Annotated in this window: 55 protein-coding genes and 1 pseudogene (1 of these 56 cut by a window edge); 28 read left to right on the top strand and 28 right to left on the bottom strand. The window is 62.6% G+C overall.

Annotation, left to right across the window (positions count from 1 at the left end; translation table 11 throughout):
- The 4 genes from AC0L17_RS17145 to AC0L17_RS17130 all read right to left on the bottom strand — a co-directional run.
- Window positions 1-22, bottom strand: partial view of a twin-arginine translocation signal domain-containing protein gene (locus tag AC0L17_RS17145; RefSeq protein WP_473516695.1) — the 5' portion only. 287 nt of this gene lie to the left of the window's left edge; 22 of the gene's 309 nt are visible here — the first part of the coding sequence; it begins with the start codon at window positions 20-22; its stop codon lies off the left edge, out of view.
- 36 nt (window positions 23-58) lie between these two features.
- Window positions 59-922, bottom strand: a complete 864-nt coding sequence (locus AC0L17_RS17140; RefSeq protein ID WP_473516694.1) for a ferritin-like domain-containing protein — start codon at window positions 920-922, stop codon at window positions 59-61.
- A gap of 159 nt (window positions 923-1081) precedes the next feature.
- On the bottom strand, window positions 1082-1804 hold the full coding sequence (locus tag AC0L17_RS17135; RefSeq protein ID WP_473516693.1) for an RNA polymerase sigma factor: 723 nt from the start codon (window positions 1802-1804) through the stop codon (window positions 1082-1084).
- A gap of 70 nt (window positions 1805-1874) precedes the next feature.
- Window positions 1875-2954 (bottom strand): mechanosensitive ion channel family protein, encoded by a 1080-nt coding sequence (locus AC0L17_RS17130; RefSeq protein WP_473516692.1) that lies wholly within the window; start codon window positions 2952-2954, stop codon window positions 1875-1877.
- An 818-nt stretch (window positions 2955-3772) separates the two neighbouring features.
- On the opposite strand from AC0L17_RS17130, the gene AC0L17_RS17125 reads away from it, so the two are divergent.
- The 3 genes from AC0L17_RS17125 (at window position 3773) to AC0L17_RS17115 (ending at window position 6165) form a co-directional block, all read left to right on the top strand.
- On the top strand, window positions 3773-4123 hold the full coding sequence (locus AC0L17_RS17125) for a YciI family protein (RefSeq protein WP_027156019.1): 351 nt from the start codon (window positions 3773-3775) through the stop codon (window positions 4121-4123).
- A gap of 31 nt (window positions 4124-4154) precedes the next feature.
- Window positions 4155-5429, top strand: a complete 1275-nt coding sequence (locus AC0L17_RS17120) for an RNA polymerase sigma factor (protein WP_473516691.1) — start codon at window positions 4155-4157, stop codon at window positions 5427-5429.
- A 469-nt stretch (window positions 5430-5898) separates the two neighbouring features.
- Window positions 5899-6165 carry a BrnA antitoxin family protein gene (locus AC0L17_RS17115; protein ID WP_473516758.1) on the top strand — a complete coding sequence of 89 codons (267 nt, stop codon included), beginning with the start codon at window positions 5899-5901 and terminating at the stop codon, window positions 6163-6165.
- Between the two features lie 301 nt (window positions 6166-6466).
- On the opposite strand, the gene AC0L17_RS17110 is transcribed toward AC0L17_RS17115, so the two are convergent.
- From AC0L17_RS17110 to AC0L17_RS17100, 3 genes are all read right to left on the bottom strand, one after another.
- On the bottom strand, window positions 6467-7147 hold the full coding sequence (locus AC0L17_RS17110) for a hypothetical protein (RefSeq protein WP_473516690.1): 681 nt from the start codon (window positions 7145-7147) through the stop codon (window positions 6467-6469).
- 330 nt (window positions 7148-7477) lie between these two features.
- Entirely contained in the window at window positions 7478-8959 is a 1482-nt protein-coding gene (locus tag AC0L17_RS17105) for an ATP-binding protein (protein WP_473516689.1), read from the bottom strand.
- On the bottom strand, window positions 8956-9675 hold the full coding sequence (locus AC0L17_RS17100; RefSeq protein ID WP_023798507.1) for a response regulator: 720 nt from the start codon (window positions 9673-9675) through the stop codon (window positions 8956-8958). Before AC0L17_RS17100 ends, AC0L17_RS17105 begins: the two co-directional genes overlap by 4 nt.
- 311 nt (window positions 9676-9986) lie before the next feature.
- On the opposite strand from AC0L17_RS17100, the gene AC0L17_RS17095 reads away from it, so the two are divergent.
- The 8 genes from AC0L17_RS17095 to soxA are packed head-to-tail and all read left to right on the top strand — an operon-like array spanning window position 9987 to window position 16274.
- Complete coding sequence (locus tag AC0L17_RS17095; protein WP_254026014.1) at window positions 9987-10457, top strand: (2Fe-2S)-binding protein; 471 nt, start codon at window positions 9987-9989, stop codon at window positions 10455-10457.
- Window positions 10458-10468: 11 nt separating this feature from the next.
- Window positions 10469-12643 carry a xanthine dehydrogenase family protein molybdopterin-binding subunit gene (locus AC0L17_RS17090; protein ID WP_473516688.1) on the top strand — a complete coding sequence of 725 codons (2175 nt, stop codon included), beginning with the start codon at window positions 10469-10471 and terminating at the stop codon, window positions 12641-12643.
- Entirely contained in the window at window positions 12630-12974 is a 345-nt protein-coding gene (locus AC0L17_RS17085) for a c-type cytochrome (protein WP_473516687.1), read from the top strand. The genes AC0L17_RS17090 and AC0L17_RS17085 overlap by 14 nt, the downstream gene beginning before the upstream one ends.
- Window positions 12961-14223: an FCSD flavin-binding domain-containing protein gene (locus AC0L17_RS17080; RefSeq protein ID WP_473516686.1), complete on the top strand. Its 1263-nt coding sequence runs from the start codon at window positions 12961-12963 to the stop codon at window positions 14221-14223. The genes AC0L17_RS17085 and AC0L17_RS17080 overlap by 14 nt, the downstream gene beginning before the upstream one ends.
- Window positions 14220-14672 carry a sulfur oxidation c-type cytochrome SoxX gene (gene soxX, locus AC0L17_RS17075; protein ID WP_473516685.1) on the top strand — a complete coding sequence of 151 codons (453 nt, stop codon included), beginning with the start codon at window positions 14220-14222 and terminating at the stop codon, window positions 14670-14672. Before AC0L17_RS17080 ends, soxX begins: the two co-directional genes overlap by 4 nt.
- Before the next feature lie 2 nt (window positions 14673-14674).
- The gene (locus tag AC0L17_RS17070; protein WP_473516684.1) at window positions 14675-15175 is read left to right on the top strand and encodes a SoxY-related AACIE arm protein; all 501 of its coding nucleotides are present in this window, start codon (window positions 14675-14677) and stop codon (window positions 15173-15175) included.
- Entirely contained in the window at window positions 15175-15495 is a 321-nt protein-coding gene (soxZ, locus tag AC0L17_RS17065) for a thiosulfate oxidation carrier complex protein SoxZ (RefSeq protein ID WP_236373759.1), read from the top strand. Before AC0L17_RS17070 ends, soxZ begins: the two co-directional genes overlap by 1 nt.
- A complete protein-coding gene (gene soxA, locus AC0L17_RS17060) occupies window positions 15495-16274 on the top strand; it encodes a sulfur oxidation c-type cytochrome SoxA (protein ID WP_473516683.1) in 780 nt (259 codons plus the stop codon). Before soxZ ends, soxA begins: the two co-directional genes overlap by 1 nt.
- Before the next feature lie 27 nt (window positions 16275-16301).
- Here the strand turns inward: soxA and AC0L17_RS17055 are convergent, their stop codons facing one another.
- From AC0L17_RS17055 to AC0L17_RS17005, 11 genes and pseudogenes are all read right to left on the bottom strand, one after another.
- The gene (locus AC0L17_RS17055) at window positions 16302-16433 is read right to left on the bottom strand and encodes a hypothetical protein (protein WP_473516682.1); all 132 of its coding nucleotides are present in this window, start codon (window positions 16431-16433) and stop codon (window positions 16302-16304) included.
- An 18-nt stretch (window positions 16434-16451) separates the two neighbouring features.
- Complete coding sequence (gene ccoS / locus AC0L17_RS17050) at window positions 16452-16640, bottom strand: cbb3-type cytochrome oxidase assembly protein CcoS (protein WP_023798498.1); 189 nt, start codon at window positions 16638-16640, stop codon at window positions 16452-16454.
- Window positions 16637-18892 carry a heavy metal translocating P-type ATPase gene (locus AC0L17_RS17045; RefSeq protein WP_473516681.1) on the bottom strand — a complete coding sequence of 752 codons (2256 nt, stop codon included), beginning with the start codon at window positions 18890-18892 and terminating at the stop codon, window positions 16637-16639. Before AC0L17_RS17045 ends, ccoS begins: the two co-directional genes overlap by 4 nt.
- Window positions 18893-18895: 3 nt before the next feature.
- Entirely contained in the window at window positions 18896-19714 is an 819-nt protein-coding gene (locus AC0L17_RS17040; RefSeq protein ID WP_473516680.1) for a DUF2189 domain-containing protein, read from the bottom strand.
- 202 nt (window positions 19715-19916) lie between these two features.
- Window positions 19917-20798, bottom strand: coding sequence for a cytochrome-c oxidase, cbb3-type subunit III (gene ccoP, locus AC0L17_RS17035; protein WP_473516679.1), 882 nt, complete (start codon window positions 20796-20798; stop codon window positions 19917-19919).
- Window positions 20789-20959 carry a CcoQ/FixQ family Cbb3-type cytochrome c oxidase assembly chaperone gene (locus AC0L17_RS17030; protein WP_023798493.1) on the bottom strand — a complete coding sequence of 57 codons (171 nt, stop codon included), beginning with the start codon at window positions 20957-20959 and terminating at the stop codon, window positions 20789-20791. Before AC0L17_RS17030 ends, ccoP begins: the two co-directional genes overlap by 10 nt.
- Window positions 20960-20973: 14 nt before the next feature.
- Window positions 20974-21726, bottom strand: coding sequence for a cytochrome-c oxidase, cbb3-type subunit II (ccoO, locus tag AC0L17_RS17025; protein ID WP_473516678.1), 753 nt, complete (start codon window positions 21724-21726; stop codon window positions 20974-20976).
- A gap of 3 nt (window positions 21727-21729) precedes the next feature.
- Window positions 21730-23292 (bottom strand): cytochrome-c oxidase, cbb3-type subunit I, encoded by a 1563-nt coding sequence (ccoN, locus tag AC0L17_RS17020; protein WP_473516757.1) that lies wholly within the window; start codon window positions 23290-23292, stop codon window positions 21730-21732.
- 104 nt (window positions 23293-23396) lie between these two features.
- On the bottom strand, window positions 23397-23852 hold the full coding sequence (locus AC0L17_RS17015; protein ID WP_473516677.1) for an Rrf2 family transcriptional regulator: 456 nt from the start codon (window positions 23850-23852) through the stop codon (window positions 23397-23399).
- Between the two features lie 144 nt (window positions 23853-23996).
- Entirely contained in the window at window positions 23997-24941 is a 945-nt protein-coding gene (locus tag AC0L17_RS17010) for a group III truncated hemoglobin (protein ID WP_473516676.1), read from the bottom strand.
- A gap of 236 nt (window positions 24942-25177) precedes the next feature.
- A pseudogene (locus tag AC0L17_RS17005) lies at window positions 25178-25750 on the bottom strand (Crp/Fnr family transcriptional regulator); the annotation flags it as partial.
- 116 nt (window positions 25751-25866) lie between these two features.
- On the opposite strand from AC0L17_RS17005, the gene AC0L17_RS17000 reads away from it, so the two are divergent.
- Window positions 25867-26310: a pseudoazurin gene (locus AC0L17_RS17000; RefSeq protein ID WP_473516675.1), complete on the top strand. Its 444-nt coding sequence runs from the start codon at window positions 25867-25869 to the stop codon at window positions 26308-26310.
- Window positions 26311-26719: 409 nt separating this feature from the next.
- Here the strand turns inward: AC0L17_RS17000 and AC0L17_RS16995 are convergent, their stop codons facing one another.
- Window positions 26720-27016, bottom strand: a complete 297-nt coding sequence (locus AC0L17_RS16995; protein WP_473516674.1) for a pyridoxamine 5'-phosphate oxidase family protein — start codon at window positions 27014-27016, stop codon at window positions 26720-26722.
- 144 nt (window positions 27017-27160) lie between these two features.
- Between AC0L17_RS16995 and AC0L17_RS16990 the strand changes: the two genes are divergently transcribed.
- Entirely contained in the window at window positions 27161-27787 is a 627-nt protein-coding gene (locus tag AC0L17_RS16990) for a class I SAM-dependent methyltransferase (RefSeq protein ID WP_473516673.1), read from the top strand.
- A 118-nt stretch (window positions 27788-27905) separates the two neighbouring features.
- On the opposite strand, the gene AC0L17_RS16985 is transcribed toward AC0L17_RS16990, so the two are convergent.
- The 4 genes from AC0L17_RS16985 to AC0L17_RS16970 all read right to left on the bottom strand — a co-directional run bounded on the left by AC0L17_RS16985 (window position 27906) and on the right by AC0L17_RS16970 (window position 31176).
- A complete protein-coding gene (locus tag AC0L17_RS16985; RefSeq protein ID WP_473516672.1) occupies window positions 27906-28166 on the bottom strand; it encodes an NnrS family protein in 261 nt (86 codons plus the stop codon).
- Entirely contained in the window at window positions 28148-28486 is a 339-nt protein-coding gene (locus AC0L17_RS16980; RefSeq protein ID WP_473516671.1) for a DUF779 domain-containing protein, read from the bottom strand. The genes AC0L17_RS16985 and AC0L17_RS16980 overlap by 19 nt, the downstream gene beginning before the upstream one ends.
- Before the next feature lie 57 nt (window positions 28487-28543).
- Complete coding sequence (gene adh, locus AC0L17_RS16975) at window positions 28544-30061, bottom strand: aldehyde dehydrogenase (protein ID WP_473516670.1); 1518 nt, start codon at window positions 30059-30061, stop codon at window positions 28544-28546.
- A gap of 146 nt (window positions 30062-30207) precedes the next feature.
- A complete protein-coding gene (locus tag AC0L17_RS16970; protein WP_473516669.1) occupies window positions 30208-31176 on the bottom strand; it encodes a GAF domain-containing protein in 969 nt (322 codons plus the stop codon).
- A 310-nt stretch (window positions 31177-31486) separates the two neighbouring features.
- On the opposite strand from AC0L17_RS16970, the gene AC0L17_RS16965 reads away from it, so the two are divergent.
- The 6 genes from AC0L17_RS16965 (at window position 31487) to AC0L17_RS16940 (ending at window position 38167) form a co-directional block, all read left to right on the top strand.
- Window positions 31487-32215, top strand: a complete 729-nt coding sequence (locus AC0L17_RS16965; RefSeq protein ID WP_473516756.1) for a Crp/Fnr family transcriptional regulator — start codon at window positions 31487-31489, stop codon at window positions 32213-32215.
- A gap of 98 nt (window positions 32216-32313) precedes the next feature.
- Window positions 32314-33267 carry a LysR family transcriptional regulator gene (locus AC0L17_RS16960; RefSeq protein WP_473516668.1) on the top strand — a complete coding sequence of 318 codons (954 nt, stop codon included), beginning with the start codon at window positions 32314-32316 and terminating at the stop codon, window positions 33265-33267.
- Between the two features lie 140 nt (window positions 33268-33407).
- The gene (locus AC0L17_RS16955; RefSeq protein ID WP_473516755.1) at window positions 33408-34421 is read left to right on the top strand and encodes an amino acid ABC transporter substrate-binding protein; all 1014 of its coding nucleotides are present in this window, start codon (window positions 33408-33410) and stop codon (window positions 34419-34421) included.
- 70 nt (window positions 34422-34491) lie between these two features.
- Window positions 34492-35679 carry an amino acid ABC transporter permease gene (locus tag AC0L17_RS16950; RefSeq protein ID WP_473516667.1) on the top strand — a complete coding sequence of 396 codons (1188 nt, stop codon included), beginning with the start codon at window positions 34492-34494 and terminating at the stop codon, window positions 35677-35679.
- 3 nt (window positions 35680-35682) lie between these two features.
- Window positions 35683-36822 (top strand): amino acid ABC transporter permease, encoded by a 1140-nt coding sequence (locus tag AC0L17_RS16945; protein ID WP_473516666.1) that lies wholly within the window; start codon window positions 35683-35685, stop codon window positions 36820-36822.
- Window positions 36823-36988: 166 nt separating this feature from the next.
- Entirely contained in the window at window positions 36989-38167 is a 1179-nt protein-coding gene (locus AC0L17_RS16940; RefSeq protein ID WP_473516665.1) for a MalY/PatB family protein, read from the top strand.
- Between the two features lie 96 nt (window positions 38168-38263).
- Here the strand turns inward: AC0L17_RS16940 and AC0L17_RS16935 are convergent, their stop codons facing one another.
- Window positions 38264-39142, bottom strand: a complete 879-nt coding sequence (locus AC0L17_RS16935) for a GNAT family N-acetyltransferase (RefSeq protein WP_473516664.1) — start codon at window positions 39140-39142, stop codon at window positions 38264-38266.
- A gap of 258 nt (window positions 39143-39400) precedes the next feature.
- Between AC0L17_RS16935 and argE the strand changes: the two genes are divergently transcribed.
- The 5 genes from argE (at window position 39401) to AC0L17_RS16910 (ending at window position 44540) form a co-directional block, all read left to right on the top strand.
- The gene (argE, locus tag AC0L17_RS16930) at window positions 39401-40525 is read left to right on the top strand and encodes an acetylornithine deacetylase (protein ID WP_473516754.1); all 1125 of its coding nucleotides are present in this window, start codon (window positions 39401-39403) and stop codon (window positions 40523-40525) included.
- A gap of 16 nt (window positions 40526-40541) precedes the next feature.
- Window positions 40542-41465 carry a 2-hydroxyacid dehydrogenase gene (locus AC0L17_RS16925; protein WP_473516663.1) on the top strand — a complete coding sequence of 308 codons (924 nt, stop codon included), beginning with the start codon at window positions 40542-40544 and terminating at the stop codon, window positions 41463-41465.
- Between the two features lie 13 nt (window positions 41466-41478).
- A complete protein-coding gene (locus AC0L17_RS16920) occupies window positions 41479-41835 on the top strand; it encodes a cupin domain-containing protein (RefSeq protein ID WP_023798459.1) in 357 nt (118 codons plus the stop codon).
- Window positions 41836-42002: 167 nt separating this feature from the next.
- Window positions 42003-43046 carry a tartrate dehydrogenase gene (locus tag AC0L17_RS16915; RefSeq protein ID WP_128168248.1) on the top strand — a complete coding sequence of 348 codons (1044 nt, stop codon included), beginning with the start codon at window positions 42003-42005 and terminating at the stop codon, window positions 43044-43046.
- Window positions 43047-43064: 18 nt separating this feature from the next.
- Window positions 43065-44540: an NAD-dependent succinate-semialdehyde dehydrogenase gene (locus tag AC0L17_RS16910; protein ID WP_473516662.1), complete on the top strand. Its 1476-nt coding sequence runs from the start codon at window positions 43065-43067 to the stop codon at window positions 44538-44540.
- Between the two features lie 568 nt (window positions 44541-45108).
- Here the strand turns inward: AC0L17_RS16910 and AC0L17_RS16905 are convergent.
- Entirely contained in the window at window positions 45109-45798 is a 690-nt protein-coding gene (locus tag AC0L17_RS16905; RefSeq protein WP_473516661.1) for a haloacid dehalogenase type II, read from the bottom strand.
- Window positions 45799-46118: 320 nt separating this feature from the next.
- Here AC0L17_RS16905 and AC0L17_RS16900 point away from each other — a divergent pair, with 320 nt between their 5' ends.
- Window positions 46119-46961: a GNAT family N-acetyltransferase gene (locus tag AC0L17_RS16900; RefSeq protein WP_473516753.1), complete on the top strand. Its 843-nt coding sequence runs from the start codon at window positions 46119-46121 to the stop codon at window positions 46959-46961.
- Between the two features lie 30 nt (window positions 46962-46991).
- A complete protein-coding gene (locus tag AC0L17_RS16895) occupies window positions 46992-48368 on the top strand; it encodes an aminotransferase class III-fold pyridoxal phosphate-dependent enzyme (RefSeq protein ID WP_473516660.1) in 1377 nt (458 codons plus the stop codon).
- A gap of 40 nt (window positions 48369-48408) precedes the next feature.
- Here AC0L17_RS16895 and AC0L17_RS16890 read toward each other — a convergent pair whose 3' ends face one another.
- From AC0L17_RS16890 to AC0L17_RS16880, 3 genes are all read right to left on the bottom strand, one after another.
- Complete coding sequence (locus AC0L17_RS16890; RefSeq protein ID WP_023798454.1) at window positions 48409-48885, bottom strand: Lrp/AsnC family transcriptional regulator; 477 nt, start codon at window positions 48883-48885, stop codon at window positions 48409-48411.
- 10 nt (window positions 48886-48895) lie between these two features.
- Window positions 48896-49969 (bottom strand): tartrate dehydrogenase, encoded by a 1074-nt coding sequence (locus tag AC0L17_RS16885; protein WP_473516659.1) that lies wholly within the window; start codon window positions 49967-49969, stop codon window positions 48896-48898.
- Window positions 49970-50042: 73 nt separating this feature from the next.
- Entirely contained in the window at window positions 50043-51368 is a 1326-nt protein-coding gene (locus AC0L17_RS16880; RefSeq protein ID WP_473516658.1) for an NAD(P)/FAD-dependent oxidoreductase, read from the bottom strand.
- A 688-nt stretch (window positions 51369-52056) separates the two neighbouring features.
- On the opposite strand from AC0L17_RS16880, the gene AC0L17_RS16875 reads away from it, so the two are divergent.
- Window positions 52057-53721: an ABC transporter ATP-binding protein gene (locus AC0L17_RS16875; RefSeq protein ID WP_473516657.1), complete on the top strand. Its 1665-nt coding sequence runs from the start codon at window positions 52057-52059 to the stop codon at window positions 53719-53721.
- A 38-nt stretch (window positions 53722-53759) separates the two neighbouring features.
- Window positions 53760-55430, top strand: coding sequence for a peptide ABC transporter substrate-binding protein (locus tag AC0L17_RS16870; RefSeq protein ID WP_473516656.1), 1671 nt, complete (start codon window positions 53760-53762; stop codon window positions 55428-55430).
- Window positions 55431-55568 lie beyond the last annotated feature (138 nt).

Here is a 55568-nt window from a genome sequence, read left to right as displayed (position 1 = left end):
TCACATCATCATCTTTACTCATGGTCTTTCTCCAAGAGCAGCCCTCGTCGCAGTTGGCTCAGGTGCTCTTGAGCGTGCCGTTCATCCCTTCCGGATAGAAGCCGCCCTTGCTCACTCCGTCCTTGTCGCTGAGATAGACGATCCGGAGCACCTCCTGTGGCGTTCTGGTGAAGGCGATCGCATCGGGCGTCGAAGGAACGATGTTGGCTTTTCCATCCACCTGGATTCCCTGATCCTTATCGTCAGATCCGTCGATTTTGTCTCGGGCATCGCAGACGGCGTTGGCGGCCTTCCAGGCTTCCTCTCCCTTCCGGTATAGCGTCGATCGCGCCATGCCCATGTGGTAGGCCTCGACCGCCAGGATGCCTGCGGCGGCGGCGAGGAAGTCTTTGTTTTTCAGAACCGTCGCCGCACCGGCATAGGCGGTGACGCCGACATCCTCGAACAACATCCCGCCGAGAACGAAGTTCGTTTCGTTGCCGAAGGGGTCGAAGTCCGACCCGAGGCCCGCCGCTTCCGCGACGGCCTTGAAACCGGCATCGAAATCGATCGCCGGCCGGTCAACAGCGTCCGTTCCAAGCGTCTTGCGGTAGAAGCGGACGTGCGCGAGTTCATTTTCGGCGACTTCCTGCATGAATTCGCCGATGGCCGGCGTCTCGAAGGAGACTTGCTTGCCGCCAACGACGTCGCCGGGTTTCGAACCAACATCGGCTGCGTCGATGCCCATTCCGGTGGTGCCGCGGAGGTAGTATTCAGCCTCCATATATTCGAGGTTGAGCGCAAAGCGGAAAATATCCTCGTCCGATATGTCCTGTGCCAATACCGGAGAAGACCGTGCGATTCCGTCGAGTGCCGCTCCGGCACCGAGTACGACAAGTCCCTGAAGCGACTGACGCCGGGATAGGTGAAGTGCGCCCTGCATGGCGGTCTCCTATGTTTTGTTGATTCAACGCCGCTGTCAGCACCGCGGCGCCGAGTGCATTTGCCTGATGATTAGATGGTCCGGGCCGCCAAAATATTCCCGCGTCCCGCTACAACATCCCCCCGAAAGGAGCCGGCGTAATCTCGGCGTGAACGGCGTCTACGTGCGCTCAGTCGCCGTGTTCAACGGATGAGTATCCTTTCGAACCAGGCGGATTGCGAGCCGGTCAAAGACTGATTGCGCGAGGCGGTCACAACGGGCGCCAGCGAAGAGAAACGTATCTGTGAACACGGTGGCGAGCTTGTCCCGCAGCGCCTCGCGGAGCAGCCGGCGTGCGCGATAAAGACGGGTGCTCACCGTCTGAGGTCGCAATGCCAAGAGAAAAGCCGTTTCCTCAATGCTCATTTCCTCGACGTCTCGCATGACAAAGACGATGCGAAAGGGCTCTGGCAAGCCACCGACGGCTCGCTCCAGGAGGTTGCGGGTTTCAGCGAGAGCGGCCGCCTCTTCGGGATCGGGCTTGTGGGCACTGAACGGAGCGACCATGCCCTCGATGGCTTTCACGTCGACGGTGGGCCGCCTTTTCCGGCGGCGTCCCAGCGCCTCGTTCAGCGCGATCCGGGTGAGCCAGGTCGACAGCTGCGCCTCCGCGCGGAATTCGGCCAGATGGGTGAAGGCGTGGATATAGGTCTCCTGAAGTACGTCCTCGGCCTCGGTGTCGTCGTTCAAGACAGCGCGGGCGACCCGGTGAAGCCGCTGATTGTGACGCTTGATGATTAACCAGAATGCGGCGGGGTCACGCTGTCGCGCGTGTTCAACCAGCCCCGCGTCGTCAAGGTCCTCGATCCTCACTGCCTCGGTGGATCCGGTCGGCTTCATCATAGGCGCTCCAGATGCATCAGCCTGCCGCGATGCGGGCGGGGTGGCTCCGCGCGGCGTGGCCTGAGGAAGTTCACCTCAAATTGCTCTTCGGAAACAGCACGCGATCGGGTTTTGCATTCATTCGCGCCAGCATTTCCTTGATCAAGCGTGTTTTGGTGCGCCCCGCTTCCTTCGGCGGCACGAGGTAACGCACGATGGCCTCGAGCCAGGTGTTTTCACTGACGCGAAAATGAACCACGGGATGCTCCTTCACTTCGAGTTCGTCCACCGGCGTTTGCGACAGGATGTGCTTATAGACCTTCACCTTCTGGCTCATGATGTCGCCGACCTGCTCGTCGACGACCTCTCTCATGGTTTTCGCTACGAATTCCAGATCGCTTTCATAAGCGAGCTGGAACTTGATTTCGTTCCAGACATAGGGAAACAGCGGCCAGGAATAGTTGAAGACCGGCGTGTCAAACACGGTGGAGTTCGGAAACTTGATGACGCGTCCGCTCGGATGATCGGTCCAAAGATGTTCGCCGCCGAATTCCCATAATGTCGTGTCGAGATAGCTGACATCAATGACATCGCCATGGGCATCGCCGATGCGAATGCGGTCGCCAACGCGATAAGGCGCCCTGGCCAAAATATAAATCCACGCGATGAAACTGGAGATCGGCATTTGCAGCGCAAAGCCGAGAATTAGTGAAATCAGGCCGAGTGAAACAACCGCAGTGTACCAGTTCACAAATAAGACTGAAATGGCCACGAAGACGATGGCGACGACGACGACTAATCGAAAAATACGTTGCAAGTTGAAGCGCGAAACACGATTGGGAATTCGGCCAATGAGAAAGACTTCGATAACATTCGCAACGGTCAGCATAACGAAAATGAGAAGGCCGCCCCTGACGTAGTTCAGCACGCGAATGCGCAAAGGCGCGTCAAGCCATTCTAAGCGCCAATTGATCAGGACTTGGATGCCAAAAAGCAGCAAGGCAGCGGCAGCGAAACCAACCGTCCACCAGACGTCTTCCTTGCGTAGGCTGAAGCGGAATTTTTCCTCGGGCTTTTTCGCCTTCTGTTCCATAGTTTTTGGGTCAGCAGTCTGTTGCGCGGCCCGTTCGAGTCGGGAAAGGTTCTCCTGTTTCCTGGCGCGCGGTTCCATGGGTTCACCTCCCGATGTGGCCATCAACACCCAGCCAGTGCCTTCTCGTTCCTCGACGGCGGCATTCCGGCAAACGACCCAACGTCAGTCGCTGACTGGCTCCCTGCTGGTCCCCGACAGCTGGCCTTCATTCCGGCGGGCCCGTCTTTGGTGAAATAGGGCGGCAAGCACGTCGCCACCATATTCGGCAAGTGCCTTATAGCCCCATCCGAAATTAAGTTGAGTTTGGTATCAGCAGCTCCCCGATAGCTCACCGGTAGAGATCTCGACTGTTCATCAAGCGGCCGTTGGTTCGAATCCAACTCAGCCTTCATCGGCCGGCGCGTTTCTTGCGTGAGGCGGACTTCGCTCCTGCGGCGGGATCATGCCGGCGGATAGCCGCCAATCCATTGGATTGCACGTATTGACTCGAGCCCATCACAACGACTGAGCGAAAGGCGGGATTCGGGATCGAGCTGAGCGTCGACGAACGGCTGAGATTAGGCGCGTTGCTGCCATTCGCAACGCCGAGAATGAAGGTCTCGAAAGGGTCAGAACCGGCCGTTAAATTGACGGACGTCCAACGGCGGAAGTCGACCCCTTGGCGGAAGTTAGAACCAGCCTCCTAGGCGCCAAAATAACGCGGCAACGGAACCCACGACGTTGGACGTTAGATGGGGTTGGTCAATCGACCTTGTTCACTCGCCCATCGTCTTTAGAGCCCGGGCGTGATTTTATTCAAAGCGCATGTCGATCCGCCGGGGGCTGGTTCGTCGACTTATTAGCGAGACTGTTCAGCGGCCACCATGTCCGCGGCTCGCCTCAGGAGGAGTTCTCAAATGCGCTTCATGTCGTTCGTCACTTCCGCCCACGCCGGACCGCCAACGGCGGAACTCATCGAGGCGATGAACAAGCTCGCCGACCGAGAAATCAAGGCCGGCCGCATGGTCGACATGGGCGGGCTCACGCCGGTCGCGATGGGCGCACAAGTGCGCATCGCCGATGGGAAGCTCAGCGTCATCGACGGTCCGTTCGTCGAGGCGAAGGAGGTCATCGGCGGCTACGCGATCATGGAGTTCCGGAACAAGGAAGAGGCCGTGGCGTCGGCGGTCGAGTTTATGCAGCTCCACAAGGATTTCATGCCGGATTGGGAGGGCACGTGCGAGGTCCGCGCTTTTGCCGGCCCTTGAGGCGAGGTTCCTGCAGACGGCGTCGGCGGCCATGACGGTCGCCGACGCCCATCGCACGATCCTCGCCGTGTGGCGGATCGAGCAGCCCCGGCTGATCACCAGTCTGGCGAGGATGCTGCGCGATGTGCCGTTGGCCGAGGATTTGACGCAGGAAGCCCTGTTGGCCGCCCTTGAGCGGTGGCCGGCCACAGGCGTTCCGGAAAAACCCGGCGCCTGGCTGATGGCGACCGCCAAGCGCCGGGCCCTGGATCATCTGCGCCGCAGCCGGATGCTCGAGCGCAAGCACGACATTATCGCCTGGGACATGGAGGAGGAGCAGCAGGCCATGCCCGACCTCGACTCGGCCCTGGACGACGACATAGGCGATGAGCTGCTTCGGCTCATCTTCACCGCCTGCCACCCGCGTCTGTCGCGCGAGGCCCGCGCGGCGCTGGCACTGCGGATGATCTGCGGCCTGACAACCGAGGAGATCGCCAGGGCCTTCCTGTTGCCGGAGGCGACGATCGCCCAGCGCATCGTGCGCGCGAAGCGGACTCTTTCGGAATCGGGGCTGGCCTACGAGACCCCAAGCGGCGAGGAGCTCTCAAAGCGGCTCTCCTCGGTGCTGGAGGTCGTCTACCTCGTCTTCAACGAAGGCTACACCGCGGCGAGCGGCGAGGACTGGCTGCGCCCCCAACTCTGCAATGAAGCGCTTCGCATGGGCCGCGTGCTCACCTCCATCGTGCCGCACGAGCCCGAAGCCCATGGACTGCTCGCTCTGATGGAGCTGAACGCCTCGCGCACGGCGGCGCGTACTGACGCCGAGGGCGAGCCAATCCTCATGCTGGACCAGAACCGCGCACTCTGGGACCAGCTCCAGATCCGGCGCGGGATGCAGGCGCTCGGGCGAGCGCGCGAATTAGGCGGAGCGGGCGGCATTTACGCCCTACAGGCAGCGATTATCGCCTGCCACGCCCAGGCGGGGACGGCAAGTGATACCGACTGGTCGCGCATCGCCGGACTTTATGCGGAGCTGGTGGCTGTCGTGCGCTCGCCAATCATCGACCTCAACCGCGCGGTTGCCGTCGGCATGGCTGAGGGCCCAGAAGTGGCGCTGGCGATCGTGGACCGCCTTTCGCGCGAGCCGGCGCTCAAAGGCTATCACCTGCTGCCGAGCGTTCGCGGCGACCTGCTCCGCAAACTCGGCCGCTACGAGGAGGCGCGCGCCGCGTTCGAAGCAGCCGCGGCGCTGGCGGGCAACAGGCGGGAACATGACCTGCTGAGACGGCGCGCCGCCGAGGCGGCCGACGCAGCGATGTCATCATAATCCCTGATCAGACAAGGACATGGTCGACCCGGATCGACCGCTTCCGGGGCTTTCGTCATTTCCTTGTGTAAGGTCTGACGTGGATATCGCTGAACGTCCGCTGTCTCACCCGACCCCCTTCCAAGGTGGTTCCGTGAAACGGCAGCTCAGGGTCAGAACTTCCGGTTCAGGCTGTGCGGCGGAAAGACAGAGAAGGTCGAACCTTGCCGATCAGGCATCGACGAAACGCTACCGTGAATCTATGTCCCAATAATGGACAGGGGGCCAGTTGCACCGCCGCCATCGAGGGCGTAGCCACCAACACGCCGGAACATAGTGCAATGGCGCGCATTTCCTCTCCTCCCGGGGAGGCGAGACCATTGCCTCTCGCGTCGACATTCGATTCACTGTTCCAGGCAGTGGGCCGAGGCATTCAGCTGCGTTTTGCAGCATGTCTCCTTCCTTTCGTCATATCGAGTCAGGACCATCAATGGCAAATCCTCCGCGCCGACCGACAAATCCACTGGCTGCTGCCGAAGCCGCCTTCAAGCCTGCCAAGAAGCCGATCGCACCGATTCGCGAAACCGCAGCTGCTCCAAATGTCAGAGAGCTTGTTTCAATCAGGATTGATCGAGCTGTCCTGGATTATTTCCAGGGCGACGGACCGGGCTGGCAGGACCGTATTAACGACGCTTTGCGGGCCATGGTCGAGAAACGGATCGCCGCCGAAGACGACCGTCCGGACGACATCACCTGAGCATCGCAGAGCCGCCGGCGGAGCTGGCGGCGAGCCAAATTGAATATGTTCTGCACGTCGGTTTGACAGGTTTGCTGGCCATGCCTCAGAGACAATCTCGAAAGCTCGCGATGATTGCTGGGTAACCACTGGCGGCGCCACGATCTTGCCGCCCATAAGCACACCGGAGGTGGCGTACACAGAGTTTCGATCTCGTAGACCTTATCAAGCGGACCCGGATTCCGTTCGTCTGGTGCCGTAGACTGCTGCGGCAGGAGGCAGGTGTAAGCACCCAGTTCGAAATCGCGCTGAGTCACCGCGCCTATTGCCCGCCCCGTTCGATCCGGCTTGCGCTAAGCCTGAAATCAATCTTGATTTTTGCTGCACGCAACGCAGCGACCAGGTCGTCACTCATAAAAATGTCGTTGAATACCGTCTGCTCGCTCCAAAGGTCGGCGCCTTCCAGCGCGGCAGGCGACAGAGCAAGGCCATCGTCCTTGACCAATGATTCGACACGCCAGATTTGCCTTTGTATCGCCTTGTCGTAATAAAGCTTTCGGATCGCTTCGCTGTTGGATTGCTCTGGTAGGAAGCTGTCCTTAGGCCCGCCAAAATTGAGCAGGAAGAACTCCCCGTTTACCGGCGTTTCCAGATCGGCCTTGTAGACCGGCAGGGGCACGAGTCCGCCGGCGCCGAGATTGAAGCGCGACAGCACCTCCGCCAGCTTGCCTTTGACGGCCATGAACGGCCCGGCATAGAACAGGTCACCGACCCTCTTGAAGCGCGTTTCCTCCCACACTGCGACCGCTTCGGTCATCTCGGTTCGCTCCAGCGGGACGCCTTGTCTGTGACGACGCAGCGCGGCAAGCACTCTCTCACTAGCAACAGGGATTTCGAAGCGCGCGGGCTCCCAGTCCTGGCCATAGAACTTTGCGCGCAGACCCTGCTTGTTGCCGATCCGCGAGTCGCTCCTGACGCGACTGATCCAGACGCTGCCGCTCATGCCGCTTCCCCTCCCAAGCCGTTGTTTTGGTCCGCCGACGGCATCCGCTGGGGTTCGCCGGCGGCCAATCCGCCGTGGATAGGCGAGCGCATAATTCGCGGCGAGCCCGATCTGGTCAAGGGACAGCGGCGAATGAGCGGCATGGATCACTGCGGCCGTGTCGCCATTGGCAACATGTCGGCGACGTCATGGACGAGGCGTTCCCGCAAACACCGGCTGGCCGCCGAGGACGTCCGGCTCGCGCACCGGACCGCGATCATGGCGCGCCGTTTGATTAGTCACAATGTTAGGAAAATGTGAGCGCCTGGCGCGACCGCGGGACGGTTTCGGTCAAGCCGGCAAGGATCGCAGTCCGGTCGGAGGGCTGGTCTCAGGCACCGGCGCCGGGGCAAGCTGCCTGGCCATGTCGATAAGCGGCAGCCTGATGACCGCGCGAAGGCCGTTGCTGCGGTTTTCCAGCGCGATGTCGCCGCCGTGGTGGCGGGCGATGGCGCGGGCAATTGACAGGCCGAGCCCGACGCCGCCGGTCTCCCGGTTGCGCGACTGCTCCAGGCGGAAGAAGGGCGCGAACACCTGCTCCATGTCGGCTTGCGGAATGCCGGGCCCGGCGTCCTCGACCACGATGTCCAGGCTGTCGCTGCGCCTGACCAGGCTCACCTTGGCCTGCTCGCCATAGCGGACGGCATTTTCGACGAGGTTGCGGATCGCCCGGCGCAGCGAGTCCGGCCGGCAGCGATACAGCACCTTGGGCCCGTCGCTGACGGTGACGTTTTGGCCCAGCTCCTCAAGGTCGTCGCAGAGGCTGCCGACCAGCGCCGAAAGATCGACGGTTCGCGTCTCCTCCACCGCGGCGTCTTCGCGCGCGAAGGCGAGCGCTGCCTCCGTCATCGTCTGGATTTCCTCGATGGTCTTCAGCATCTTTTCCTGGAGGTCGTGATCCTGGACGAACTCGGCGCGCAGCCGGAGCGAGGTCAGCGGTGTGCGCAGGTCGTGGCTGATCGCCGCCAGCATGCGTGTGCGGTCCTCGACGAAGCGCTGCAGGCGCTCCTGCATGCGGTTGAACGCCTCGGCGGTCTGGCGGATGTCGTCCGGCCCGGATTCCGGTAGCCGCGGCACGGCCTCGCCGCGGCCGAACAGTTCAGCGGCATTGGCGAGCCGTCGCAGCGGCCGCGCGATTGCCTGCGCCCCGAAAATCGCTATGGCGGACAGGATGAGTGCGGTGAGAGCCAGCGATATCGCCGATTGCGTCGTCCAGAAGGCGCTCGGCATCACCTTGGCGTAGGCGGCGTTCAGCCAGGTGCTGTCGTCGAGGCGGACGGAAAGCCCCATGCCGTTTGGGGCGCCGTCCAGATAAAGAAACTTGGCAGGTCGCGTGAACGGGCTGCCATTGCCGGACAGGTTCAGTATGCGCGGCGGCACCGAAGGGTCGGCGGCAGCGACAGCGTTCGAGGCCTGCCCGTTCATGTAGGCGGCATATTTGGCGGCAACCCCTGGCAGCGGTTTGGCGAGTTGCGTCAACGCCTCCTGTTGCCAGGCGAGGGGATTGCTCGGCCCGTCGTGCGAGGTCCAGAAGCGCGTATAGGCCGTGCCGCTGACGGTGAGGATGTCGGGTCGAAGCGAGGGCGGCGTCGTATCCAGCAAAATGGCAAGGGACGACGTGCGGCTGACGAACTCGCCCTTGGCAGCCGCGTGCAGAGCCTGCCCGCGCTCGTCCCACGAGATCAGGAAGGTGATCGCCTGCGACAGGGCGAGCGCAAGCAGCACCAGCATGAGGAAGCGGGCCGCCAGGCTGCGTTTCCACAACAGCATCATGCCTGGGCCACCTCGGCGGTGAAGCAGTAGCCGCCGCCCCAGTGCGTCTTGATCAGCATTGGATTCTTCGGGTCCGCCTCGATCTTCTTGCGCAGTCGGCTCACCTGGTTGTCGACGGCCCGGTCGAAACCGTCGGCCGAGCGCCCGACGGTGAGGTCGAGCAACTGATCCCGGCTGAGCACGATCCCGACATGCTCGATAAAAGCGGTGAGAAGGCGGAATTCGGCCGTGCTGAGCGCGACCGCCACGCCGTCGAGCCCGACCAGCTCGCGGCGGCCGACATTCAGCGTCCAGCGGTCGAAGCGCAGCGCGTTCGACTTGAGCCGACCGCGCTGCGGCGGCAGGCTGTGGACGCGCCTGAGCACAGCCTTGATCCGCGCCAGCAATTCCCGCGGATTGAACGGCTTCGTCAGGTAGTCGTCGGCCCCGATCTCGAGGCCGACGATCCGGTCGACCTCCTCGGCCATGGCGGTAAGGAAGATGATCGGAACGTCGACCGTTCCGCGCACGTGCCGGCAGGCGGCAATGCCGTCCTCGCCAGGCATCATGACGTCGAGGACGATAAGATCGGGCAGGCTGCGGTCGAGCAGCCGCTTGAGCGCGGCCGTGCTGTCGGCGACGCTGACGCGATAACCCTGCTGCGTGAGATATTTCCCCACGAGGTCGCGGATGTCCCTGTGGTCGTCGACGACCGCGATGTGCTGCGCCACTTCCATGCAATGCTCCAAGGTCGCCGCTGAATAGTCGGTCAGTATCGACGATATCTAGTTTGCGTCTACACGGATGATCACCTTCCGCGCCATGGCGGCAATCTCGCCCGACATCAACAAAGCGTGAGAAGTGTAACGAAATGTATCAGAGCACTGCGCCCGCGACAACTTGCGATGAACTGCCGGTGTTCGGGACAAGGTTCTGCGACAGCTCCCGCCTAACTTGGCCCCGTCGCTAGCCGGGACGTCCGGTCTTTGTCGCCAGGGGCGGCATCCAGACTCGGTCCTCGCCAGCCTTTGATCGAAAGGATTGCACAATGGCCAGATTGATCATCAACGGCACGCCACGTGACATCGAGGTCGATCCGGACACGCCGCTGCTGTGGGTGATCCGCGAGCAGATCGGGCTTACCGGAACGAAGTACGGTTGCGGCGTTGCCGCCTGCGGCGCCTGCACCATCCATATAGACGGCGTCGCCACGCGCTCCTGCGCGCTTCCGGTGAGCGCGGTCGAGCCCGACCAGCAAATCACCACCATCGAGGGGCTTTCGCCGGACAGCTCGCATCCGGTCCAGCAGGCCTGGCTGGCGCTCGACGTGCCGCAATGCGGCTACTGCCAGGCCGGCATGATCATGGCTGCGGCGGGTCTGCTCATGCAGAACCCGAACCCGGCGGACGAGGACATCAACGCCGAGATCACCAACATCTGCCGCTGCGGCACCTACAACCGGGTGCGCGCCGCGATCAAGCTGGCCGCCAAGGCCGGCGAAGCCACGCAACGCGGTTGAGGAGAACAGTCATGAACGCCACAATTTCCCTCTCCCGCCGCAGCTTCATCATCGGCGTGGCCGCCACAGCCGGCGGCTTGTCCCTCGGATTCAACGTGCCGTTCATCAAGCCGGCACTGGCCGATGGCAGCGAGGCGGCGCCGGAGATCAATGCCTGGGTGGTGATCAGGCCCGACGATACGGTGGTCATCCGCATCGCCCGCTCCGAGATGGGGCAGGGGACACTGACCGGCCTTGCGCAACTCGTCGCCGAGGAGCTGAACTGCGACTGGTCCAAGGTCACGACGGAATACCCGTCGCCGGCCCAGAACCTGGCGCGCGACCGCGTGTGGGGCAATTTCTCGACCGGCGGCAGCCGCGGCATCCGCGAGTCGCACGAGTATGTGCGCATTGGCGGCGCCGTTGCGCGCGAGATGCTGATCGCCGCCGCGGCCGCCGAATGGGGCGTCCCGGCCAGCGAATGCACCGCAAGGATGGGCATGGTCACGCATGCAGCATCAGATCGCGCCACCTTTTATGGGCAGCTGGCTGCCGCCGCCGCGCGAATGACGCCGCCCGCCAATGTCACGCTCAAGGACCCGAAGGATTGGACCATAGCCGGCAAGCCGCTGCCGCGGCTCGACACCGCCGACAAGCTCAACGGCAGCCAGGTCTACGGCGCCGATCTCAAGCTGCCGAACATGCTCAACGCGGCGATCCGGGCCTGCCCGTATTTCGGCGGCAAGGTGGAGAGTTTCGACGCGGCGGCGGTGGCGGGCATGCCGGGCGTGCGCACTGTCGTTCAGGTCGACGAGACCGCCGTTGCGGTTGTCGCCGACACCTGGTGGCGGGCGAAGACCGCTCTCGATGCCTTGCCGATCGTCTGGGACGAAGGTCCCAACAGGCAGGTCACCAGCGCCTCGATCGCGGCGATGCTCGAACAGGGACTCGGTGCAAATGACGCCTTCGTCGGCGCCAGGCAAGGTGACGCCGGTGCTGCCCTGTCCGCCGCCGGCCGGACGGTCACGGCGACCTATGCCTTCCCCTACCAGAACCACGCGACCATGGAGCCGATGAACGCGACGGCGCTCTACACGCGGGAGCGCTGCGAGGTATGGGTGCCGACCCAGAATGGCGAGGCGAGCCTTGCTGCAGCGGCCGAGGCCGCCGGCCTGCCGGTGCAGCAATGCGAGGTGCACAAGATCCATCTCGGCGGCGGCTTCGGCCGGCGCGGCAACTTCCAGGACTATGTGCGCCAGGCGGTCAGCATTGCCAGGCAGGTGCCGGGAACACCGGTAAAGCTCATGTGGTCGCGCGAAGAGGACATGCTGCACGGCGCCTATCACCCGACCACAAGATGCCGGCTGACGGGCGCGCTCGACGCGGACGGCAACCTGACCGCTCTGCACATGCGCATATCCGGCCAGTCGATCCTTGCCGCGGTGCGGCCGCAGGGCATGCAGAACGGCATGGACCCGGTGGTCTTCCAGGGCCTCGTCCTCAGCGGCACCGAAGGCACGCTGGGCTATACGGTCGACAATCTGCTTGTCGACCATGCCATGCGCAACCCGCCGATCCCACCAGGCTTCTGGCGCGGCGTCAACCTCAACCAGAACGCGCTCTACGTCGAGTGTTTCATGGACGAACTCGCCCATGCCGCCGGCGTCGACCCGCTCGCCTTCCGCCGCAAGCTGATGGCCAAACATCCAAAACATCTCGCCGTGCTGGAGGCGGTTGCCGAACGGATCGGCTGGGACAACCCGCCCGCGGCCGGCGTTCACCGCGGCCTGGCGCAGATCATGGGTTTCGGCAGTTATGTGGCGGCGGCAGCGGAGGTTTCGGTGACCGACGGGCAGCTCAGGATCCATCGCATCGTCGCGGCCACCGATCCGGGTCATGTCGTCAACCCCGCACAGGTGGAGCGGCAGGTCGAGGGCTCCTTCGTCTATGGCCTTTCCGCCTGCATCTACGGCGAATGCACCGTCAATGGCGGCCGCATGGAGCAGGAAAACTTCGACAGCTGCGAGGTCCTGCGCATGGCCGAAATGCCTGATGTGGAGACGATCATCCTGCCGTCCGGCGGCTTCTGGGGCGGCGTCGGCGAGCCGACCATCGCGGTCGCCGCGCCGGCCGTCCTCAATGCGATCTTCGCCGCCACCGGAAAACGCATCCGCACGCTGCCACTGAAGAACCATGACCTCGCCTGATATGATGCGCGCGACGAACAGGCGCGGCGGACCGGCGCTCGCGCCTGTCCTGCTTGCGGCGCTTTTGGCCAGCGCGCCGGCATGGGCCGACGCGGCACCTGGTGCTGCGGCATGCACCGGTTGTCACGGGCCGGCGGCGCTCGACTCAGCCATCCCCTCGCTCGACGGCCATGCGGCAGATGAGATCGTCACCCAGATGCACGCCTTCCGTTCCGGTGAGCGTAAGGCGACGGTCATGGACCGCATCGCCAGGGGATTTACCGAGGTGGAGACGCGCGCCATCGCCGAATGGCTCGCCAAGCCGGAGGCGGCACGCCATGCCCAGCCGTAGAGCCCTGATCGGCGGCGTGGCGGCCAGCGTCGCCGCGGCCGTCCTTGCCGCACCGCAGGTGTGCGCACAGACGCAGCCCGGCGTGATCGTCGTCGGCGGCGGCTTTGCCGGGGCAAGCTGCGCCCGCGCGCTGAAACGGCTGGATCGCGATCTTGCGGTGACGCTGATCGAGCCAGAGGCCGCCTATCTGGCCTGCCCGTTCAGCAATGCCGTGATTGCCGGGCTGCGCGGCATCGAGGCGCAGACTTTCAGCTATGACCAGTTCGGCGACATCGCGCTGATCCGCAAGCGGGCTGTCGCCGTCGATGCCGAGCGCCGGCGTGTTCGCCTGGAGGATGGCACCGACATCGGCTACACCAGGCTGGTGCTGGCGCCCGGCATCGACCTGCGCTTCGACGCCTTGCCGGGCTACGACGAGGCGGCGGCGGCGATCATGCCGCATGCCTGGAAGGCGGGCGCGCAGACGCTGCTGCTGCGCGACCAGCTCGCGGCGATGCCGGACGGTGGGATCGTCGTCCTCGCCGCGCCAGCCAATCCGTTTCGATGCCCGCCCGGTCCCTACGAGCGGGCAAGCCTGATCGCGCATTATCTCAAGGCCAGCAAGCCACGCTCCAAGCTGATCATCCTCGACGCCAAGGACGGCTTTTCGAAGCAGCGGCTGTTCGAAGCGGCCTGGCAGGAGCTCTATCCCGGCTTGATCGAGTGGGTGCCGCTGTCGTCGGGGGGCAGGGTGACGGAAGTCGACCCGGCGACAAGGACGCTGGTGACCGAGTTCGGCAATCACAAGGCCGATGTCGCCAATGTGATCCCGCCGCAGCGTGCGGGCGCGATTGCGCAGTCGGCCGGCGTTGCCGACCAGACGGGCTGGTGCCCGATCGACCCGGTCAGCTTCGAGTCCCGCCTGCAGCCGGCGATCCACGTCATCGGCGACGCGGCGATCGGCGGGGCGATGCCGAAATCCGCCTTCAGCGCCAACGCCCAGGCAAAAGCTTGCGCCGCGGCGGTCGCCGCCCTGGTCAGGGAGCGGCCGCCGGCGCAGCCGAAACTCATCAACACCTGCTACAGCCTGGTCGCGCCCGGTTATGGGATTTCGATCGCCGGGGTCTACCAGCCGCGTGACGGGCTGCTTGCCGAGGTGGAGGGTGCGGGCGGCACCAGCCCGCTCGAAGCGCCGCTTTCCGTCCGCGAATTGGAAGCGGCCTATGCGCAGGACTGGTTCCGGACGATCACCAGTGAAGTGTTCGGATGATGAGGCTGGCTTTTCTGGCTTTTTTGGGATTGCAGCTTGCGGCCTCGCCCGGTGCCGGCGAGGAGACGGGGTCCTACGTCGTGACCGGCGATGCGATCATGCAGCCTCTGGTCGGCGGCAAGGGTGATCCGGCGCGCGGCGCTGCGCTGATCGCGGACCGGCAGCGCAGCCTCTGCACGCTCTGCCACAGCGGGCCGTTTCCCGACGCGCATCTGCACGGCACGCTGGCGCCCGACCTGACCGGCGTCGGGGCAAGACTTTCGGAAGGCCAGATCCGGCTGCGCGTCGTCGACATGAAGCGGCTGGTGCCGAACACGATCATGCCTTCCTACTATCGGGTCGCGGATGAGCAGGGCCGGCGTGTTGCCACCGTCTGGCGCGGCAAGCCGATCCTGGGCGGCGCCGATATCGAGGATATCGTCGCTTATCTCACGACGCTGAAGGGGTGATCATGCACGAAGACCCGCTTGGAGTTTACGCAGGCCAGGGAGTTTACGCAGGCCTGGTCGGACGGCGGCAGTTTCTTCGGGCCGGCATGACCGGCCTGCTGGTGATCAGCCTGCCGCGCCGGGCCGTTGCCCGTCCGAGCCTCGAGGAAGCGATCCGGACCTTCACCGGCGGAGCCGACGTTCTCGACGGCCGCGTCCGGCTCGACCTGCCACCTCTGGTCGAGAACGGCAACGCGGTCGGGATCACAGTCGTCGCCGAGAGCCCGATGACCGAAGACGACCATGTCCGGCGCATCGCGGTCTTCAACGAGAAAAACCCGGAGGCGAATGTCGTGGTTTTCCACCTCGGGGCGCGCTCGGGCCGCGCCATGGTCTCGACGCGGATCCGGCTCGCGACCTCGCAGGTCGTTGTCGCGGTCGCGCAGATGAGCGACGGCAGCTTCTGGTCGAGCCGGGCGAGCGCCATCGTCACGCTGGCCGCCTGTATCGAGGACCTTTCATAATGGCGCGCGCGCTCGTCAATGTGCCGAAAGTGGCCAAGCAGGGCGAAGTCGTCGAGATCAAGGCGATGATCGCCCATCCCATGGAAACCGGCTATCGTATCGGCCCGAACGGCTCCAACATCCCCCGCGACATCATCCGCCGTTTCACCTGCACCTACAATGGCGAGGAGGTGTTTTCGGCCGATCTCTTTCCAGCGGTATCGGCCAATCCGTTCATTGCCTTCACGCTCGTTGCCACGACGAGCGGCACGATCGACTTCACCTGGACCGACGATGCCGGGAAGACCCAAACGGCGTCGGCGACGATCACGGTGAGCTGATGCGCGCCCTCGGGGGCCTGGTGGGGATTATCGCGGCGGTCGTCTGCGGCATTGCCATCGCCGCCGGCATCGAAGACGTCGAGAAGCGCTCCGGCTTCGACTTCATGACGCCGCAGACGCAGGCGCTGCAGGCCGACGACTTGAGCAATCCCGGCGTGCTGTGGGTGCTGCAGGGCGAACAGCTCTGGCAACAGGCGCAGGGCAGGGCGGATGTCGCCTGCTCCGGCTGCCATGACGATGCGCGCCAGACGATGCGCGGCGTTGCCGCGCGCTACCCGGCCTTTGACGCGGCGACCGGCCGGCCGATCGACCTTGCCGGACGTATCAACTCCTGCCGAGCGGAGCGGCAGCAGGCCGAGCCGCTGGCGCCGGAGTCCGAGGCTTTGCTCGCCCTGACGGCCTATGTGACGCATCAGTCGCGCGGCATGCCAATCACACCGGCGACCGACGCCCGGCTCGCGCCGTTTCGCGACAACGGCCGGCGTCTGTTCCAGAGCCGCATCGGACAGATCGAGCTTTCTTGCGCCTCCTGCCATGACGACAATTGGGGCAAACGGCTTGGCGGCAGTGTCATCCCGCAGGCGCATCCGACCGGCTATCCGCTCTACCGCCTGGAGTGGCAGACGGTCGGTTCGCTGCAGCGGCGCCTGCGGAACTGCATGATCGGGGTCAGAGCCGAGCCCTTCGAATTCGGCGCAGCCGAACTCGTTGACCTGGAACTCCATCTGACGGAGCGGGCCCGCGGCCTTCTGGTCGAGACGCCGGCCGTGCGGCCGTGATGCCGGGCTGTGGCCGTCGTTTCCTGCCTAGAACAAAGCGGCTATCACCGCGATCAGGGCGACTGCAAGCGCGACAAGGCTTGGCACCATCACCGCAATGCCGGACACAGTCGCCAGCCCCGCAATCCAGTCAAATTTCCTGTCAGCGGTTTCGCCCATTGTCGCTTCCCTTAAAAATCAACGCCTGTTCGGCGATGGCTGTTCCATATCCGGCAGCGGGGTGTCGGCCGCCTCGTTGAGAAGCACCCGCTCCGCTGCTCCGTCCAGGTCCTCGAGCTGGCCGCTTTTCATAGACCAGAGGAAGGCGAGAAGCCCAACCAGGCCCATGCCGAGTGCTACGGGGACCAGCCAGGCGAGCAGGCTCATGCAGCCTCCGCGAGATGGGTGGATGTCACGCCGCCTTGTATTCCTTGCGGATCTCTGCCCGGACCCGAAAGACGAAGCGCATTGGCAACCACCAGGATGGATGATGTGGACATCGCCACCGCCGCGACCAGCGGCGTAACGTGGCCTGTAACCGCGAGCGGGAGGGCCAGCGCATTGTAAAGGATGGAGAGCCCAATGTTCTGGGTGACGAGCTGCCTGGCCTTGCGGGCAATGGTGATCGCTTTCGGAACGCTGTCCAGGCTGGAGCCCAGGAACACGAGATCAGCCGCGTTGCGCCCGACGTCCGCGGCCGAGGAGGGCGCCATCGACACGTGAGCCGTTCCCAATGCGGGCGCGTCGTTGAGGCCGTCACCGACCATCAGCACCTTGCGTCCCTGCGCGCGCAGGACTTCCAACCGCGCGACTTTGTCGCGAGGAAGCATCCCGGCGGTGGCTGCTGCTACGCCGAGCATCCCTGCCACCTTCCTTACCTCCGTTTCCACGTCTCCGGACAGGATCTCGACGCCGAGGCCGAGACTGCGCAGGCGCTTTGTAGCGGCGGCGGCTCCGAGACGGAGGCTGTCGGAAATCCGGAACGCGCCGAGGACGCGGCCGTCAGCCGACAACCAGGCCTCGGCCGTGGCGGAACCGGCAGTGGAGCGGACGTCGACCCAGGATCTGCGGCCGAGCCTGTAAACGCGGCCGCCGACCGTGCCTTCGATGCCGTTTCCGGGCTCCTCCCGAATCTGCTCGACGGCCTGCCCGGCCGGATGCAGCGCCGCCACTGCTCGCGAGGCGGGATGCCGAGAGAACCGAGCAAGCGCGGAGGCCGCTTCGATCTCGTCGTCCGGCACCGTGAAAGACGCCACTTTTGTCAGGCCTGAGGTGAGCGTGCCCGTCTTGTCCAGTGCGACGTGATCGACTTCGGCCAGCCGTTCCAAAGCCGCGCCGTCCTTGAGGGTCACACCGAGAGCGAAGAGACGCCGCGCAGCGACGGCCTGGACCATCGGCACGGCCAGACCCAACGCGCATGGGCAGGTGATGATGAGGACGGCGATCGCCACCGTCAGTGATCGGTGCAAGTCTCCGGTGGCGATCATCCACCCTGCAAAGGTGGCGAAGGCAAGCAGATGGACCACCGGCGAATAAAGCGAGGCGGCACGGTCGGCGATGCGCCGGTAACGCGCGCGGCCGCCTTCGGCAGCCTCCATCAACCGCATCATGTCAGCAAGGAAGGACTCTTTCTGAGGTCGGTCGACACGCAACGTCAGCGGCCCGTCGAGGTTGAGCGATCCCGACAGCACGCTGGCCCCCGGTCGGACCGACTCCGGGGCGGACTCGCCCGTCACAACCGACAGGTCAAGCGAGGCGTTTCCGGAAATTACGGTGCCATCGGCCGGCACGCGCTCTCCCGCGAGAACAAGGACGGTCTCGCCGCTGCGGATAGCGGATACGTCGCGATATTCGCGTTCGCCATCAGGCGTGAGCACCGTGGCGCCTCGCGGCATCATCCGCGCGAGCGACCTGACCGCTTCGCGAGCGCGTCCGCGCATCGCCTGGTCCACAGCGCGTCCAGCCAGCAGGAAGAACAGCAAGGATGTCACCGCATCGAAGTAAGCATGGGCTCCGCCCGTCACCGTATCGTATGCGCTGAGGCCGAATGCGAGCAGCACGCCGACGCTGATCGGCACGTCCATGTTCGTCCGGCCGCCGCGCAGGGCGCTCCACGCGGAAGCGAAGAAAATCCGGCCCGAATAGGCCAGCGTCGGCAACGCGAGGGCCGTGGAGATCAGGTGGAATGCGTGCCTCGTGCCGGCGTCCGCTCCCGACCAGACCGAGACGGAAAGAAGCATGATATTCATGGCGGCGAAGCCGGCAACGGCCGTGGCGCGCAGCAAGCGGCCCATCTCCGGATCGCCGTCTCCATTCTCAGGCTCGGCGAGTGTTGCTTCGTAACCGGCTTTTCGAAGCGTTTCGATCATCGGCGGCACGGCGCCGTCCCGCCGCCACTTCACTACGACACGTTTTGCGGTCAGGTTCACCCGCGCGGAAACGATGCCCTCGACCTGGCTGAGCAAGTCTTCGATCGCGCCGATGCAGCCTGCGCAATGCACCTGCGGGACGGAAAAGTCCGTCTGAATCGTACCATCGCCGAGATCTCGGCTGGCAAAGACCACCTCTTGCGGGACGATCTCGCGCCGCCCGGGCCCAATCATCAGGGCCGCCTCGGTTCCCGGCGCGCAGCAGCTCATCGATCAGGCCTCCGGCCGGGCCATTGCCCGGTAGGCGTGCCATGTCGCGTGTCCGAGCAGGGGGAAGACGACGATCATGCCGACAAGGCCGGTGGCGATGCAGATGCCGAAAAGCACGAGCACCATGGCACCCCAGGCGATCATCGGCGGCAGGTTGTTCCACACCAGCTTCATGCTCGTGGCCATCGCGGTCAGAGCATCGACGCGCCGGTCAAGCAGCATCGGCACCGAAAAGACGCTGATCGCGAATGCAAAAGATGCGAACAGACCGCCGATCGCCGTTCCTATGATCAACATCGCCCATCCCGATGGCGTGCCAATCAGTATCCCGATCACATTGTCGAGGCCCGGAAATGCCGTCACGCCAAAAAACAGCGCCCACAGGAGAACCGCCGCCCGCATCCAGAGCAGCATCAGGAGGCAGAGAAGCAGGCCCGTGAAGAAGATCTGCGCGCCCGCTCTCGGTCGCACATGAAGCATCGAAGCAAGCCCGATTTCGCGGCCTTCGCCGATCGCGCGGCTCTTCTCGTAAAGCCCGATCGCCAGGAACGGCGCGACGATCAGGAAGCCGGCAAGCGATGGGAACAGGATATAGTCGCGACCGAACTCGACGAGGGTCCACACGAACGCCACCGAAAGCACGAAAACGCCGACACCGTAAGCGAGGCTGGAGGCGGGGCGGGTCCAGAAATCGCGCCAGCCCGCAGCGAGCCAACGCAATCCTTCCAGGACCGGGAGGTGGCGTTGAAGCTTGGGATCCCGGGTCTCCCCGATGCTGGATGTCGCGCTCAGCAACCAGTAGGATTCGTCGGCCTCGCCCATGACTTTCTCCTTCAGCAGGCTGGCTTGGCGGCCCGATAACCGCCGCCGTCGCCGGTATCCTTCACGTGCGCCACGCAATCCGGCTGCGATTGGAACGCCACGTAGACAAGATGCGCGTTGGCCCCCGCGAAGAGCAGTAGCCCCGCCGGGACCAGCAACCAGAGGATCCATCCGCCGGGAAGGCGAGTGCTTCTGCGGGGGGTCATGGCTGGCGCGTCCCCAGGTCATGGACAAAAAGCGCAAGTGTCCGAATTTCCGCGGTGGTCAGCCGCTCGTCCCAAGTCGGCATGTGGCCCTGGCGGCCTCCGTGGACGGAAGCGATGATGGTGTCCATGCTTCCGCCGTAGATCCAGTACGCGTCGGTCAGGTTCGGCGCTCCGACCTCGCGATTGCCTTGCGCGTTCTCGCCATGACATGCCGCGCATGTCGTCACGAAGACTTCCTTGCCGGCGTTGATGCGGCCGAGGTTCTGCGGTGTCGAGGTGTCGGGATTTGTCAGCGAGTAGACATAGGCGGCAACGTCGCGCACCTGATTCCGGTCGAGCATGTCGTCGCGGCCGAAAGCAGGCATCTGCCCGACACGGCTTTCGGGATGGGCGGTGTTGATGCCGACGCGCATCGTCTGCTCGATCAATTGGGGACCGCCGCCCCACAGCCAGTCGTCGTCCGTGAGGTCGGGATAGTTCGCGCCGCCCTTGCCATCGCGTCCGTGGCAGGCGGCGCAGTTGTCGCCGAACAGCTGCTGCCCGGTGTGACGGACGGTCTGCATCAGAGCTTCGTCCGCCATGATGGCGTCGTAAGGTTCGGATTCGAGCCGGGCCGTCCAGGCGGTGCGCTCGCGCTGGCCTTCCATCACCCGGGCTTCAACCGTCGTCCGCTGATCAACGCCCAGAAGCCCTTTCGTGTAGGTCGTCCCCAACGGCCATGCCGGCACAAGGAACCACCATGCGAGCGCCCAGATATGCGTGACGATCAGGAACATCAGGACCCCGCGCGGGACCGGCGTGTCCAATTCCTTGATGCCGTTCCACTCGTGGCCAGTCGTTTCGCGGCCGGTAGCGGGATCGCGTTCGCTTACTTCCATGGCTTGTCGTCCCGATCGAGGATGCTGGTCTTGGCCCTGTCGAACCGTTTCCGGTTGGACGGCCAGAAGGCGTAGACAACGACACAGAGGAAGAAGCCCATCAGGTAGAAAAGGCCCCAGCTCTTGGACAGGGCAACGAGCGTGTCGTGGTCGAAATCCATCATCGGTTTTCCCGTCAGCTTTCCGGGTCCGGCTTCTTTTCCGGCGCCGCCGTATCCTCGTACGCGGCTCCTGTCAGCCTGCCCAGCACCTGCAGGTAAGCCACTAACGCGTCCATCTCGGTGACGTGTGTGGTGACGCCATCGAATGCGCTCACCTGGGTCTTGTCACCATACCGCTCAGTCACCCCGCTCGCGAAATCGGTGTCCGGCGTGGCTTGCCCGTAGGCGTCGCGGGCGGCGTTTTCCACCATCGCCTCGGTATAGGGCACGCCGAGCGCGCGCTGGGCAGCCAGATGCAGCGGCAGGTCGTCCGTCTTCAGCGTCGTACGGGCAAGCCAGGTGTAGGCGGGCATGTTCGATTCCGGCACGACGTCACGTGGATTGGTCAGGTGTGCGACGTGCCAGAAATCCGAATATTTGCCGCCGACGCGGGCGAGGTCGGGTCCGGTCCGCTTCGACCCCCAGAGCATCGGCCGGTCGTATCGGGATTCCACGGCGAGCGAATACGGACCGTAGCGCTCGACCTCGTCGCGCAGGGTGCGGATCATCTGACTGTGACAGGCGTAACAGCCTTCGCGGACGTAGATGTTCCGTCCGGCCAGTTCGAGAGGCGTGTAAACCCGCATGTCGGGCGCCTGTTCGACGGTTTCGTCGATGGTGAACAGGGGAGCAATCTCGACGATGCCGCCGACGCTGGCCGCAGCTATTATTCCAAGTACGAAGAGGATCGCGGACCGCTCGAGCTTGCGATGGAAGAGTTCAGGCATCCGTCATTCTCCCGGTACTGCGGCGGGGATGACGGGTGCGTCGGTCTCACGGGCTGCCGCGAGCGGCACCATACGAACCGTCATCCAGATGTTGTAGCAGCCGACCAGCGCGCCCAGCAGGAACAGCAGTCCGCCGAAGGCGCGGGCGATATAGTATGGATACATCGCCACCAGTGAATCGACGAACGAATAGGCGAGAGCGCCTTCCTCGGTATAGGTTCGCCACATCAGCCCCTGGATGATGCCGGAATTCCACATCGCGAAGGCGTAGATCAGCGTTCCGGCGATGGCGAGCCAGAAATGGACCTCGACGAGCGCTGCCGAATACATCCGCTCGCGTTTCCAGAGCGCCGGGACGAGCGTGTAGACGGAGCCGAAGGTGATGAGCGCGACCCAGCCCAAGGCTCCGGCATGGACGTGGCCGACTGTCCAATCAGTGTAGTGCGAGAGAGAGTTCACCGGTCTGATCGCCATGAACGAACCCTCGAAGGTGGAGAGCCCATAGAAGACTGCCGCGGCCATCATGAATCGCAGGGTCGCATCGTCCCGGACCCGGTGCCAGGCGCCGTTGAGGGTCAGCAGCGCGTTACCCGCGGATGCCCACGAAGGCACGAGAAGCATCACGGAAAAGGTCATGCCGAGCGTTTGCACCCAGTGGGGGAGCGCGGTGTAGTGCAGGTGGTGGGAACCCGCCCACATGTAGAAGAAGGTGATGCCCCAGAAGCTCAGGATCGAGAGACGGTAGGAGAAGATCGGTCGCTGCGCCCGGACCGGCAGGTAGTAGTAGAGCATGCCGAGAAAACCTGCGGTGAGGAAGAACGCAACCGCGTTGTGGCCATACCACCACTGCACCATCGCGTCCTGCACGCCCGGCCAGATCGTGTAGCTCTTGGCGTGCCCCCACGACACCGGCAGCGCGAGGTTGTTGACGATGTGCAGGATGGCCACGACCAGGATAAAGGCCATGAAGTACCAGTTGGCGACGTAGATGTGCGGCTCTTTGCGACGCGCGATCGTGGCGATGTAAAGAATGAAGTAGGTCACCCAGACGATCACCAGCCACAAGTCCGCATACCACTCGGCTTCCGCGTACTCCTTCGACTGGGTGGTACCGAGCAGATATCCGGAAATGGCCAGAACACAGAACAGGTTGAAGCCGAGAAGCACGAACCAAGGACTTATCTGGCCGGCCAACCGCGCCCGAGACGTGCGCTGCACGACGTGGAAAGAGGTCGCAATCAGCGCGTTGCCGCCGAACCCGAAGATGACGCCGGACGTATGCGTGGGCCGCAGCCGCCCGAAGCTGGACCAGGCCGCATCGAAGGCGAGGTCTGGCCAGGCGAGCTGCGCGGCCACCCACACGCCCATGAACATGCCGAAGACAGCCCAGGCCATCGACAGCACGATCCCGACCTTGATGGGATCGTCGTAATAGGAGACTGCTCGGTCTTCGGTCGGTTCGGCGCCGTAGAACGACGACATGAGGAGGTAGATTACGACGCCCGCGAAAAGCATGACGATGACGCCGTGCACCCCGAGAGTGTCCGAGCGTCCGAGGGCGGCCATGGCCAGACCCGCGAGCGCTACTGCCACCGCGATGAGCAAGGCGTACTGCCGTTCAGAGGATTTGAGGTTCGATATCATGCATTCCCTCCAGGTACGGCATTCGCTCAGGCAACTTCCCCAGAAACTCTGTGCATTTCAAACAACTCCACCAGTTCGGATCTGTTTGCGGCTATGTCAGCCAGAGTACAGCCGTCGAAGACAGCGAGAAACGCCTGCAGCGCCTTGACGACGACGCCCTCGAGCCGGCAGGCAGGGGATATGACGCACAAGCCGCCATCCCTGCGCATACACTCCGTCAGAGCGAAGTCGTCTTCCATGTGCCGCACGACCTCACCCAAGTTGATGTCCTCCGGCCGCCGGGCGAGCGCTATGCCGCCGGTGCGCCCCCGAGCCGTGGTGAGATAACCCAGTCGCCCGAGCCTGAAAGCCACTTTCAGGAGGTGATTGCGTGATATCCCGTATGCCGCGGCCACGTCGGTCACTCGGCACGGTCTTTCCCGGTGGACCGCCAGGTAGATCAGCATCCTGAGCGCATAGTCCGTCTGAAAGGTGAGACGCATCCCGCGGATTCCTGGTTCTCATCGCAGAAAGAACCCACCCTAGCAGGCTGTCAGCTAGACGAAAATGCGACGTCAGCGCGAGCATGCCCGCCCACGCTAGGAAAGCCGTCGTCTCGGCGGGAAAAGCCTGCCCTTCCGCGTTTATCATCCCGTCGCCCCCGCGGTCGGGCGATCAGGCCGGAAAAACATGGCGACCTTCAGGCTCCGCGCGATCCTTTCGGCGCGGTCGACGAACACTTCGGCTACCTCAGGCGGGCATCGCTCTTCGACGGTTTTGCGGAAATGACCGAGCCATATGTCGAAATCCTCCTCGCGCACCTGCTTCAGCTTAAGGTGCGCAGGCACGGGGCGGCCGCTGTACGCGCCATTCTTCAGAATGACCGAACACCAGAAGTCGGTCATCTTCTCCAGATGCGGTTCCCAGTCGCCGTGGATTTCCGCAGCGAAGATTGGTCCGAGGCGAGTATCCGACCTGACGCGGACGTAGAAATCGCGGACAAGCGCGGCAATGAACCCGCGGTCGACCAACGGGTGGGACAGCGGCATTTCCGCCTGCGGGCGGGCGCGATCGTAAACAGCAGAATTCATCGCAGCACAAAGTGGTATTGTGTCTGCTACTTTTAGGTGCCTGACTTCCGCACGGCAAGCGCTCAATTCGTCCCAGCCCGCTCGTTCCGCCATTTGTTTGCGCCTGCGCAAAGTTCCGGGCGAGGCGGACGGTTTAGATGGCCTTCTTTGGAGACGACTATCGTGAACCAACCTGAAACCATCGATCCCGATATGACGGTCGACGAGATCATGCGGCGATGGCCGGCAACCATAAGGGTGATGATCCGAAACAGAATGCTCTGCATCGGCTGTCCGATCGGAATCTTCCATACGGTCGCCGACGCATGCCACGCCCATCGGGTCGACCTGGAATCCTTCTCCCAGGAACTTCTCGAGGCGATAAGCAGCGATCCGCTTGCGAACGCGCCGTCGGCCGTCCTCGGTGGCGGCATCGCGGCGCTTTGAACCGCATGCGCCGCGTGCGGCACGCTCCACCTGGAGAGGCAGTTGGCAAAATGGCGGATCTGTCACCGAGATCATTGGAATTCCAAACGTTGGCTGATGTCGATTGCCGCTCGCTGCTGAATGCGCCTTGATCCAGATCAAAGTTTGCGAGAACGCGTCCGGAGTTGGCCAATATTCACCTGGCCCGTTTCGTAGAAGTCGGCTTTCGACGAGAATCGACGGTGGGAACTTTATCAGAACCCCGGTTTACTCCCTTTCTACAAAGCTCGTATTGAACGCGTCCTTTTCCTGCCAGCGACGTGACGGCGGCGCTATGCAGCCGGCCCCTTGCGCCTGTTCTCAGACACCAGCATGAGCGCATACGGGTCAGTCACGGTGACCTTCTGGCGCCCGCTCCTTACAATACCCTGGTCTTCCCAGGCGCTGAGCCGCCTGCTGACCGTATGCAGCGTCGTTCCGGTCATCTCCGCGATGTCCTGACGCGTGATTGGAAAGTCGATCTCGATCCCTTCTGGCGTCTTTCGTCCGGACTGGCTGACGATACGCAGCAACGCGTGGGCGATGCGCTGCTCGACCTGCTGGGTCGACATCTCCATGACCTGCGCCTGGGTTTCCTGGAGGCGGGAACCGATCGTGCGGTAGGCACTGGCCCCGAACGTCGGGAAACGCGATTGCAGTTCTGCCCACGCGGAATTGGGCCAGGCGAGGACGACGCAATCAACCGCCGCGACCGCGGACGCCGGATAGGTCGTCCTGCCCATGGCGATGGCGATGCCAAAGAGTTCACCCTCGGTGATGTATCGAGCGATCACCTGATGCCCTTCGGGCGAGGTGCGGACGACGCGGATATGACCCGACAGGAGCAGGAAGAAGGACGTGGCCTCCTCGCTCCTGTTCGATTTCTAGCGGCTATTTGCGCCAGCGCAAACTGCCTGTTGGCGTCACGCACTATAAAGCCTTCAACGGCAATGGAGCCGCATACCAGGAAAGGACCAGGAAAATGAAGAAGCTCATCGCAGCGCTGGCGCTAGGCGCGGCGGTTGCGGTCGCAGGCGCGGCTGGCGCAGCCGAAATCGAGGTCACGATGCTGAACAAGGGCGAGAAGGGTGCGATGGTGTTCCAACCCGACTTCGTCAGCGCCGCCCCCGGCGACACCATTCGCTTCGTGCCGACCGACAAGGGCCACAACGTGGAAACGATCAAAGGCATGCTCCCGGAAGGCGCCGAGGCCTTCAAGAGCAAGTTCAACGAGGTCTTCACGGTAACGCTCGACAAGGAAGGCGTCTACGGCGTCAAGTGTGCGCCGCACTACGGAATGGGGATGGTCGCGCTGATCGAGGTAAGCCAGCCGGTCAACCTCGACGCAGCCAAGGCCGTCAAGCAGACCGGCAAGGCCAAAGCCGTGTTCGCCGAACTCTTCGGCCAGGCCGTGGCGGCCAGGTAGCGCGGGTCAACAGACGCGAATTGGCGCGGACGGCGGGGGCCGCGTCAAGGAGACGTAAGTGATGGACCGAGCGGACAGGCAGGCTTGGCGCCAAGGCGCGCCGAACCACGATCCCGCGATCCGGGAGGAAACGTCGCGGCGATATGGCCGCTGCCACCCGGGCCACGACTTCGCCGACCTCGTCCGCCGGTCTTCCTTTCCAAGGAGGACCGGCGGCTCTTGCAGAACGGCGAGCGGCCGGAGGCCGCGCCAAGCCTCGTTGCTGATCTCTTGCGAAGGCCTGCCTAATTCATCCGCGAAGCTTCGCATCCAGGACGTTGGGCTACCTTCCTAGCCCAGGGTACAAGCGCGACCAGCGCCGAACGTGATCCAGAGAGAGAGCCGTTCAAGCGGAGCCGTGACGGGACTGCTATTGCTTGAACGCTTCCCATTTTGGTTTCGTGGCAGCTGCCGCGCCGGATGACGCTGGCCGGATGACGCTGCTGGCCTCACCTTTTTCTTCGACCAGAAGCGCCACTTGAGGGTTGCCCCGCATGGTGTCCAGCTTTCGGCCCTGCATAGTGAAGGAATAGGTGCATCTGTCGTCGTAGGCGTAGTAGATTGGCACAAGGTAGGGCTGGTTACCGGACGAGCAGGCGAGCCGCGCGAGCCGGTTCTCAGAAATCAGGGCGGTGCATTGGGCGAGGGATAGTTGTCGAATTGTCATGGCGGAACTCCTCATCGAAGTCTCACAATGCGCGCGTCGCACACAATCGTCGTTGTCTCAGATCAATGTCCCTCGGTGACAACTTCCACGGGCTTATGGGCCACTCGCTCATCGAGCCTCTTGTCTTGAAGGAGAAGCGCCAGGATGAGCACCGACCGGGATACCGTGCGGTCCTATGATGCGGTCGCGGCGGAGTACGCTGCCGAGGCCGCGGCGATGCCAGAATGGGTCGCGACCGAGATCGATGCGTTCGTGACCGAGCTGGGTGGCTCTGGCAGGGTGCTGGAGATCGGAAGCGGTGGCGGGCGAGATGCCCTTGAGCTTGAGAAGCGGGGGATCAGCGTCCGGCGCACCGACATTTCGAAGGGTTTCGTCGAACTGCTTCGCGAGAGTGGCTTCGAGGCCGACCTGTTGGACCCGCTGACCGAAGACCTGGCCGACCCGCAGCGTCCCGGCACGCCGTACGACGGGATCTGGGCCTGTGCCTGCCTGATTCACGTCGCGCGCGAGGATTTCGGCACGGTGCTTGGACGGCTTGCCGAGGCAACCCGGCCCGGTGGCCGACTGCACGCCTCGGTTAGAGAGGGCGATGGCGAGGATGTGTCCACACACGGCTGCGCTGCAGCGCCTCGGCGCTACGTCGAGACGTACTGGCGCGAGCCTGCCCTGCGGTCCGCACTCACAGACGCCGGCTGGATCGTCAGCGAGGTACGTCGATGCATCGGAAAGCCCAATGATCGGTGGCTGAGCGTTCGGGCGAGCCGCGGGTGACGCACTAGGCCCGGATTCGACGCCACCGGGAACGGGCTGCGCCGCGTGCGCCTTAAGTAGATCACGACGGTTGATGGATGACGTCATTTGCTTTCGAAGCTCGGAGTATCCGCCCATCTCAAGCGCTGGCCCTGCGCCCCCACAGGACAGGCGCATAGCGAATGGCGAACAGCAGGAAGGCGGCACTCCACAGCGCACCGCCGCAGATCAGTAAGTGCGCGTGCCAGTCTCCTGCCAACGGCGCCGCGACCCGCAGGACAGCTCCCAATGTAACCGCTATGAAGGCTGCGAGAACGGTCCGGTCCGCGACGATCTCCCGTCCAGTGTGGCCGAGGCTGGACGTCCGCTGGTGCTCGAAATTCAGATTCCCACCTGGCACACCGTGGACCGCGTCAGGAAGCGTCTCTCCCTGCCGTTGTCGAGTGAGAACATGCCACCGCGTCCGGGCACAGCATCGATGACGAGGTTGGTGTGCTTCCACGCGTCGTATTGCGCCGCGCCGATGTAAAACGGCGCGCCGCCGATCTCGCCGAGCAATACGTCGCTGTCCCCCAGAGCGAAATCACCCTGGGGGTAGCACATTGGCGAGGAACCGTCGCAGCAGCCGCCCGACTGGTGGAACAGCACCGGCCCATGCTCGGCGATGATCTCCGCCAGGAACTCCAGCGCCGCCGGCGTGGCGCTCACCTTGTCGTGCATTCCATCCTCCTCCGGAAAGCGAAGCGCGGGAACGTACCGCGCCCCGTGAGGCAGTCCTCAGAAGAAGCCGAGCTTCTTCGGGCTGTAGCTGACCAGGATGTTCTTGGTCTGCTGGTAGTGGTCGAGCATCATCTTGTGGGTCTCGCGGCCGATGCCGGACTGCTTGTAGCCGCCAAACGCCGCGTGCGCCGGGTAGGCGTGGTAGCAGTTGGTCCAGACGCGGCCCGCCTGGATCGCCCGGCCGAAGCGGTAGAGCCGGTTGGCGTCGCGGCTCCAGATGCCGGCGCCGAGGCCGTAGAGCGTGTCGTTGGCGATCGACAAGGCCTCGTCGTCGTCCTTGAAGGTTGTCACCGAAACCACCGGCCCGAAGATCTCCTCCTGGAAGATGCGCATCTTGTTGTGACCCTTGAACACCGTCGGCTTGACGTAATAGCCGCCGGCGAGATCGCCCGGCAGCTCGTTGCGCGCGCCGCCAGTGAGCACTTCGGCGCCTTCCTGCTTGCCGATGTCGATGTAGGACAGGATCTTCTCGAGCTGCTCGGACGAGGCCTGCGCGCCGATCATCGTCGCCGGATCCAGCGGGTCGCCCTGGACGATCGCCTCGACGCGCTTCAGCGCCCGCTCTATGAAGCGGTCGTAGATCTTTTCATGGATCAGCGCCCGGCTCGGGCAGGTACAAACCTCGCCCTGGTTGAGTGCGAACATGACGAAACCCTCGATCGCCTTGTCGAAGAAATCGTCGTCCTCGGCGGTGACGTCCTGGAAGAAGATGTTGGGCGACTTGCCGCCGAGCTCGAGCGTTACCGGGATCAGGTTCTGGCTGGCGTACTGCATGATCAGCCGGCCAGTGGTCGTCTCGCCGGTGAAGGCGATCTTTGCGATCCGGTTGGAGGAGGCGAGGGGCTTGCCTGCCTCGAGGCCGAAGCCGTTGACAATGTTGAGCACGCCCGGCGGCAGCAGGTCGCCGATGAGGTCCGCCCAGAGCATTATCGCCGCCGGGGTCTGCTCTGCGGGTTTCAGAACCACGCAGTTGCCGGCCGCGATCGCGGGGGCCAGTTTCCATACCGCCATGAGCAGTGGGAAGTTCCACGGGATGATCTGGCCGACGACGCCCAACGGTTCGTGGAAGTGATAGGCAACGGTGTCGTGGTCGATCTCGGAGAGGCTGCCCTCCTGGGCGCGGATCGCGCCGGCGAAGTAGCGGAAGTGATCGATGGCCAGCGGCAGGTCGGCGGCGGTCGTCTCACGGATCGGCTTGCCGTTGTCCCAGGTCTCGGCGCGCGCGAGGAGATCGAGGTTCTCCTCCATGCGATCAGCAATGCGATTGAGAATCAAAGCGCGTTCGGCCGGGCTGGTGCGGCCCCATGCGTCCCTGGCAGCATGGGCCGCGTCGAGCGCGGCCTCGATATCCTTGGAGTCGGAACGGGCGACTTCGCAGAGAAGCTGACCGTTTACCGGCGAGAAATTCTCGAAATACTTGCCGGACAGCGGCTCGGTCCATTTGCCGCCAATGAAATTGCCGTAACGCCTGTCGAAGGGCGCCTTGACGGAGCGTGAGAATTCAACCTTGTTCATATCAACCTCCCGAAACAACGCCGCGGGATGCGGCGCTTCGGCGGAAAGACTTGCCGCATCTGCCCGCTCGCTGTCACGATGGTGAGAACAGTGGACCCGCGGGACGTGTCGCAGAACTGCGACAGTCATGCCGGGATTCGAAAAGATCAGTGCGATCTATGGAGATCGAGGCGGTTGAGCTTCCGGTGGAGCGTCGCACGGCTGATCCCAAGTGCTGCGGCCGCGGCCGAGACATTTCCATCTGTCCGTGCCAGCACCCGTTGCAGAGCCCCGCGCTCCGCCTCGGCGAGGGCTTCGGTGACCTTCCTCGCCCCGCCAAGCAGATCGGCCGCGGGGAGCGGCTTGCGAAGGCTTTTTTGCGCGATTCCCAGCGCCAGTCGCGCTGAGCGGGTCGCGCCGACCACAAGGTCGTCCGCATCGACCGCGACCAGCCCGCCCGAACCTTTGTCGGTTATTGGCGCGAGCAGAATGCGCGCCTTCGGGAATGCCATCTTGAAGTTCTCCGCCTCAATGCGTCGCGCGGCGTCGACCACGGCCACCGAAATAAGATTGGCGAAGGCTTCGGTTAGATCTGCCCGGCAGGAAGACACGTCGAGGGCGGCGACGAGGTCTCCCTCGTGATCGTAGATGGGCGCGGTGATGCAGCTCAGCGCTGTGTTGCGCGTGTGAAAATGCTGGTCGCGATGGATCGTCAGCACGCGCTGCTCGACAAGACAGGTGCCGATGCCGTTGGTGCCCTCGCTCTCCTCGTTCCAGACCGAGCCTGTCCACAACCCCCAGTTGTGAAACGTCTCGTCATCCGCAGGTGCACCGCGCCGTTCGACCGGCACGCCCTCACGGTCGGCGAGAAGCACGCAGCATCCAACACCTCCCACCGCCAGGTAGAGTCTGTCGAGGCTTGATTGGGCGGCTCGGATCAGCGGTTCGATCCGTTGCCTGGCATCGACAAATTCGGCCTCGGTCAGGTAACGCGGCGGTTTGGGATCGGTTGGATCGAGCTTATGCAGATTGGACGAGCGTCGCCATGAAGCGACCAGCGCCGACTTCGCCGCGGCATCCGAAATGATTGCGGCCTGTATCCGATCGGCATGATGACCGGGTAGAACCTCGCCCATGCTATCCTCCCAAATCCCGACTCTTTCCTTTCAGTCCCTGGATCAGGCCTTTCAGTACCTGGATCAGGTACGTGTACGTCGGGGTTGCGTTGGCAGCGCTATCTCCGCTTCGGTCGAACCCTCTGTCAATTGCCAAGAAGAACCAGGCGCCTCCCTTGCGCCAGCGTTATCCGGCAACGGCCGGAGCTCTCTTGACATGGATCAAACCTGCGGACGAGTTTCTGGATCGGCGGCGTCTGCGGCATATGCGAACCTTGTGTTCGCCACGCTGGCATTCGGCGCCGGAGTGTCCGATATTCCCGACAGCGCCATGGACACGAACCGCAAGGACATACACAACTCCGACATTCCTGTGCTTTGCCGGAGCTGTGAGGCCCGGCACAAGGGAATGTGCGGCGTGCTCGATTCGGCCGAGCTTGTTGCGCTTTCTCGCCACACGCGCCTGGCCCGGCATTCTGCCGGAGAGGAACTCGCCGCGGAGGGCATGCCCGTCGAGTCCTATGCGAATGTAATGCGGGGCGTAGTCAAGCTGACCAAGGTGCTGGAAGACGGCCGCCAGCAGATCGTCGGGCTGCAGTTCGCCCCGGATTTCCTCGGGCGACTTTTCGCGCCTGACAGTGCCGTAACTGCCGAAGCTGCGTCCGACGTCGATCTCTGCCGCGTGTCGAAGAGTGGTCTGGAACGGTTGATCGCGGCGAATCCCAAGCTGGAGCGTCGGTTGATGGAGCAGACGCTCAGGGAACTCGATGAAGCCCGCGAATGGATGGTCACGCTGGGGCGGAAGACGGCTGCCGAGAAGGTCGCCAGCTTCCTTTATCTCATCGCCACGCACCTCGATCCATCAGCGGACAGCGAACAGAAGGGCCGCAAGTTTCTTCTGCCTCTCACACGCGGTGACATTGCCGATTTCCTCGGGCTGACCATCGAGACCGTCTCGCGGCAGTTGTCCAGGCTCCGCGCGGAGAAAGTCATTGCAATCAGCGCAGTGACCCAGGTCGATGTGCCCGACCTCGAGCGGCTCAGGAAGCGTTGTGGCTGAACGAATGGACCAGCGCCAGAAGCGGAACGGGGATTTTCATTTCGAACGCTACGCGGGCGTTCTCGCCTCATGATGAAAAATCAAGGCCTTTTCGGCTCATGAGCTTCGATGACCTCGACCTGAATTTGCTGCGCGTGTTCGACGTCATGATGCGCGAAAGAAGCGTCACGCGTACGGCATGCGAATTGGGAAGAACGCAATCTGCGATCAGCCATTCCTTATCCAGGCTGCGGCACCTTTTCGGCGACAAGCTGTTCACGCGCGATGGAGGCGTTATGAGGCCGACCCCGCGGGCGGTCGAGCTTCTGCCAGACATTTCGGCCGGATTGGCGACGATTCGAGCCTCGATTGATCGCCATCAAACTTTCGATCCCGCAACCACGCGGCGGAACTTTCGTGTCGGACTCACCGACTACCATGCGATGATAATCATACCCCGTCTTCTCCGGGAGTTTTCCAGGCAGGCGCCCGGTGCCACGTTGAATATCATTCCAGCGAACGGGCTCGATATCCCGTCCTCGGTTCATCTTCGACAGATCGACTGTGCCTTGACTGGAGCAGTGATCAAGGATGACCCAAGCCTCCTAAAGGTCGAACTGGGCCAGGATCGTCTCTTCTGCGCAGTTTGGAGCGGCAGCCAAATCGCAAGTTCGGCGATGTCATTGGAGACATACCTGTCAGCGTCTCACTTGCAGGTTTCCGCCGATGGTGTTTCCAGCGGACTTGCGGACGCCGCGCTCAAGGAGCTCGGTTTGCGGCGGAACGTGGTCGCGACGATATCGAATTATCTGGCACTTCCGTGGGTCTTGCGAGGCACCGAACTTGTTGCTCATTGTGGTGACGGAATCCTCCAAATCCTTGATAAAGCGAGTGAAGTGACTCTCCTTTCGCCGCCCCTGCCGATCCCAAATGTGAGCGCGTGGTTGCTCCTTCATCCGCAGATGGCCACGGACCCAGGGACGATCTGGCTCAAAGAAGTTCTCTCAAACATCTACTCTGAGTCACAGATTAAAAAGAGAGAAATTGTTTCTGAGAGAGAACAGGAGAAATAAACAGGAGACACACGGCTGAAACCATTACGAGTGCAGCCATTGTATGAGCAGATCTCATAGTCATCATGACGAGAATGAATTTGACCAATAATGAGGCCTGCGCAACCTTGGTGCTCCACAAAAAAATAAGGGGAACCAAGATGCAAGCAATTCTCAAGAGTCTGGTCGGAGCAGCGGTAGGGCTCGTTGTATCCAACGCGTCCGCCGCGACGATCGACAATGTTAGGAAGAACGGAGTTCTGACCTGCGGAACCAACTCAGCGACGGCCGGATTTAGCCTTCCAGACAATGAGGGCAAATGGACCGGGTTCGTGGTCGACTATTGTCGCGCTGTTGCAGCAGCGGTTCTGGGCGATGCGCAGAAGGTAAGGTTCATTCCGCTTACGCCGAAGGACCGGTTCACCGCGCTTCAGTCGGGCGAGATCGATATACTCGCACATAACGCAACCTGGACATCATCGCGCGACACGTCTCTCGGAATACTTTTTGCGGGCACGTATTTCTACGATGGCCAGGGTTTTATGGTCCGCAAAGCGGAGAACGTCGGTTCGGCCAAGGATCTGGATGGCGCATCCATCTGCGTCACCCAGGGCACGACGACAGAATTGAATCTCGCCGATTACTTCCGGTCGCATTCGATGACATTCTCGACCGTCGGGTTTGCCGATGAAGAAGCCGTCGTAAAGGCATACGACGAAGGTCGCTGCGACGTCCTCTCCGCCGATACGTCCACTTTGAATGCATCGCGCCAGCGCATGGCGAAGGGCGACGACAGCATCGTGCTTCCCGAACTCATCTCCAAGGAGCCGCTTGGGCCAGCCGTGCGGCAGGGCGATGATCATTGGCTCAACGTGGCCAAATGGACGCTCCTTGTCATGGTCGCAGCCGAAGAATTGGGCGTAACCCAGCAGAATGTCGATGAAATGAAGTCGTCGGACAACCCGAACATTCGCCGGCTGCTCGGAGCGGAGGGCAGCCTCGGAAAGGATCTCGGGCTTGGCGATACCTGGTCCGTGGACGTTATCAGGCAGGTCGGCAACTATGGCGAAGTGTTCGATCGCAATATCGGCAAGGCCTCGCCGCTCAAGATGGAGCGCGGCCTGAACGCTCTTTGGAGTGAGGGCGGTCTCCAGTACGCCCCGCCGATCCGCTAGGCTGGGTTGGTCCACAAGACGCCAGCGATTGCGCCGGCGTCTAAGTCCACATCAACACAGGAACAGGGTCATGTCCGACGTGCTGCTCGCCGCGCCCTCGCGCAGGAGCCTGTCCCTGCACGACGCCAAGGTCCGCGGCGTCATCTATCAACTTTTGCTAGCGGCCAGCCTGCTGGCTTTGGCCGTGGGCATTGCCGTTCAGACTGCGTCGAACATGAGGGCACGCGGGATTCCGCTGTCTTTCGGCTTCTGGAACGAGGCCGCCGGCTTTGACATCAATCAGACGCTGATCCCCTACGACACGCTCTCCACCTACGGCCAAGCGTTCTGGGTGGGCGTGGTCAACACGCTCTATGTGAGCTTGCTTGGAATCGTCCTGGCCACAATCTTGGGCTTTGTCGTCGGCATTGCCCGTCTGTCACCGAACTGGATCGTTTCAAAAGTCGCGGCCTCCTATGTAGAGATCATACGCAACATCCCGTTATTGCTGCAGCTTTTGTTCTGGTACAATGCAGTCCTGAAAGCGCTGCCTGCGCCGAGGGCGTCGATCGAACTCCCCGGCGGCATCTATCTGAACAATCGCGGTCTCATCATTCCGGAAATCCAGCTCTACGCAGGAGCAGGTACCGTGGGACTTGCATTCCTGGCGGCCAGCTTCTTCTGCGTCGCTTTTTGGTCCTACGCCAGACGCGCACAGAACCGCACCGGAAAGCAGCTGCCCGTGCTTTGGGTCAGCCTCGCTGCCTTGATCGGACTGCCTCTGATCGTCTTCCTCCTGGTCGGTTCGCCGGTGTCGTTCGTGACGCCAGAGTTGAAAGGGTTCAATTACCGCGGTGGACACCAGCTTTATCCGGAGTTCGCGGCTCTTCTGATCGGTCTGTCCGTCTACACCGCTTCCTTTATCGCGGAAATTGTCCGCAGCGGGATCCAGGCTGTGCCGAAAGGCCAGACCGAAGCCGCCCATGCGCTCGGGCTTGCGCCGGGCAAAACGCTTCGCCTGGTCATTGTTCCGCAGGCACTGCGCATCATCATACCGCCCCTGACCAGCCAGTACCTGAATCTCACGAAGAATTCCTCACTCGCCGTGTTTATCGGCTACCCCGATCTCGTTCAGGTTTTCGCGGGAACGGTGCTCAACCAGACTGGCGCCGCCGTCCAGGTGATGGCGATTACGCTGTCGGTCTACCTCGCGATCTCCCTCGTCATGTCGATGACCATGAACGCGTTCAATCAACGTTTCGCGATTGTCGAGAGGTGATGCATGAGCGGCCAGTCCCTGCATCCGCACCTCGTTAGCGCTCCGCTTCTGCCGCCTATGGCGCCGCCTTGTGGAATCCGGCCGAGCCCGGCGACCTGGATCAGAAAGAACCTGTTCTCGACGCCGTTCTCCGGCGTTCTGACGATCTGCTTCACAGTTCTCGCCGCATGGCTTTTGCATCAGTTCGTGCGTTTTACAGTCTTGGATGCAGTCTGGGCCGGCGGACAGGAAGAATGCCGCGCCAACCCTGAGGGCGCGTGTTGGCCGTTCATCGTCGAGAAATTCGACTATTTCCGTTACGGGGCATATCCGGTTTCCGAGCGCTGGCGGGTGGACCTGACGCTGGCGATCGGCGCCGTGCTGATCGCCTGGCTGCTGTGGAAACGGGCGCCGCGGCGCAACGTGGCGGCTATGCTGTTCTTTGTTGCCTACCCGGTCGTCGCCTTCGCGTTGTTGCGCGGTGTCGCGTCCTTCAATCTGCCGGTCATCGATACCGTCTTGTGGGGTGGGCTGCTGATCACGCTGCTCATGTCGATCGTGGGCATCGTCTTCTCGCTGCCGCTCGGCGTGCTTCTCGCGCTTGGCCGACGATCGGAGCTTCCCTTCGTCAGGGCAGTGTGTGTGATCTTCATCGAGGTCGTCAGGGGTGTGCCGTTCATCACGGTGCTGTTCATGGCGAATTTCATGATGCCGCTCTTCGTCCCCGACTATCTGACGCCCGATCGGCTGCTGCGTCCGCTGATTGCAATAGCGCTGTTCTCGTCGGCCTACATGGCCGAGGTGGTGCGCGCAGGCCTTCAGGCGATCCCGAAGGGGCAAAATGAGGCGGCAAAGGCGCTCGGCGTCAGCTATTTCACCATGATGCGTCTGATCATCCTGCCGCAGGCGCTCACTATCGTTATCCCAGGCATCGTCTCTACCTTCATCGGGCTGTTCAAGGACACGACGCTGGTAGCGATCGTCGGCATTGCGGACTTCCTGAGAGCCGTCGAAACGGCGCGAGTCGATCCGAACTGGGCCGGGCCGACGATCTCCTCGACCGGCTATCTTTTCGCCGGGCTGGTCTACTGGATTTTTTGCTTCGGAATGTCCCGGTACTCGCAGTCGATGGAGCGCGCGTTGGCGCGCGGCCACAAGAGCTAGGAAGCGGATGTGCGACAGGCAGTTTCAGCAGCGAGGCACGCGGCGCAAATCCTCTAATAGCCCGCCAAAAGTTCGAGCAGCCGCGAGCGGCAAAAACCACACCGGAAACCAGGCAATGACGTGTGTAGATACATCGCAACCGACGGTTGCGGAAAGAAATGTTGGAATGATCGACTTCGACAGGATCTATGATCGCCACCAGTTTGGGTCAGTCAAATGGGCCAATCAGTGGGACGAATTCTCGCCTCGGGTCGAGGGCGAAGATCTGCTTTCGCTGTGGACCGCGGACATGGATTTTCGCGCGCCTGAAACCGTCATCGCGCGGCTGCGCGAAGCGGCTGACCATGGAATCTATGGCTATACCCGCCGCGACCCCCGTCACTACGAGATTGTGCAATCATGGTTCGCGCGTCGGCACGGCTGGTCGCCGGCACTGGAATCGCTGCTGCCGGCGCCTGCGATCATGCCGTCGGTAGCCGCGATGCTTCGGACCTTCACGAAGCCCGGGGACGGGGTGATCGTGCAGTCTCCCATCTACTCGCCCTATTTCGAAGTGATTCAGGGGAACGGCAGGAAGCTGCTGGTCAACAGGCTAAGGTTGCAGGATAACCGATATGAACTCGACCTGGAGAACTTCGCGAAACTGGCAGCCGGCGCCAAGGCCTTCCTGTTGTGTAATCCGCACAATCCAGCTGGAAAGGTGTGGACGCGCGGGGAATTGACGGCGCTGAACGATGTCTGCGAGCGCTACGGCATCCTTGTCATATCCGATGACATCCATTGCGATATCAGATTGTCGGATCGCCCGCACATCGTCTTCTCGTCCCTCTCGGAGGATGCCGCGGAAAAGTCATTCATCTGCACGGCTCCAACGAAGACCTTCAATCTGGCCGGCGTGCCCTCCGCAACCGTGTCGGTTGTCAACAAGCAGCGGCGCGAGGCGCTTCTGGCTACCATGCAGGCATCGTTCATGGTCAATGCCAACTTCTTTGGACGGCTGGCGCTAGAGGTCGCCTACAGCACCGGCGCGCCTTGGCTGGATCAGCTGACGCGCTACATCGGCGGCAATGTCGATTTCGTCCTCAAGTTCGCCGAGGATCGCCTGCCGGGCATCACACCGATGCGGCCGGACGCTTCCTTCCTGGTGTGGCTGGATGCGCGCGGGCTCGATCGGAGGGTCGGAGGCGTTCAACGCTTTTTCGTCGACCGAGCCGGGGTCAATTTGTACGACGGGCGCGTCTATGGGCCCGGCGGTGAAGGCTTCATTCGCCTCAATGTCGGTTGCCCTCGTCCGCTGTTGCGCAGAGGGCTCGAACGCATGTCCAGGGCGCTGGAGTCGTTGTGAGGGCGTAGGGCCCGTTGGGCGACAAGCTTCGTTCAGATCGCGTTGCGCAACGCGAACCCGCACCTCTGCTGCTTGACGGCGATAGCGTGCTTGCATTCAGCTCCAGGCGTGGCTGGCCAATCCATAGACCCAGGGCCCGTTGCTTTCGCGGTTCAGAAAGCGGTGGCCTTTGGACATCGTCGTCACGGTCTCGGCAATGCCGAGGCCGCTCTGCTGCAGAAACTCGGCAAACACGCCATCCTTCTCGCGCGTATCGACGCGGGCGAATCGACCTGCCAGCTTGTTCAGATGGACGGCTGTGAGGTGGACCGCGTCCTGGTCGTTTCGGGCTATTGTGGGACCAATCACATGGCCGCGCCCGAACTCGCGACACATGGAATAGCCAACGACCTCGCCGCCGCGACTCAAAGTGGCGATCGAGGCATCCTCCGAGAGCAACGCAAGCAGCCTTGCACGGTTGGTCCCGAATGCGCGCGCGTCCAGTTCGGTGATCTCGCGAAGTCTGCCGCTGGGCAGATCACTTAATTCACCATCCGGAGCTGGCATTGGCGGGAGTTTTTGTGGGATCTCGCCCTGGCGCATGTAGACGATCGCCTCGTTCGTGAAGCCGAGCGACACATACAGAGGATAGGCGGCATGGGTGGCATTCAGGGCCAGATTGCGATCCCCGCACTGCTCGAGGACCTGGTCCATGAGCCATCGGCCGCCTCCCTGCGCCTGTGCGCGAGGCGTCGTGATCACCAGGCCGATGGTGGCAAAATCGTCCCCTTGGGGAAACCACATCGCGCTTCCGAAGACGCGCCCAATTCCGTCAACGGCGACGATGCCGTGGCCGGCGCGGCGCAACAGATCCCAGTCTTTTGGGCGATGCGGCCAGCGGACCGAAATCGACAGTGCATGCAGCAGATCAACATCGACATCATTGATGTCGCGCGCAACCAGTTCAAAGGATTTCAGGCGTACTGATCTCTGCATCTCAGTCGATCCGCTCCTTCAACGAATGTCTTTCAACGAATGCCCAGGGCACGCGGTGTTAAATCCTGGCGCCGATAGCCATGTTTGCGACAGGCCTCATTTGCAGCAGCATTACACGGGAACGCCAGCAGGTTTCGCTGGTTCGAGGCGTTTTTTCGCAATCTTCAGCCAAAGCACGACGCGATTCGGCAGGGAACACTGCTGCCTGCGGATAGGCTGGTCGCACCCGGTGATAGTGTGCAAGCAGAGCGGACCGCCATGAACGTGGAAGAAATCCTCGCGACCCTGATCGCATTTCCCTCCGTTGTGGGCACGCCAAACGGCGAGATCGTCGATTGGATCCGCGACCACTGTCAGGCAGCCGGAGCCGAGGTGACGGTTGTGCCCGGTCCCGAGGGCGACCGGTCCAACCTGTTCGTCACGGTCGGGCCGCGTGGCGGTCGGGGCTACGTCATCTCCGGACATATGGATGTCGTGCCGGCCGGCGAGCCGGAATGGAGCTCGGATCCGTTCGTCCTGCGTCGCGACGGCGGCAGGCTTTACGGCCGCGGCACCACCGACATGAAGGGCTTTCTCGCCTGCGCATTGGCAGCGCTGCCAGGACTTGCGGCAATGAACCTGCGGCAGCCAGTCCATCTCGCATTCTCCTACGACGAAGAGGCGGGGTGCCGTGGGGTGCCGCATCTCCTGGGTGCGTTGCCGAGCCTGTGCGAGAGGCCGCTTGGCGCAATTGTCGGCGAGCCCAGCCGGATGCAACCTGTGCGTGCGCACAAGGGAAAGGCCGCGGCGCGGCTCGAGGTGATCGGGCGATCCGGCCATTCGTCACGCCCCGATCTCGGACTCAATGCCGTGCACGCCATGGCCGGCGTCATCTCGCACGCCGTGGCCTACGGCCAATCGCTCACGGGCGGCCCGCTCGATCAAAATTTCGAGCCCCCATACTCTTCCTTGCAGGTGGGTGTCATCGCCGGTGGACAGGCGGTCAACATCATCGCTGGCCACTGCACAGCCGATATCGAGGTGCGTGCCGTGCCGGGCGTTTCCCCAGCATCCCTGCTTGAGCCGGTCAAAGCCCGGCTTTTCGATCTGCGCGACAGCGGCTTCGAGGTGGCTTGGCACGAATTGAGTTCCTATCCCGCCCTTGCGCCGGCGGATGGGAGCAAGCTAGCGGCAGTCCTGACAGAGCTGACCGGGCAGGAGCCGCTCACGGCGGTCAGTTACGGCACTGAGGCCGGGCTTTATCAGCAGGCCGGTATCGATGCGATCATTTGCGGCCCTGGCGAAATTTCCCGCGCGCATCGTCCCAATGAATACATCGAGATCGGTGAACTTGTTGCCTGCCAGAGCATGATCGAGGATCTCGGCGCGCGTCTCGCGGCCTGAGGGAAGGGCGAGTTCCATGGCATTTCTTTTCAACTCCGATGCGGCGCGTGCTGCGGTGTTCCGCGAGATTTTTGCGCGCGAACTCCCGGATCTGGAATTCTTCCATTCCGGCGATGAGTTGGAGCCGGACAAGGTGCGCTATCTCATCACCTGGACGGTGCCGGACGACATCTCCTGCTACCGCAACCTGGAAGTGCTGTTTTCGATCGGAGCCGGCGTCGACCAGTTCAAGCAGGACGTCGTGCCGAGCCATGTGAAGCTGGTGCGCATGGTCGAGGACGGCATCATCCGCATGATGCAGGAATACGTCGCGCTTGGCGTGTTGGCGCTCCACCGGGAGATGCCCGCCTATCTCGAGCAGCAGAAGAGGTGCCTCTGGCAACCGATTGCCGCTCGACAGGCGGCTGAGCGCCGGGTCGGTCTTCTTGGTCTTGGCATGCTGGCGCAGGCGGCAGTCGAGCGCCTGAAGCCGTTCCAGTTTCCGCTTGCCGGGTGGAGCCGCAGCGAAAAGCGGATAGAGGGCGTCGATTGTTTTCACGGCGCCGATCAGTTGCCCCGCTTTCTGAAGCAGACGGACATTCTCGTCTGCCTGCTACCGCTGACGCAGGAAACCAGCGGCATTCTCGATGCAAAATTCTTCTCCTTGCTGCCAACCGGGGCGCGGCTGCTGCATGTCGGCAGGGGTCCGCAACTCGACCAGGCCGCGCTGATCGACGCGCTCGACAGAGGCCACGTATCCGCGGCGATGCTTGATGTCACTGATCCGGAACCGCTCCCGGAAGACCATCCGCTGTGGTCGCATCCGAAGGTGATGATAACGCCGCACATTGCCTCGGTGACACAACCGCATACGGCGGCGCAAGCCGCCGTCGACAACGTCCGGCGCCACCGCGCCGGCGAAGAACTGATCGGCCTCATCGATCGGACACTCGGCTACTAACCAGGAGACCCACATGTCACTGCTGACCACGATCGACACAAATCCCGCCTTCACGCCGAAGGAGGCATTGCCGCTGCCTGAGCGGCTCATTTCCGGCACTCCATCCTTCAAGAGCTGGGCGCAGGATGCCTCGAAAGGTGAGAAGGTTCTGACCGGCGTTTGGGAAGCCACCCCCGGCGAGACGCATTCGATCAAGGGCACCACCTACGAGTTCTGCCATATCCTTTCGGGCCTCATCGAAATCGAGGAGAAGGGCGGCGAGACCAAGACTTACCGCGCCGGCGACAGTTTCGTGATGAAGCCCGGTTTCGTGGGTGTCTGGCGCACGATCGAGACCGTGCGCAAGATCTACGTCTGCGTTTACGACTGAGTTCAGTGCTCAAGGTACGGCCGAGTAGAGCGCGCGGCGGTTCCAGAACAATCGACTATCCAAGTTCGGCCCGACGCGATTCGACGCTGTCGGGCCGCTCATTCTCGACGAAAAATGCGGCGCGCGGTCCGCTATGGTTCCGCTAGTGCGAATGAGGACCTCGATCGATGAAGACCTATGACATAGCGCTCATCCCCGGCGACGGCATCGGCAAGGACGTGACCGGGGCGGCATGGCAGGTGATGCAGGCCGCGGCCAAACGGGGCGGTTTCGCCCTTGATGGCACACGCTTCCCATGGTCGTGCGCCTACTACTTGGAAACCGGCGCAATGATGCCGCCAGACGGCATCGAGACACTCCGAAAATTCGATGCGATCTATCTCGGCGCTGTAGGCTGGCCCGCGGAAGTACCCGACTCAGTATCGCTTCACGGGCTGCTCCTGCCGATCCGGAAAGGGTTCACGCAGTACGCCAACATACGGCCGCACAGGCTGTTGCCGGGCGTTCAGGGGCCCCTCCGCTCCGATGGTTTCGACATCCTGTGCATTCGCGAGAATACGGAAGGCGAATATTCCGGCGCCGGCGGGCGCGTGCATTCCGGCACGGCCAATGAGGTCGCGATCGAGACGTCAATATTCACGCGTGCCGGTGTCGAACGGATCATGCGTTTCGGTTTCGAACAGGCGCGGGCGCGCGGCAAGAAGCTCGCATCCGTGACCAAATCCAACGCCCAAAAGCATTCCATGGTTTTCTGGGATGAGGTCACGCGTGAGGTGGCGAAGGACTATGCCGATGTCGAGGTCTCGCACTACCACATCGACGCCATTGCCGCCCGCATGGTGCTGGCGCCGGAAAGCCTCGACGTGATCGTCGCCTCGAACCTGTTTGGCGACATCCTCACGGATATTGGAGCGGCCATTCAGGGCGGGCTGGGTTACGCCGCCTCCGCCAATATCAATCCCGATCGCAGTGCGCCTTCCATGTTCGAACCGGTCCACGGTTCGGCGCCCGACATCGCGCATCTCGGTGTCGCCAATCCGATCGCCGCGATCTGGTCGGGTGCGATGATGCTCGAGCATCTGGGCGAGGGGCATGCTGCGGCAGAAGTGATGTCGGCAATCGAGTCCATAACCGCGCGGGGCATTGGCACGATCGCAGGCAAGGACCGGACTGAAACAATCACGCAAGCCGTGCTTGCGGCGTTGAGCTGAAAGGGCAGAGGAAAGACCATGAATGCGATAACGAAGATTGGCACGTTTGACGATGCGGACCTGTTCCGCCAGCAGGCGTTGATTGGCGGTGTGTGGCGGGAAGCGGATACAAAGGCCGCCGTCGAGGTCACCAACCCTGCCACCCTGGCCGTTCTTGGCAGCGTTCCCGATATGGGCGGCGACGACACCCGGGCCGCGATCGGTGCTGCGGCCGAGGCATTCAAAAGCTGGAAGAAGACGACCCATGCCGAGCGTGCGAGATTGCTGGAGCGCTGGCACGACCTCATTCGCCAGCACGAACAGGATTTGGCGCTTCTGCTGACGCTGGAACAGGGTAAGCCGCTTGCCGAGGCGTCGGCGGAAATCCGCTACGGCGCATCTTTCGTGAAATGGTTTGCGGAGGAGGCGCGCCGGATCGGTGGCTCGACCATTCCGTCACCCACCGCCGATCGACGCATTCTGGTTCTCAAGGAAGCAGTCGGCGTCTGTGCCATCATCACACCGTGGAATTTCCCCAACGCGATGATCACGCGCAAAGTAGCACCGGCGCTGGCCGCCGGCTGCACGGTGGTGATCAAGCCGTCGGAATTTACGCCGTTTTCGGCGCTCGCGCTCGGTGTCCTGGCGGAGCGGGCGGGCATCCCGGCAGGCGTTATCAACATCGTGACCGGCATGCCGGGCGAGATCGGCAAAGAGCTGATGGCCAACGAAACGGTGCGCAAGATCTCGTTCACCGGTTCGACCCGCGTCGGCGCGCTGCTCATGCGTGGCGCGGCCGACAGCATCAAGCGGCTGAGCCTGGAGCTTGGCGGCAACGCGCCCTTTATCGTTTTTGACGACGCCGATCTGGATAACGCAGTTGAAGGTGTGATCGTATCCAAGTTCCGTAATGGCGGTCAAACCTGCGTTTGCGCGAACCGGATTCTCGTGCAGGAAGGCGTTTACAACGCTTTCGCCGAAAAGCTGAGCCAGCGCGTCACGCGGATGAAGGTTGGCGCGGGGACCGACGAGGGCACTGAGATCGGCCCGATGATCAACGCGGCCGCGATCGACAAGATCGAGCGTCACATCGCGGATGCGAAGCAGAAAGGTGCCCAGATCCTCGCCCAAAGCGAGGCAGTGCCCGACGGCAGGCAATATGCACGGCCCGTCGTCCTGGGGGAGGCTACCACCGAGATGCTCCTGGCATCGGAAGAGACCTTCGGACCGGTGGCGCCGCTTTTTCGCTTCGAGACGGAGGAAGACGCCATCACGATCGCAAACGCTACGCCGTTCGGCCTTGCCGCTTACTTCTACACCGACGACCTCAAACGGTCATGGCGTGTCGCCGAGGCGCTGGAGTTCGGCATGGTCGGGCTCAATACCGGCCTGATCTCGACCGAGGTTGCGCCTTTCGGCGGTGTCAAGCAGTCAGGCGTGGGGCGGGAAGGATCGCAGCTCGGCATCGACGAATATCTCGAGGTCAAGACGCTTCATGTTGGCGGGCTTAATTAGAGGCCTTTCGGAGTCGCAACTGCGAACTAAAGTGCGTCGCGTTTGACCGGCCTCATGCGGCGCGCTTTAGGTTGTTGTTTATGCTGTCGCTATCGCAAAACCGCTGCACACCCTCGGTCAGGGCCCAGGGTCAGGCCTGAGGGCATCCCTTAGCGCGACATGCATTGGAACACAGTCCCCTTTTCAGCGGCCGATTTTCAGTGGCAATCGCAAACCTCCGGGATTAGCCGAAGCATCCCTCCACTTCGGTCGGGTAGAGGCGATGGGCGACCATCGCCTCTACCTCGACCGAAGTTGGGGCGGCTTATGCCAATCGCCAGCGTTGGAGATTTGGCTGCCCGACCGTCAGGCAGCGAAGGTCCACCGCCGTATGGATGTCAGGGTCTACGCTGCGCCGCTCGCTCCTTGCTCCGCCCTGGGACGACGAGCGAGGGGTGGTTCGGTCAATCCCAGGCTCCGAGGGCATGCTTTTGTGCGACATGCATCAGCAATGAGAAATGGGCGGTCGAAACCGCCCCTTTCTCATTTCGATACTTCGAATGCCGCGATGGCCGGAGGCCCGCCGGCCTCAAGCAACTTCCCGAACGGGCTCCAGGCCGACCGCGGCGGCCAGCCCGCCGATATCCTTGATCTCGGTATATTCGTAGAAGGGGTTCGCGGGCTCGTGGCCGCGGTTCACCCAGACCTTGCTCTTGATGCCGAGATCGTAGGCGGTCATGAGATCGTAGCGGAAGGAGGAGGAGACGTGAGTGATGTCCTCCGGGCCGCAGCCGAGCTTGTCGAGCATGTATTCAAAGCCCTTCATCAGCGGCTTATAGGCGCCAACCTCTTCGGCGGTGATGACGGTGTGAAAGGGCGCGCCGAGCTTTTCCACATTCGACATGATCAGGCTGTTCATGGAGTTGGACAGGATCACCAGTGGGATTTCCTTGGCCACTCTGGACAGGCCAGCCGGGACGTCGGGGTGCGGACCCCAGGTCGGCACTTCGTCATAGATGCGTTGGGCGTCTTCGGGTTTGAACTGGATACCGATGCGCTTGCAGCTGCGTTCGATGGAATTCTGCACCACCTCGAGGAAGGGTTTCCATGGCCCCAGCACCTCGTCAAGGCGATAGCCCCTAAAAGCCTCCACGAAGCTGGCCATTGCCTCTGGGGAGAGGCGCTCACCGTAGACGCGCCGCGCCGCGCCGGCCATATCGAAATTGGTGAGCGTGCCGTAGCAGTCGAAGGTGATGTATTTCGGTCTGAGCGTCGACATGGCGACCATCCTCCTGGTTTTCTCGGCACAGCGTGCCTGTACCACAATCAGCATAGTCGGAGATCTGGAAGACAAACGGCCGCATTCGCCGCGACCTGAAGCAGATCGTTTCGTATTGCATCGCCGGTTTGGCAGAGAGTTGCGCCAGCTGTCCTTTCGAGCTTTGGGAGCGGCGCGGCCTGTCGGCCATGCTTCGGCAGAAGATGCGGCACGAGCGGCGAAGGATAGTGAAAACGCGTCGCGCTTGGCTGCCGGTCGGGAGGAACTGCTGTCTTTGGTGGTCTACCGTCAGCACTGAAGACGAAGGCTGGAAATTCATCATGACCACAAGACAGATCATCCTTGAAGAGATGACACCGGGGCACCTGGAAGGTGCTGTCGAGTTGTCTCGCCAAGTCAATTGGCCGCATCGCCGCGAGGATTGGGAACTGGCCCAGTCGGTCAGCCGGGGGATCGTCGCCCTGGAAGAACAGCGCGTGGTGGCGACGATCATGATGACCCCCTACGGCGACAATGCCGCCGCCATCAACATGGTGATCGTCGATGCGGCCATGCGCGGCCGCGGACTCGGCCGAAAGATGATGGAAAAGGCGCTGGCGAAGGCGGGTGAGCGCACCTGTTGCCTGACGGCGACACGGGAAGGCCTGCCGCTCTATGAGAAGCTGGGCTTCGTCACGACTGGCGAGATCGTGCAGCATCAGGGCGAGGCGTTGGCAGTTTCGGCGCCGGCCCGTGTATCCTGGGCAGAGAGCGGCGATCTTGCCCGCCTCGAGGTGCTGGATCGCGAGGCGTTTGGCCATGACCGATCGGCGCTGATGAAACGGGTTTTCGAGCGCGCGAAGCTCGCTGTCATTCGCGATGAAGGCGTTGCCCAGGCCTTTTCCGCCATCCGGCCATTCGGCCGGGGGCTGGTCATCGGCCCGGTGGTGGCGAGAAACGGTACCGAGGCCAAGGCACTGATCGACTTTCTGCTCGCCCATCATCAGGGCAAGTTCGTGCGTGTCGACACCGACGTCTCAACGGATCTTGCTGAATGGCTCACCGGGCGCGGGCTGGCGCATGTCGGCGGCGGGATCGCGATGCGACGCTCCATAGCCACGCACAAAGAAAGCAAGCCGGCGCATCATCGCACATATGCGTTGGTCAGTCAGGCACTTGGTTAAATCAGGCAATCGGTTGAATCGGAGGAAGAAATGCTGGCAAATTCACTGATCGAACTCGATCGCGCGCATCTGGTTCACCCGTTTTCATGCTATCGGAGCCACGAGGAGACGGGCGTGCGGGTGCTCAAATCCGCCAAGGGCGCAACGGTGACCGATGCAAGCGGGAAAACCCTGCTCGACGGATTCGCCGGTCTATGGTGTGTAAACATCGGCTACGGCCAGGAAAGTGTCGTTGAAGCAGCCGCAAAGCAGCTAAGAGAGCTTCCCTATGCGACCGGATATTTCGGGCTGGGGTCCGAGCCTGCCATTCGCCTTGCTGCCAGGCTTGCCGAACTGGCGCCCGGCGATCTGAACCATGTCTATTTCACGCTTGGCGGCTCCGACGCAATCGACAGCACGATCCGCTTCATTCGCTATTACTACCATGCCAAGGGCACGCCGCAAAAGGACCAGTTCATCTCGGTCGAGCATGGCTACCATGGCTCCTCGACGGCAGGGTCAGGCCTGACCGCAATTCCGGCTTTCCATGCAGGTTTCGGCGTGCCTTACGACTGGCAGCACAAGATTCCCTCGCACTACGCCTATCGCAATCCGGTCGGTTCCGACCCGCAGGCGATCATCGATGCATCCGTCGCGGCCCTGCGCGCCAAAATCGCGGAACTCGGTGCTGGCCGCGTTGCGGCCTTCTACGCCGAACCCATCCAGGGTTCGGGCGGTGTCCTCGTTCCACCGACAGGTTGGCTGAAGGCTCTGCACGCCGTGTGCAAGGAACACGACATCCTGTTCGTTGTCGACGAAGTTATCACTGCCTTTGGCCGCACCGGCCCCCTCTTCGCCTGCGAGGAAGACGAGGTCGTGCCGGATCTCATGACCACGGCGAAGGGACTGACCTCCGGCTACGTGCCTATGGGCGCCGTCTTCATCTCGGACCATGTGTACAATACGATCGCGGACGGAGCCGGCAAAGCGCCTGTCGGCCATGGCTATACTTATTCGGCCCATCCCGTGAGCGCGGCAGTCGGGCTCGAATGCCTGCGTCTCTACGAAGACGGCTTGCTCGAGAATGGGCGCAAGGCCGGCAAGCGCTTGATGGCAGGCCTTCGCTCGCTCGCCGACCACCCGCTGGTTGGCGACATTCGCGGTCGCGGCATGCTGGCAGCAATCGAGTTGGTCACCGACAAGGATCGCAAGACGCCGCTGCCGGCTGCGGCCGATCCGGGGCGCCGCATCTTCGAGCGCGCGTGGGCGAACGGCCTTGTCATCCGCGCCTTCAACAGCGGCATTCTCGGCTTTGCGCCGCCGCTCTGCTGCACCGATGACGATATTGATGGAATCCTCGAACGCACCCGGATGACCCTGGATCAAACCCTCGAGGACCTGGACGTGCGGTCGGCGATAAAGGGATGATCGTCCGGGCTGCCGCCGCATGCACGCGGCAGCCTCTTTCTCATCTGTCGAATATCGCGTCGAGAGGCAAATGGGATTTGACGATCGGTGACTTCAGCACGACGAAGCTGAAATATTTGTCGATTCCGATATCCAGTTCGATCATGCGCTCCATGATCGTCTGGTACTCGCTGATGCCCGCTGTGACAAACTTCACAAGATAGTCGTAACCGCCTGAAACCAGGTGGCATTCGATAACAGAATCGACCTTCTGGATTGCGGTGAGAAATCTCGCGAAGTCGTTCTGCTGGTGGTGCTTGAGCGTGACTTCGGTGAAGATCGTCAGAGTCTGCCCGAGCTTGGACACATCGATCTGGGCGGAATAGCCGGTGATGAAGCCTTCCGTCTGAAGCTTCTTCACCCGCATCAGGCAAGGGCTCGGTGAAAGGTTCACCAGGTCGGCGAGCTCGACATTCGTGACCCGCCCGTTCTTCTGCAGTTGGGATAAGATCTTGATGTCGATCTTGTCGAGCTTCATTGGAAACCTGTCAAACGTTGGAACCGCGGATCGTCCGGCAGACGGCGTCCGTCACCTCCTGCGTGGTCGCTGTCCCTCCGACGTCCGGCGTCAGCACGCCCTCACTCGTCACCGATTCCACAGCGTTCATCAACCGGACGGCCGCTGCGCTCTCGCCCAGATGTTCGAGCATCTGGGCAGCGGTCCAGAAGGTGGCGACCGGGTTGGCAATACCCTTGCCGGCGATGTCGAATGCCGAGCCGTGAATTGGCTCGAACATCGAGGGATAGCGCCGCTCGGGATCAATGTTGGCGGTCGGTGCAACGCCGAGGCTGCCCGCGAGCGCGCCCGCAAGGTCCGACAATATGTCGGCGTGGAGATTGGTGGCGACGATCGTATCGAGGCTCCGCGGTTTCAACGTCATACGCACTGTCATAGCATCGACCAACATCTTGTCCCAGGAGACGTCCGGAAATTCCGGCGCGACCTCGGCTGCGATTTCGTCCCACATTACCATGCCGTGACGCTGCGCGTTGGATTTTGTAACAACTGTCAGGAGCTTTCGCGGCCGTGACTGCGCCAGCCGGAATGCATAGCGCATGATGCGGGTGACGCCGACGCGCGTGAAAATCGCGACCTCGGTTCCGACCTCCTCGGGGAGGCCGCGATGGGCTCGGCCGCCGTGGCCCGAATACTCGCCCTCGGAATTCTCCCGCACGATCACCCAATCCAGATCGCCAGGGCCAACGCCCGCCAGCGGCGAAACAATGCCGGGCAATATCCTGGTCGGCCGCACGTTCGCGTATTGATCAAAGCCTTGGCAGATCGGCAGCCGGAGGCCCCAGAGCGTGATGTCGTCGGGCACATCGGGAGCGCCTACCGCGCCAAAGAAGATAGCGTCGAAGCGCTTCAGTTGCGCCACCCCATCTTCGGGCATCATCCGACCATGGGCCTTGTAGTAGTCTGAGCCCCAGTCGAAGTGCTGGATGCGCAGCTTGAAGTCGCCGCAGCGCCGCTGCAGCGCCTCAAGCGCCTGGAGACCGGCGGCAATGACCTCTGGGCCGATCCCGTCGGCAGGAATGGCGGCAATCTCATATTCGCGCATCGTCACTTTCCCTTCAGTGCTGGCCGCCTCACGGCCTCGATCTCGACCTGATGTAGCTTGGCAAACGGTCTTCTCAGAATTCAGCGACCTTGCCCCACGCAGCTGTCTTCAGACGCTCCGGCCTATAGGGACGCGGATCGACGATCGGCTCGCTGCCGGTGATGATATCGGCGATCATATGTCCAGCGCCGGGGCCGATCCCGAAGCCGTGGCCGCTAAATCCCGCGGCGAGAAGAAAGCCCGGAATCCCCTCCACTTCACCAATTGCCGGAACGCCATCGGGCGTGCTGTCGACATAGCCCGCCCAAGCATGAGAAATCGCGACGCGCTGGAACTCGGGCAGCAATTCGCAGGCTCTTTGATAGGTCAGGCGAATCTGCCTCATGTCAGGTTTGGGGTCGAGAATCCGATTCCGTTCCATTGGCGTCACGTCGTCAAGTACCCATCTCCTCAGGCTTTCATGTCCTTGACGCCAGCCCTCGAACGCTCCCGGGGCCAGACTGCGCCAGCGGCGGGCGAACATCGGCACGAACTCGCGGCTGAACCTGAGCTGCTGCGGCGTTGGATCGACTCGCGCCCGCCCGCTGATCGCCAGCGCGTATCCGCCGTTGCTGCGCCGCGTCAGCGAGACGCGCGCGGTATGCAGGGCATCCGGCAGGCCATTTGCGCCCGGCGCTACGGATAGAATGGACTGACGCACGGCAGCTTGCGGGAAACGGATACCAAGCTGGTTGCAGAAGGAAGAAGCCCACGCGCCTCCGGCCATGACCACGGTCGTTGTTCGGATGGTTCCGGCTTCTGTAACGACGCCGCTGACCCGGCCGGCGCTCAGTTCCAGCCCGCGCGCCGCGCAATTTTGATGCACGGTGCCGCCGGCCGCCATGATGCCGCGCGCGGCAACCGGCACCGCCTTCGATGGATCCGCCGTTCCGTCAGTTGGCGAGAACACGCCGCCTTTCCATTTGCGGCCGGTCGCCTTGCCCCGTTCGGTGGCTTCTTCTGCGCTCAGCACATGCGTCGTGACACCAACCGTCCTTGCGAAATCGCGCCACTTTGCCCAGCCTGCCAACTCGTTTTCGTCCTGCGAGAGATAGAGCAGGCCGCAGCGGCGAAAGCCGGTGTCTTCGCCGGTCTCCTGCGCCACTTTTTCCCAGAGATCGAGGCTCCTGGTTGCCATCGGCAACTCGCGTGCGTCACGGTTCTGCTGACGGCACCAGCCCCAGTTGCGGCTGGACTGTTCGGCGGCAACGCGCCCCTTCTCCAGCAGGGCAACGCTGACGCCGCGGCGTGCGAGATAATAGGCCGTGAATACGCCGACCACGCCGCCGCCGATGACGACGACGTCCGCCTCGCGAGGCAGGGATGGACTGGACTCGATGTGAATGAGCGGCGCGGGCATGGATGGGACTCCGGTAAATTTGAAACATCCTAGCCTGCGGCCCGCAGAGGCAGGCTGCGGAGTTCATGCCTGGACGGAATTTCCTGCGGTTTGCTGCCCTTGGAACAGGCAATTGTTGCCGAAAAGCGCTCGCTGGCCCCAACCTCGCAGGGGCAAGCAGGAGTACACTTCATCCAGTCGCGTGATCTGCGGTATGGGCTTTTCGGGACGCGGCGCGCAGTGACGCAAGGCCTGTCGCGCACAAATCAGCGGAAGAAGGACCTGGTTGTCTGATCCCGGTTTTCTGCGCCGGAACGGTGGCAGAGTGAAATGCCGAACCTGACGTTCTTTTCAGAAGTTCCTGCCGCCCGAGGGCCAAATTTCGACGACTATGCGGAGACAGAACAGTCAAACTGGCTGAAAGAACGGAGCAACCTTCCTTATAACGGGTAAGCTCCAGAGGACTTCCGATAGGCAGGGCTTACGCCTTCGGAGAGTTCTCCAAGAAAAGGGAACAGTGTCCGGTCCACGGACCGAATTTCATCAAGGGAGCCGCCAGGATGAGCAGAATCCGTCTCTCGCAGCCTCAGCGCTCGAAGCGCCGAGATGACCAGACGACGGACGCTATGGTGAGGCGCTTCTGCTCAAAGCGCGATGATGTGGTCCGCAACAGCGTGGACCCGCTCGGTTCAAACGGGAGATGATCGCAATGGTCGCTAGCATCCAGCCTGTAGCCCCCGCCGATGTGGCGCTTTCGGTGCGCGACCTCACGGTGAATTTGCCGAAAGGCATGGAACGGACTTATGCCGTCGAGAACATCTCCTTTGATCTGAAACGCGGCCAGATCCTGTGCGTCATTGGCGAATCCGGATCCGGCAAGTCGGTCACCGCCAACGCCATCATGGGGCTACTGCCCAATGTGATCCGCGTCTCCTCGGGCGCCATCCACCTCGATGGGATGAACATCGTAGGCATGCCGCAAGACAAGCTGCGCAGCCTGCGCGGCCGAGTGGTGTCGATGATCTTCCAGGACCCGCTGTCGGCGCTCAATCCGTTGATGACCGTGGGTGCACAGATCGACGAGGTCATGGCGGCGCATGGCGTCGGAACTCCGAAATCGCGTCGCGGCCGCGCTGTCGGGCTGCTGACCGAGGTGGGACTGCCGGACCCGGAACTCATGTACCACCAGTATCCTTTCCGCCTCTCCGGCGGGCAGCGGCAGCGGGTGATGATCGCCATGGCGCTGGCGCTCGAGCCGACGATCCTGATCGCGGATGAACCGACGACCGCGCTCGACGTGACCACCCAGGCGCAGATTCTGGAGCTGATCCGCGACATTCAGCGCCGCAAGGGAATGAGCGTCATGTTCATCACCCATGACTTCGGAGTGGTGGCCGAGATCGCAGACAGCGTCGTGGTGATGGAGAAGGGCCACATCGTCGAGCAGGGTAGTGCTCAACAGGTCCTGAAGTCGCCTGGCCATCCCTACACAAGGCGTCTTATCGCAGCCGTCCCGCACCTGACCGGTGAGGACCGCGTTCCTCTGGAGACGGCCGACAAAGCGCCGATCCTGAAGGTCGAAGGCCTGATGAAGACCTACCGTAGCGGCAGTTCCCTGTTCAGCGCACAGCGCGTCGTGCCCGCGGTCAACGAGGTCTCGTTCGATCTGGCGCCCGGGCGCACGCTGGGCGTTGTCGGCGAAAGCGGTTCCGGCAAATCGTCGCTTGGTCGGCTTTTGATCAAGCTGCTGGACAGCGACGGCGGCGGGATTCTGTTCGAGGGCCGCGACATAGCCAAGCTTTCCGAAGCCGAATTCCGCCCGCTGCGGCCGCGGGTCCAGATGATCTTCCAGGATCCGTTCGCCTCGCTCAACCCGCGCTCGACGATCGGCCACATCCTGACCGTTGGCCCAGTCGCCCACGGCACGCCCTATGCCCGGGCGCGTGAAGAGGCGAAAGCGCTCCTGGCCCATGTCGGCCTCGATGCCGGCGCCTTTGATCGCTTTCCACATGAATTTTCCGGTGGGCAGCGCCAGCGCATCGGCATCGCTCGGGCACTGATGTTCAAGCCGAAGCTGCTGATCGCCGATGAGGCGGTGTCGGCGCTGGACGTGTCGATCCAGGCCCAGATCCTGCAGCTGCTCGACCAGATCCAGCGGGAGACCGGCGTGTCGATGATCTTCATCACCCACGACCTGCGCGTCGCCAGCCAGATCTGCGACGAAATCGCCGTGATGCAGAAGGGGCGGATCGTGGAACGCGGTCCTCCCTCGCAAATCTTCCTCGACCCGCAATCAGCCTACACACGTGAGCTGGTGGCGGCGATTCCTGGAGAGCAGCCGGGATCTACCCGTCCGGTTGCAGCAAATGGGTAAGAGCCACGGCGGATACCGCCAGAACAAGGGGAATTCCAATGACTGAACACGCAAACACCAAATCAAACTACTCGCGACGCGATGCACTACGATTGATGGCGATAGGCGGGGCGGCTGGCCTCATTGCGCCCAATCTGTTGGGCAAACCCGCCTTCGCCCAGAACCCGCCAGCGAACCCAACCGGCCGCGTCGTCGTCGGTCTCTCGCAGGAGCCCACCAAATTCAATCCGTTGATGCCGCATATCGAGGTCGACGACGCTGTGCATTTCTCGCTTTTCGATGCGCTCTTCCGCATGGATCCCAAAGGCATTCTTCAGCCCAATCTTGCGGTCGAACTGCCAAGCCAGAAAAACGGCGGCATTTCAGAGGACGGTCTTAAGTGGCACATCCGCCTGCGTGACGATGTCCGCTGGCACGACGGCAAGCCCTTCACGGCCGAGGATGTGAAATTCACGCTTGAGCTCATCACCAATCCGAAATTCCAGGCGTGGCGCACGGCCGGCCATTCGCTGGTGCGCGAGATCAAGGTGGTCTCGCCGACCGAGCTGACCTGGCGGATGGAGGAGGCTTTCGCCCCCTATTTGTCGTTTCTCGCCGAAACCTTCATGGTTCCCAAGCACATACTCGAAAAGGAGGCCGACCCCAACGCCGCCGCCTTCAATCAGGCGCCTGTCGGCACTGGCGCATTCAAGTGGGCGCAGCGCGTTGCCGGCGATCATATCGAACTCGTCGCGAACGCGGATTATGCCGGGGAGGGCCCCTATTTGGAGCGACTCGTCTTCAAATACATCCCCGACATGACGGTGCTCTACACCCAGTTCAAGAGCGGCGACATCGATCTTGTCGACCAGGCATATATAACCGCCGACCACTACGCGGAAGCCAGCACACTATCGGATCGCGTGGTCAAGCTGGAGCCTGGAGCATCGGTCGAGTCGATCTATCTCAATCTTGAGAAGCCGCAATTCAAGGACCCGGCGGTCCGCCAGGCGCTCTACGCGGCAATCGACAGGAAAGCGATCCTCGAAGCACTTTATTACGGGGTCCACAAACCCACCGAGACGTTCATGCCGCAGAATTCCTACTACTACAATCCGAACCTGCCGGCACAGGAGTTCAACCTCGAGCGCGCGGGCCAGATCCTCGACGAGGCCGGCTGGGTACCCGGAGCCGATGGAATACGGGCGAAGGACGGGGTGCGCCTGTCGTTCGCCAACTCCACCACCTCCGGCAACCATTTGCGGGAGCAGACGCAGCAGTTCCTGCAGCAGACATTCGCCGAGATCGGCGTCGAGATGACCATCTCGAACCTGCCCGCCGCTGTCATGTGGGGCGATTTCTGGCTCAAATCGCAGTTCGAGTCAGCCATCTCCGGTGTAACCAATGTCATCGCCGGCGACCCCGATGTTTCCAACCGCCTGCACAGCAAGGCGATCGTCGCCAAGGGCGGAAAGGGCTCGAACACCGGCCAATACTCCAACCCGGAGGTCGATGCGCTGCTCGACAAGGGCGCCCGCACCTTCGATCGGGAAGCGCGGCGCGCCATCTATCTGCGTGTGCAGGAAATCGTCCGTCAGGATCTGCCGTTCCTGCCTCTGTTTGCCTCCACCAACGTGTTCGGCCGCAAGCAGGGGCTGGAGGGTTTCGAGGCAAATTCCAACACCCGCGTCGCATCCTGGCATGCCGCCGGATGGCATTGGAAGGCCTGACATCCATACGCCGCGGCCCCCCCCCCGCGGGGGGGGGGGGGGGGGCCCGGAGTAAAATTGGGGGGGGGGTTTAAAATGATGAGATTTATAGCCGCGTGCGGGGGCACCCCCGGCGAAACAACCCCAAAAAACAGCAGA

It is taken from the genome of Mesorhizobium sp. WSM4829 (assembly GCF_055811475.1).
Note: the sequence above shows the minus strand (reverse complement) of the source record. Positions and strands in the feature narration are given on the sequence as shown.

Coding starts and splice junctions, on each gene's coding strand:
- AC0L17_RS17140 (WP_473516694.1), bottom strand. CDS start 922: ATGCAGGGCGCACTTCACCTATCCCGGCGTCAGTCGCTTCAGGGACTT.
- AC0L17_RS17135 (WP_473516693.1), bottom strand. CDS start 1,804: ATGATGAAGCCGACCGGATCCACCGAGGCAGTGAGGATCGAGGACCTT.
- AC0L17_RS17130 (WP_473516692.1), bottom strand. CDS start 2,954: ATGGAACCGCGCGCCAGGAAACAGGAGAACCTTTCCCGACTCGAACGG.
- AC0L17_RS17125 (WP_027156019.1), top strand. CDS start 3,773: ATGCGCTTCATGTCGTTCGTCACTTCCGCCCACGCCGGACCGCCAACG.
- AC0L17_RS17120 (WP_473516691.1), top strand. CDS start 4,155: ATGACGGTCGCCGACGCCCATCGCACGATCCTCGCCGTGTGGCGGATC.
- AC0L17_RS17115 (WP_473516758.1), top strand. CDS start 5,899: ATGGCAAATCCTCCGCGCCGACCGACAAATCCACTGGCTGCTGCCGAA.
- AC0L17_RS17110 (WP_473516690.1), bottom strand. CDS start 7,147: ATGAGCGGCAGCGTCTGGATCAGTCGCGTCAGGAGCGACTCGCGGATC.
- AC0L17_RS17105 (WP_473516689.1), bottom strand. CDS start 8,959: ATGATGCTGTTGTGGAAACGCAGCCTGGCGGCCCGCTTCCTCATGCTG.
- AC0L17_RS17100 (WP_023798507.1), bottom strand. CDS start 9,675: ATGGAAGTGGCGCAGCACATCGCGGTCGTCGACGACCACAGGGACATC.
- AC0L17_RS17095 (WP_254026014.1), top strand. CDS start 9,987: ATGGCCAGATTGATCATCAACGGCACGCCACGTGACATCGAGGTCGAT.
- AC0L17_RS17090 (WP_473516688.1), top strand. CDS start 10,469: ATGAACGCCACAATTTCCCTCTCCCGCCGCAGCTTCATCATCGGCGTG.
- AC0L17_RS17085 (WP_473516687.1), top strand. CDS start 12,630: ATGACCTCGCCTGATATGATGCGCGCGACGAACAGGCGCGGCGGACCG.
- AC0L17_RS17080 (WP_473516686.1), top strand. CDS start 12,961: ATGCCCAGCCGTAGAGCCCTGATCGGCGGCGTGGCGGCCAGCGTCGCC.
- soxX (WP_473516685.1), top strand. CDS start 14,220: ATGATGAGGCTGGCTTTTCTGGCTTTTTTGGGATTGCAGCTTGCGGCC.
- AC0L17_RS17070 (WP_473516684.1), top strand. CDS start 14,675: ATGCACGAAGACCCGCTTGGAGTTTACGCAGGCCAGGGAGTTTACGCA.
- soxZ (WP_236373759.1), top strand. CDS start 15,175: ATGGCGCGCGCGCTCGTCAATGTGCCGAAAGTGGCCAAGCAGGGCGAA.
- soxA (WP_473516683.1), top strand. CDS start 15,495: ATGCGCGCCCTCGGGGGCCTGGTGGGGATTATCGCGGCGGTCGTCTGC.
- AC0L17_RS17055 (WP_473516682.1), bottom strand. CDS start 16,433: ATGGGCGAAACCGCTGACAGGAAATTTGACTGGATTGCGGGGCTGGCG.
- ccoS (WP_023798498.1), bottom strand. CDS start 16,640: ATGAGCCTGCTCGCCTGGCTGGTCCCCGTAGCACTCGGCATGGGCCTG.
- AC0L17_RS17045 (WP_473516681.1), bottom strand. CDS start 18,892: ATGAGCTGCTGCGCGCCGGGAACCGAGGCGGCCCTGATGATTGGGCCC.
- AC0L17_RS17040 (WP_473516680.1), bottom strand. CDS start 19,714: ATGGGCGAGGCCGACGAATCCTACTGGTTGCTGAGCGCGACATCCAGC.
- ccoP (WP_473516679.1), bottom strand. CDS start 20,798: ATGGAAGTAAGCGAACGCGATCCCGCTACCGGCCGCGAAACGACTGGC.
- AC0L17_RS17030 (WP_023798493.1), bottom strand. CDS start 20,959: ATGGATTTCGACCACGACACGCTCGTTGCCCTGTCCAAGAGCTGGGGC.
- ccoO (WP_473516678.1), bottom strand. CDS start 21,726: ATGCCTGAACTCTTCCATCGCAAGCTCGAGCGGTCCGCGATCCTCTTC.
- ccoN (WP_473516757.1), bottom strand. CDS start 23,292: ATGGCCGCCCTCGGACGCTCGGACACTCTCGGGGTGCACGGCGTCATC.
- AC0L17_RS17015 (WP_473516677.1), bottom strand. CDS start 23,852: ATGCGTCTCACCTTTCAGACGGACTATGCGCTCAGGATGCTGATCTAC.
- AC0L17_RS17010 (WP_473516676.1), bottom strand. CDS start 24,941: ATGATCTCGGTGACAGATCCGCCATTTTGCCAACTGCCTCTCCAGGTG.
- AC0L17_RS17000 (WP_473516675.1), top strand. CDS start 25,867: ATGAAGAAGCTCATCGCAGCGCTGGCGCTAGGCGCGGCGGTTGCGGTC.
- AC0L17_RS16995 (WP_473516674.1), bottom strand. CDS start 27,016: ATGACAATTCGACAACTATCCCTCGCCCAATGCACCGCCCTGATTTCT.
- AC0L17_RS16990 (WP_473516673.1), top strand. CDS start 27,161: ATGAGCACCGACCGGGATACCGTGCGGTCCTATGATGCGGTCGCGGCG.
- AC0L17_RS16980 (WP_473516671.1), bottom strand. CDS start 28,486: ATGCACGACAAGGTGAGCGCCACGCCGGCGGCGCTGGAGTTCCTGGCG.
- adh (WP_473516670.1), bottom strand. CDS start 30,061: ATGAACAAGGTTGAATTCTCACGCTCCGTCAAGGCGCCCTTCGACAGG.
- AC0L17_RS16970 (WP_473516669.1), bottom strand. CDS start 31,176: ATGGGCGAGGTTCTACCCGGTCATCATGCCGATCGGATACAGGCCGCA.
- AC0L17_RS16965 (WP_473516756.1), top strand. CDS start 31,487: ATGGACACGAACCGCAAGGACATACACAACTCCGACATTCCTGTGCTT.
- AC0L17_RS16960 (WP_473516668.1), top strand. CDS start 32,314: ATGAGCTTCGATGACCTCGACCTGAATTTGCTGCGCGTGTTCGACGTC.
- AC0L17_RS16955 (WP_473516755.1), top strand. CDS start 33,408: ATGCAAGCAATTCTCAAGAGTCTGGTCGGAGCAGCGGTAGGGCTCGTT.
- AC0L17_RS16950 (WP_473516667.1), top strand. CDS start 34,492: ATGTCCGACGTGCTGCTCGCCGCGCCCTCGCGCAGGAGCCTGTCCCTG.
- AC0L17_RS16945 (WP_473516666.1), top strand. CDS start 35,683: ATGAGCGGCCAGTCCCTGCATCCGCACCTCGTTAGCGCTCCGCTTCTG.
- AC0L17_RS16940 (WP_473516665.1), top strand. CDS start 36,989: ATGATCGACTTCGACAGGATCTATGATCGCCACCAGTTTGGGTCAGTC.
- AC0L17_RS16935 (WP_473516664.1), bottom strand. CDS start 39,142: ATGCAGAGATCAGTACGCCTGAAATCCTTTGAACTGGTTGCGCGCGAC.
- argE (WP_473516754.1), top strand. CDS start 39,401: ATGAACGTGGAAGAAATCCTCGCGACCCTGATCGCATTTCCCTCCGTT.
- AC0L17_RS16925 (WP_473516663.1), top strand. CDS start 40,542: ATGGCATTTCTTTTCAACTCCGATGCGGCGCGTGCTGCGGTGTTCCGC.
- AC0L17_RS16920 (WP_023798459.1), top strand. CDS start 41,479: ATGTCACTGCTGACCACGATCGACACAAATCCCGCCTTCACGCCGAAG.
- AC0L17_RS16915 (WP_128168248.1), top strand. CDS start 42,003: ATGAAGACCTATGACATAGCGCTCATCCCCGGCGACGGCATCGGCAAG.
- AC0L17_RS16910 (WP_473516662.1), top strand. CDS start 43,065: ATGAATGCGATAACGAAGATTGGCACGTTTGACGATGCGGACCTGTTC.
- AC0L17_RS16905 (WP_473516661.1), bottom strand. CDS start 45,798: ATGTCGACGCTCAGACCGAAATACATCACCTTCGACTGCTACGGCACG.
- AC0L17_RS16900 (WP_473516753.1), top strand. CDS start 46,119: ATGACCACAAGACAGATCATCCTTGAAGAGATGACACCGGGGCACCTG.
- AC0L17_RS16895 (WP_473516660.1), top strand. CDS start 46,992: ATGCTGGCAAATTCACTGATCGAACTCGATCGCGCGCATCTGGTTCAC.
- AC0L17_RS16890 (WP_023798454.1), bottom strand. CDS start 48,885: ATGAAGCTCGACAAGATCGACATCAAGATCTTATCCCAACTGCAGAAG.
- AC0L17_RS16885 (WP_473516659.1), bottom strand. CDS start 49,969: ATGCGCGAATATGAGATTGCCGCCATTCCTGCCGACGGGATCGGCCCA.
- AC0L17_RS16880 (WP_473516658.1), bottom strand. CDS start 51,368: ATGCCCGCGCCGCTCATTCACATCGAGTCCAGTCCATCCCTGCCTCGC.
- AC0L17_RS16875 (WP_473516657.1), top strand. CDS start 52,057: ATGGTCGCTAGCATCCAGCCTGTAGCCCCCGCCGATGTGGCGCTTTCG.
- AC0L17_RS16870 (WP_473516656.1), top strand. CDS start 53,760: ATGACTGAACACGCAAACACCAAATCAAACTACTCGCGACGCGATGCA.